General features: G+C 65.7%; 55 protein-coding genes (1 of these 55 running past the window's edge). 37 read left to right on the top strand and 18 right to left on the bottom strand.

The window, feature by feature from the left end; genetic code table 11:
- Together lipA and lipB are read right to left on the bottom strand one after the other, a co-directional pair.
- Positions 1–916, bottom strand: the 5' portion of a protein-coding gene (lipA, locus tag FM104_RS01700) for a lipoyl synthase (RefSeq protein WP_087129726.1). Its footprint begins 77 nt before the window's first position; the window shows 916 of its 993 coding nt (coding positions 1–916); its start codon is at positions 914–916; the stop codon falls past the left edge of the window.
- Positions 913–1,554: a lipoyl(octanoyl) transferase LipB gene (lipB, locus tag FM104_RS01695; protein WP_087129725.1), complete on the bottom strand. Its 642-nt coding sequence runs from the start codon at positions 1,552–1,554 to the stop codon at positions 913–915. The genes lipA and lipB overlap by 4 nt, the downstream gene beginning before the upstream one ends.
- A 98-nt stretch (positions 1,555–1,652) precedes the next feature.
- On the opposite strand from lipB, the gene FM104_RS01690 reads away from it, so the two are divergent.
- On the top strand, positions 1,653–2,237 hold the full coding sequence (locus FM104_RS01690) for a TetR/AcrR family transcriptional regulator (protein WP_087129724.1): 585 nt from the start codon (positions 1,653–1,655) through the stop codon (positions 2,235–2,237).
- Positions 2,238–2,286: 49 nt separating this feature from the next.
- A complete protein-coding gene (gene ffh / locus FM104_RS01685; RefSeq protein ID WP_087129723.1) occupies positions 2,287–3,846 on the top strand; it encodes a signal recognition particle protein in 1,560 nt (519 codons plus the stop codon).
- 53 nt (positions 3,847–3,899) lie between these two features.
- Here ffh and FM104_RS01680 read toward each other — a convergent pair whose 3' ends face one another.
- From FM104_RS01680 to FM104_RS01670, 3 genes are all read right to left on the bottom strand, one after another.
- Positions 3,900–5,747: an alpha/beta hydrolase family protein gene (locus tag FM104_RS01680; protein ID WP_087129722.1), complete on the bottom strand. Its 1,848-nt coding sequence runs from the start codon at positions 5,745–5,747 to the stop codon at positions 3,900–3,902.
- A gap of 153 nt (positions 5,748–5,900) precedes the next feature.
- Positions 5,901–7,415 carry a glycerol kinase GlpK gene (glpK, locus tag FM104_RS01675; RefSeq protein WP_087129765.1) on the bottom strand — a complete coding sequence of 505 codons (1,515 nt, stop codon included), beginning with the start codon at positions 7,413–7,415 and terminating at the stop codon, positions 5,901–5,903.
- A gap of 45 nt (positions 7,416–7,460) precedes the next feature.
- A complete protein-coding gene (locus FM104_RS01670; protein WP_373407826.1) occupies positions 7,461–9,164 on the bottom strand; it encodes a glycerol-3-phosphate dehydrogenase/oxidase in 1,704 nt (567 codons plus the stop codon).
- 102 nt (positions 9,165–9,266) lie between these two features.
- On the opposite strand from FM104_RS01670, the gene FM104_RS01665 reads away from it, so the two are divergent.
- Positions 9,267–10,241 (top strand): sugar-binding transcriptional regulator, encoded by a 975-nt coding sequence (locus tag FM104_RS01665; RefSeq protein WP_087129720.1) that lies wholly within the window; start codon positions 9,267–9,269, stop codon positions 10,239–10,241.
- A 9-nt stretch (positions 10,242–10,250) separates the two neighbouring features.
- On the opposite strand, the gene FM104_RS01660 is transcribed toward FM104_RS01665, so the two are convergent.
- A complete protein-coding gene (locus tag FM104_RS01660) occupies positions 10,251–11,399 on the bottom strand; it encodes a glutamate--cysteine ligase (protein ID WP_087129764.1) in 1,149 nt (382 codons plus the stop codon).
- 203 nt (positions 11,400–11,602) lie between these two features.
- Between FM104_RS01660 and rpsP the strand changes: the two genes are divergently transcribed.
- The 5 genes from rpsP (at position 11,603) to FM104_RS01635 (ending at position 14,457) form a co-directional block, all read left to right on the top strand.
- The gene (gene rpsP, locus FM104_RS01655; RefSeq protein WP_087129719.1) at positions 11,603–12,034 is read left to right on the top strand and encodes a 30S ribosomal protein S16; all 432 of its coding nucleotides are present in this window, start codon (positions 11,603–11,605) and stop codon (positions 12,032–12,034) included.
- Between the two features lie 6 nt (positions 12,035–12,040).
- A complete protein-coding gene (locus tag FM104_RS01650) occupies positions 12,041–12,271 on the top strand; it encodes an RNA-binding protein (RefSeq protein WP_087129718.1) in 231 nt (76 codons plus the stop codon).
- Positions 12,264–12,845: a ribosome maturation factor RimM gene (rimM, locus tag FM104_RS01645; RefSeq protein WP_087129717.1), complete on the top strand. Its 582-nt coding sequence runs from the start codon at positions 12,264–12,266 to the stop codon at positions 12,843–12,845. The genes FM104_RS01650 and rimM overlap by 8 nt, the downstream gene beginning before the upstream one ends.
- Before the next feature lie 15 nt (positions 12,846–12,860).
- Positions 12,861–13,562 (top strand): tRNA (guanosine(37)-N1)-methyltransferase TrmD, encoded by a 702-nt coding sequence (gene trmD, locus FM104_RS01640; RefSeq protein ID WP_087129716.1) that lies wholly within the window; start codon positions 12,861–12,863, stop codon positions 13,560–13,562.
- A gap of 154 nt (positions 13,563–13,716) precedes the next feature.
- A complete protein-coding gene (locus tag FM104_RS01635) occupies positions 13,717–14,457 on the top strand; it encodes a class I SAM-dependent methyltransferase (protein WP_087129715.1) in 741 nt (246 codons plus the stop codon).
- A gap of 137 nt (positions 14,458–14,594) precedes the next feature.
- On the opposite strand, the gene map is transcribed toward FM104_RS01635, so the two are convergent.
- A complete protein-coding gene (gene map, locus FM104_RS01630; protein WP_087129763.1) occupies positions 14,595–15,377 on the bottom strand; it encodes a type I methionyl aminopeptidase in 783 nt (260 codons plus the stop codon).
- Positions 15,378–15,482: 105 nt separating this feature from the next.
- Here map and FM104_RS01625 point away from each other — a divergent pair, with 105 nt between their 5' ends.
- From FM104_RS01625 to FM104_RS01585, 9 genes are all read left to right on the top strand, one after another.
- Positions 15,483–15,974 carry an MFS transporter permease gene (locus FM104_RS01625; protein WP_179206630.1) on the top strand — a complete coding sequence of 164 codons (492 nt, stop codon included), beginning with the start codon at positions 15,483–15,485 and terminating at the stop codon, positions 15,972–15,974.
- Positions 15,975–16,153: 179 nt separating this feature from the next.
- On the top strand, positions 16,154–16,498 hold the full coding sequence (gene rplS, locus FM104_RS01620) for a 50S ribosomal protein L19 (protein ID WP_087129762.1): 345 nt from the start codon (positions 16,154–16,156) through the stop codon (positions 16,496–16,498).
- 120 nt (positions 16,499–16,618) lie between these two features.
- Entirely contained in the window at positions 16,619–17,341 is a 723-nt protein-coding gene (gene lepB, locus FM104_RS01615; RefSeq protein ID WP_179206629.1) for a signal peptidase I, read from the top strand.
- Positions 17,338–17,997 (top strand): ribonuclease HII, encoded by a 660-nt coding sequence (locus FM104_RS01610; protein ID WP_087129712.1) that lies wholly within the window; start codon positions 17,338–17,340, stop codon positions 17,995–17,997. The genes lepB and FM104_RS01610 overlap by 4 nt, the downstream gene beginning before the upstream one ends.
- A 58-nt stretch (positions 17,998–18,055) precedes the next feature.
- A complete protein-coding gene (locus FM104_RS01605) occupies positions 18,056–18,382 on the top strand; it encodes a DUF2469 family protein (RefSeq protein ID WP_087129711.1) in 327 nt (108 codons plus the stop codon).
- A gap of 96 nt (positions 18,383–18,478) precedes the next feature.
- Complete coding sequence (locus FM104_RS01600; protein ID WP_087129710.1) at positions 18,479–18,841, top strand: YraN family protein; 363 nt, start codon at positions 18,479–18,481, stop codon at positions 18,839–18,841.
- Positions 18,838–20,367: a YifB family Mg chelatase-like AAA ATPase gene (locus tag FM104_RS01595; RefSeq protein ID WP_087129709.1), complete on the top strand. Its 1,530-nt coding sequence runs from the start codon at positions 18,838–18,840 to the stop codon at positions 20,365–20,367. Before FM104_RS01600 ends, FM104_RS01595 begins: the two co-directional genes overlap by 4 nt.
- Positions 20,364–21,539 (top strand): DNA-processing protein DprA, encoded by a 1,176-nt coding sequence (gene dprA / locus FM104_RS01590; protein WP_087129708.1) that lies wholly within the window; start codon positions 20,364–20,366, stop codon positions 21,537–21,539. The genes FM104_RS01595 and dprA overlap by 4 nt, the downstream gene beginning before the upstream one ends.
- Positions 21,540–21,626: 87 nt before the next feature.
- Positions 21,627–22,529, top strand: a complete 903-nt coding sequence (locus FM104_RS01585) for a tyrosine recombinase XerC (protein ID WP_087129707.1) — start codon at positions 21,627–21,629, stop codon at positions 22,527–22,529.
- Positions 22,530–22,544: 15 nt separating this feature from the next.
- Here the strand turns inward: FM104_RS01585 and FM104_RS01580 are convergent, their stop codons facing one another.
- A complete protein-coding gene (locus FM104_RS01580) occupies positions 22,545–23,144 on the bottom strand; it encodes a murein hydrolase activator EnvC family protein (protein ID WP_256971467.1) in 600 nt (199 codons plus the stop codon).
- 353 nt (positions 23,145–23,497) lie between these two features.
- Between FM104_RS01580 and rpsB the strand changes: the two genes are divergently transcribed.
- From rpsB to FM104_RS01535, 9 genes are all read left to right on the top strand, one after another.
- The gene (gene rpsB / locus FM104_RS01575) at positions 23,498–24,439 is read left to right on the top strand and encodes a 30S ribosomal protein S2 (protein ID WP_087129705.1); all 942 of its coding nucleotides are present in this window, start codon (positions 23,498–23,500) and stop codon (positions 24,437–24,439) included.
- 45 nt (positions 24,440–24,484) lie between these two features.
- Entirely contained in the window at positions 24,485–25,312 is an 828-nt protein-coding gene (gene tsf, locus FM104_RS01570) for a translation elongation factor Ts (RefSeq protein WP_087129704.1), read from the top strand.
- 94 nt (positions 25,313–25,406) lie between these two features.
- The gene (pyrH, locus tag FM104_RS01565) at positions 25,407–26,123 is read left to right on the top strand and encodes a UMP kinase (protein WP_087129703.1); all 717 of its coding nucleotides are present in this window, start codon (positions 25,407–25,409) and stop codon (positions 26,121–26,123) included.
- A 74-nt stretch (positions 26,124–26,197) separates the two neighbouring features.
- Positions 26,198–26,752, top strand: coding sequence for a ribosome recycling factor (gene frr, locus FM104_RS01560; RefSeq protein ID WP_087129702.1), 555 nt, complete (start codon positions 26,198–26,200; stop codon positions 26,750–26,752).
- A gap of 5 nt (positions 26,753–26,757) precedes the next feature.
- On the top strand, positions 26,758–28,008 hold the full coding sequence (locus tag FM104_RS01555; RefSeq protein ID WP_087129701.1) for a phosphatidate cytidylyltransferase: 1,251 nt from the start codon (positions 26,758–26,760) through the stop codon (positions 28,006–28,008).
- On the top strand, positions 28,008–28,592 hold the full coding sequence (locus FM104_RS01550) for a DivIVA domain-containing protein (protein WP_087129700.1): 585 nt from the start codon (positions 28,008–28,010) through the stop codon (positions 28,590–28,592). Before FM104_RS01555 ends, FM104_RS01550 begins: the two co-directional genes overlap by 1 nt.
- A 46-nt stretch (positions 28,593–28,638) precedes the next feature.
- Entirely contained in the window at positions 28,639–29,304 is a 666-nt protein-coding gene (locus FM104_RS01545; RefSeq protein WP_256971466.1) for a transglycosylase SLT domain-containing protein, read from the top strand.
- Between the two features lie 9 nt (positions 29,305–29,313).
- Entirely contained in the window at positions 29,314–29,601 is a 288-nt protein-coding gene (locus tag FM104_RS16700; protein WP_087129699.1) for a hypothetical protein, read from the top strand.
- 2 nt (positions 29,602–29,603) lie between these two features.
- Entirely contained in the window at positions 29,604–30,314 is a 711-nt protein-coding gene (locus tag FM104_RS01535) for an alpha/beta hydrolase (protein WP_087129760.1), read from the top strand.
- A 2-nt stretch (positions 30,315–30,316) separates the two neighbouring features.
- On the opposite strand, the gene FM104_RS01530 is transcribed toward FM104_RS01535, so the two are convergent.
- Positions 30,317–31,396 carry an AI-2E family transporter gene (locus FM104_RS01530; protein ID WP_087129698.1) on the bottom strand — a complete coding sequence of 360 codons (1,080 nt, stop codon included), beginning with the start codon at positions 31,394–31,396 and terminating at the stop codon, positions 30,317–30,319.
- Positions 31,397–31,571: 175 nt separating this feature from the next.
- Here FM104_RS01530 and FM104_RS01525 point away from each other — a divergent pair, with 175 nt between their 5' ends.
- Positions 31,572–33,425 (top strand): hypothetical protein, encoded by a 1,854-nt coding sequence (locus FM104_RS01525; RefSeq protein WP_087129697.1) that lies wholly within the window; start codon positions 31,572–31,574, stop codon positions 33,423–33,425.
- Complete coding sequence (locus tag FM104_RS01520; RefSeq protein ID WP_087129696.1) at positions 33,422–34,405, top strand: tetratricopeptide repeat protein; 984 nt, start codon at positions 33,422–33,424, stop codon at positions 34,403–34,405. The genes FM104_RS01525 and FM104_RS01520 overlap by 4 nt, the downstream gene beginning before the upstream one ends.
- Positions 34,406–34,465: 60 nt before the next feature.
- Here FM104_RS01520 and glgB read toward each other — a convergent pair whose 3' ends face one another.
- From glgB to glgX, 3 genes are read right to left on the bottom strand one after another with little or no spacing between them, the layout of a single operon-like run.
- A complete protein-coding gene (glgB, locus tag FM104_RS01515; RefSeq protein WP_087129695.1) occupies positions 34,466–36,673 on the bottom strand; it encodes a 1,4-alpha-glucan branching protein GlgB in 2,208 nt (735 codons plus the stop codon).
- A complete protein-coding gene (locus tag FM104_RS01510) occupies positions 36,670–38,754 on the bottom strand; it encodes an alpha-1,4-glucan--maltose-1-phosphate maltosyltransferase (RefSeq protein WP_087129694.1) in 2,085 nt (694 codons plus the stop codon). Before FM104_RS01510 ends, glgB begins: the two co-directional genes overlap by 4 nt.
- 31 nt (positions 38,755–38,785) lie before the next feature.
- Entirely contained in the window at positions 38,786–40,855 is a 2,070-nt protein-coding gene (glgX, locus tag FM104_RS01505; RefSeq protein WP_087129759.1) for a glycogen debranching protein GlgX, read from the bottom strand.
- A 112-nt stretch (positions 40,856–40,967) separates the two neighbouring features.
- Here glgX and FM104_RS01500 point away from each other — a divergent pair, with 112 nt between their 5' ends.
- Genes FM104_RS01500 through ligA form a run of 3 tightly spaced genes read left to right on the top strand, consistent with a single transcriptional unit; the run spans position 40,968 to position 45,615 of the window.
- On the top strand, positions 40,968–42,143 hold the full coding sequence (locus FM104_RS01500; RefSeq protein ID WP_087129693.1) for a cysteine desulfurase family protein: 1,176 nt from the start codon (positions 40,968–40,970) through the stop codon (positions 42,141–42,143).
- A 10-nt stretch (positions 42,144–42,153) separates the two neighbouring features.
- Positions 42,154–43,251 (top strand): tRNA 2-thiouridine(34) synthase MnmA, encoded by a 1,098-nt coding sequence (gene mnmA, locus FM104_RS01495; protein ID WP_087129692.1) that lies wholly within the window; start codon positions 42,154–42,156, stop codon positions 43,249–43,251.
- A gap of 48 nt (positions 43,252–43,299) precedes the next feature.
- Entirely contained in the window at positions 43,300–45,615 is a 2,316-nt protein-coding gene (ligA, locus tag FM104_RS01490; protein WP_087129691.1) for an NAD-dependent DNA ligase LigA, read from the top strand.
- A gap of 46 nt (positions 45,616–45,661) precedes the next feature.
- Here ligA and FM104_RS01485 read toward each other — a convergent pair whose 3' ends face one another.
- From FM104_RS01485 to FM104_RS01475, 3 genes are read right to left on the bottom strand one after another with little or no spacing between them, the layout of a single operon-like run.
- On the bottom strand, positions 45,662–45,931 hold the full coding sequence (locus FM104_RS01485) for an acylphosphatase (protein ID WP_087129690.1): 270 nt from the start codon (positions 45,929–45,931) through the stop codon (positions 45,662–45,664).
- 41 nt (positions 45,932–45,972) lie between these two features.
- Entirely contained in the window at positions 45,973–47,883 is a 1,911-nt protein-coding gene (locus FM104_RS01480; protein WP_087129689.1) for a DEAD/DEAH box helicase, read from the bottom strand.
- Positions 47,884–47,924: 41 nt separating this feature from the next.
- The gene (locus FM104_RS01475) at positions 47,925–49,622 is read right to left on the bottom strand and encodes a long-chain-fatty-acid--CoA ligase (protein ID WP_179206631.1); all 1,698 of its coding nucleotides are present in this window, start codon (positions 49,620–49,622) and stop codon (positions 47,925–47,927) included.
- A 54-nt stretch (positions 49,623–49,676) separates the two neighbouring features.
- Between FM104_RS01475 and gatC the strand changes: the two genes are divergently transcribed.
- The 6 genes from gatC to FM104_RS01445 are packed head-to-tail and all read left to right on the top strand — an operon-like array spanning position 49,677 to position 55,251.
- Positions 49,677–49,976 carry an Asp-tRNA(Asn)/Glu-tRNA(Gln) amidotransferase subunit GatC gene (gene gatC / locus FM104_RS01470; protein WP_087129688.1) on the top strand — a complete coding sequence of 100 codons (300 nt, stop codon included), beginning with the start codon at positions 49,677–49,679 and terminating at the stop codon, positions 49,974–49,976.
- Complete coding sequence (gene gatA / locus FM104_RS01465; RefSeq protein ID WP_087129687.1) at positions 49,973–51,508, top strand: Asp-tRNA(Asn)/Glu-tRNA(Gln) amidotransferase subunit GatA; 1,536 nt, start codon at positions 49,973–49,975, stop codon at positions 51,506–51,508. The genes gatC and gatA overlap by 4 nt, the downstream gene beginning before the upstream one ends.
- Positions 51,508–53,022, top strand: a complete 1,515-nt coding sequence (gatB, locus tag FM104_RS01460) for an Asp-tRNA(Asn)/Glu-tRNA(Gln) amidotransferase subunit GatB (protein ID WP_087129686.1) — start codon at positions 51,508–51,510, stop codon at positions 53,020–53,022. The genes gatA and gatB overlap by 1 nt, the downstream gene beginning before the upstream one ends.
- A 42-nt stretch (positions 53,023–53,064) precedes the next feature.
- Positions 53,065–54,321 carry a DNA polymerase IV gene (dinB, locus tag FM104_RS01455; RefSeq protein ID WP_087129685.1) on the top strand — a complete coding sequence of 419 codons (1,257 nt, stop codon included), beginning with the start codon at positions 53,065–53,067 and terminating at the stop codon, positions 54,319–54,321.
- Between the two features lie 38 nt (positions 54,322–54,359).
- The gene (locus tag FM104_RS01450) at positions 54,360–54,677 is read left to right on the top strand and encodes a hypothetical protein (RefSeq protein WP_087129684.1); all 318 of its coding nucleotides are present in this window, start codon (positions 54,360–54,362) and stop codon (positions 54,675–54,677) included.
- Positions 54,661–55,251 (top strand): hypothetical protein, encoded by a 591-nt coding sequence (locus tag FM104_RS01445; protein WP_256971463.1) that lies wholly within the window; start codon positions 54,661–54,663, stop codon positions 55,249–55,251. Before FM104_RS01450 ends, FM104_RS01445 begins: the two co-directional genes overlap by 17 nt.
- Here the strand turns inward: FM104_RS01445 and FM104_RS01440 are convergent.
- Genes FM104_RS01440 through FM104_RS01430 form a run of 3 tightly spaced genes read right to left on the bottom strand, consistent with a single transcriptional unit; the run spans position 55,241 to position 56,384 of the window.
- Positions 55,241–55,756: a DUF2017 family protein gene (locus tag FM104_RS01440; protein WP_087129683.1), complete on the bottom strand. Its 516-nt coding sequence runs from the start codon at positions 55,754–55,756 to the stop codon at positions 55,241–55,243. The genes FM104_RS01445 and FM104_RS01440 overlap by 11 nt on opposite strands.
- On the bottom strand, positions 55,753–56,043 hold the full coding sequence (clpS, locus tag FM104_RS01435) for an ATP-dependent Clp protease adapter ClpS (protein WP_087129682.1): 291 nt from the start codon (positions 56,041–56,043) through the stop codon (positions 55,753–55,755). The genes FM104_RS01440 and clpS overlap by 4 nt, the downstream gene beginning before the upstream one ends.
- Positions 56,040–56,384 (bottom strand): metallopeptidase family protein, encoded by a 345-nt coding sequence (locus FM104_RS01430; protein ID WP_087129681.1) that lies wholly within the window; start codon positions 56,382–56,384, stop codon positions 56,040–56,042. The genes clpS and FM104_RS01430 overlap by 4 nt, the downstream gene beginning before the upstream one ends.
- Positions 56,385–56,603 lie beyond the last annotated feature (219 nt).

Here is a 56,603-nt window from a genome sequence, read left to right as displayed (position 1 = left end):
ACATCATCGACTGCGCCCACAGACGGCCCGCGCGGTAAGACGAGCGCACGAGGGGGCCCGCGAGCACGCCGAGGAACCCGATGCGCTCGGCCTCCTCTTTGAACTCGACGAACTCTGCGGGCGTCACCCAGCGCGCAACCGGAAGATGGCGCGGCGACGGGCGCAAGTACTGCGTGATCGTGATGATGTCGCATCCGGCTTCGCGCAGATGCTGAAGCGCTTCGATCACTTCTGCGGGCTCTTCGCCCATTCCGAGAATGAGGTTCGATTTCGTGATGAGTCCGGCTTCATGTCCCTGCGTGATGACGTTCAGCGACCGCTCATAGGTGAAAGCCGGCCGGATGCGCCGGAAGATGCGCGGAACGGTCTCGACATTGTGCGCAAACACCTCGGGGCGTGCATCGAAGATCTGCCCGAGGTAGTCCGGATTGCCGCCGTGATCGTTCGCCAGCAGTTCGACTCCGGTATTCGGATTCTGCGCGTGGATCTGTCGCACCGTTTCGGCATTGAGCCAAGCGCCGGTATCGGGCAGGTCGTCGCGTGCGACGCTGGTGACCGTGGCATAGCGCAGGTCCATGCGCGTGACGCTCTCGGCGACCCGCCGCGGTTCGTCGGTGTCGTAGTCGGCCGGCTTTCCGGTATCGATCTGGCAGAAGTCGCAACGACGCGTGCACTGCGAGCCGCCGATGAGGAAGGTCGCCTCACGGTCTTCCCAGCACTCGAAGATGTTCGGGCACCCGGCCTCCTGGCACACCGTGTGCAGCCCTTCCTCCTTCACCAGGGAATGCAGCGCCTGATACTCCGGGCCCATCTTCGCCTTGGTGCGGATCCACTCTGGCTTGCGCTCGATCGGCGTCTCCGCGTTGCGGATCTCCAGTCGCAGCAGCTTGCGTCCATCGGGGTGTGCGGCGCTCATGCGGCCACCTCCGTCGCATATTCAGCGGCGAAGGCCGCAGCGACCGGCTGCACGATATCGCTCGGGGTGACTTCGGCGCCGACGATCTCGCTGATGGTGGTGACGCCCGCGTCTGTGATGCCACACGGAATGATGCCGCAGAAACCCGCCAGACTGTTATCGCAGTTGATGGCGAAGCCGTGCATCGTCACACCCTGCTGCACACGCACGCCGATCGCCGCGACCTTGTCTTCACCCAGTGGTCGACGCACCCAGACTCCGCTGCGCCCCTCGACCTGGTAGCCATTCACACCCAGTGGCTGCAGCACGTCAATCAGAAGCCGCTCGAGGCGGCGCACGTGGGCGACGACATCCATCGGCTCAGGCAAGCGCACGATCGGATATCCGACCAATTGCCCGGGGCCGTGCCAGGTGATCTTCCCGCCGCGATCAACATCGATCACAGCTGTGCCGTCCTGCGGTCGGTCCTGCGGCTCCGTGCGCTTGCCAGCGGTGTACACGGCTTCGTGCTCGAGCAGCAGCAGCGTGTCGGGTCGCGCGCCGGAGACGACATCGTGGTGGATGCTGCGCTGCAGTTCCCATCCGTCCGAGTAAGGAACATAGTCCGGGGCGAGTCCGGAGATCTGGATGTCGAGCATGGGTCGCTTTCTATTGTTAGACGGTGTCTAAGAATGTCGATCGAGCAATACCCTACGCCTGATTCTGGCTGATTGGCCACCCGGCTACGCTGAGTCATATGGAAAACGAGCCGCGCGCAGGGAGGCCCCGGGCATCGTCACGGGAGACTCTCGCGGAGGCCGCCTGCGAACTGTTTCTGGAACAGGGGTACGAGGCCACCTCGATCATCGATATCACCCGCCGCGCGGGGGTCAGCCGCTCCAGCTTCTTCAACTACTTCTCTTCGAAGAGCGACGTGCTCTGGTCGGGGCTCGACGCTCGAATCGACACCGCACTGGCGGCGTTGGCATCGCTGGGAGCCGATGCTGATGGGCCCGCGGTTCGCGCTGCGCTCGAACCGATCGTGCACGGTCTCGCGCCCGACCCGCTCACGCTCGCTCTGCGAAACGCACGCGCGATGGGGCTCGAAGCAGAGCTGCTGGCGGACACGGGGCTGCGTCACGCGCGGATCGCCTCGGCTGTGGCATCGGTCGCCCGCAATTCCGGAATCGGCGCGATCCGGGCCGACATCCTCGGTGCGGCGCTGGCGACCGCACTGCTTTCGTCCTTGCGGGTGTGGGCTGAACAGGGTGCCGGACAGGCGTCACTGGAGCATCAGTTCGATGCGGCGCTGCGCAGCATCCATGATCTGCCCTGGGGCTGACACCCGGAGATGATGATCTACCGGTCGCTCGCGTAGAATCAAAAGCACCATGGCTACTTTTGGCACGCTTTCTGATCGGCTCACCGAGACCTTCCGCAACCTGCGCACGAAGGGCAAGCTGACCCCTGCTGATGTCGACGGCACTGTCCGCGAGATCCGTCGCGCCCTGCTGGATGCTGACGTCGCGCTCGTCGTCGTCAAGGAATTCACCGCGAAGGTGCGCGAGCGCGCCCTCGGCGACGAGGTCAGCAAGGCGCTGAACCCGGCGCAGCAGGTGGTGCAGATCGTCAACGAGGAGCTCGTGGCGATCCTCGGTGGCGAGCAGCGGCGGCTGGCGTTCGCAAAGACGCCGCCCACCGTCATCATGCTTGCGGGCCTGCAGGGCTCGGGTAAGACGACCTTTGCCGGCAAGCTCGCCAAGCAGCTCGAGGGCGAGGGCCACACGCCTCTGCTCGTCGCCGCCGACCTGCAGCGTCCGAATGCCGTGAATCAGCTGCAGGTTGTGGCTGAGCGCGCGGGCGCCACGATCTTCGCGCCCGAGCCCGGCAATGGCGTAGGCGACCCGGTGAAGGTGTCAAAGGCCGGCGTCGAGCACGCCCGCCGTCACCAGCACGATGTCGTCATCATCGACACCGCCGGCCGTCTGGGTGTGGATGCCGAGCTGATGAAGCAGGCCTCCGACATCCGCAAGGCGACCGAGCCGGATGAAGTCCTGTTCGTCATCGACGCGATGATCGGTCAGGATGCCGTCAACACGGCCAAGGCCTTCCAGGAAGGCGTCGACTTCACCGGTGTCGTGCTGTCGAAGCTCGATGGCGATGCACGCGGTGGTGCTGCACTGTCGGTGGCATCGGTCACCGGCCGTCCGATCATCTTCGCGTCGACGGGAGAGAACCTCGAGGACCTCGAGCCGTTCTACCCCGACCGCATGGCGAGTCGCATCCTCGACCTCGGTGACGTCCTCACCCTGATCGAGCAGGCGCAGCAGGCCTTCGATGAGGAAGAGGCGATGAAGGTCGCCGAGAAGTTGGCGAACGAGGCCTTCACCCTGGAGGACTTCCTCGACCAGCTTCAGCAGATGAAGAAGATGGGCTCGATGAAGAAGATGCTCGGGATGCTCCCGGGCATGGGCCAGATGAAGCAGCAGCTCGATGACTTCGACGAGCGCGAGATCGACCGCACTGAGGCCATCATCCGCTCGATGACGCCTGGCGAGCGACGGAACCCCAAGGTGCTCAACGGCTCGCGCCGCATGCGCATCGCGAAGGGCTCCGGTATGACCGTCACCGACGTCAACCAGCTTGTGCAGCGATTCGATCAGGCCGCGAAGATGATGAAGACCGTCGCTCGCGGCGGCACCCCCAATATCCCCGGCATGGGGCCCGTGCCCGGCATGGGGCGGCCCGGCGCGTCCTCGAAGCGCGGGAAGAAGGGCGCGAAGAGCAAGAGTGGCTCTCGTTCCGGAAACCCCGCGAAGCGGGCAGCCGAGAACTCGGGTGTCGCGACCGATAACGCCAACCCGACGGGTTCCGGCTTCGGGCTTGGCGGGCAGGCCGCACCGTCCGAAACCGATATGGCTGAGATTCAGAAGCTGTTCGGCAAGGGCTGAACATGCACGAAGCGCCCCGGAGGATTCCGGGGCGCTTCGTGTATATCCGCTGGTCAGTAAGTGACGACCAGGGAGTTGGATGCCGACATCAGCACAACAACCGCTGCGTTCAGCACTCCTGCGATATACGGGTTGTTCGTCGCCCGGTAGATCTTCCTCGAGATCACCGCGCTGACCGCGAGGATCACGATCACCGGGATCAACCAGATGCTGTAGATCCCGCCGAAGCCGGGGATCAGCTCACCGGAAACGGCGAAGGTGATGTACTGCGCCAGCACGAGCACGATGGGTCCCAAGGAGTTGAACAGCGCGAGCACCGCCGTGTTCACCCATTCACGACCACCGATCGTCACGCGGTTGAACACGTTGATCGCGACGGAGTTCGCGACGAAGTAGATCAGGAACAGCGGAAGCACGAAGAACGCGTACCAGATCTTGTCCTGAGGGAACCATTTGAGTGCGATGACCCAGAGCCGGAAATCCGTCTTGAAGAAGTAGTCGGCCAAGAACACCAGCCCGAATGCGGCGGCGGTAACGACGAGTGCCAGCGCAACGCTCTGGAGAAGCTTGAACCAGCCTGGGAATATTCCCAGGTCGCGCAGTCGCACGCCGCTCTTCTTGCCGAAGAGGTAGTACGACGCCAGCATGATTATGATCGCGATAATGCCGTTGAAAGCAGCCCATACCCCGATGAAGAATACGGAGCCGGTCGGGATGGGGTTCGGTACGGCATTGTGTGTCAACGCCGCCAACCAGGTCTGCTGACTGAGCCAGACGTACGACCATGCCGAGATGATCGCCGAAACGACGAGTCCGCCCCAGAACCAGTAGTGACCGGAGCGCGTTGCCGGAAGTGCAGGCGCGATCGTTTCGGCCCGCAGCCCCGCGAAAGCTCGGGTGCCCAAGAGCGCACGAGTGAACGGGACCAGGAACATGCCGAAGCCCAGCAGACCGAGAGCCGTGAAGGCCTCCTTGATCTGCCATACCTGAGCGGTACCGTCCATCGCGTGGGGGGCATCCAGCGTCATATCGAAAAAGTCGACGAGGTCGGCGACCGTGTACTTGGAGATGGTGCCCCACGGGTGCGTCTGCGGCGGGGTATGCAGGATCCGGATGGCATCCTCACCGTCGATCGTGTCGGTGTAGACCGTGTCGACCTCGCGCATCTCGCCGCTGGCCGGATCGGCTCCGAAGTTCAAGAACGACTGCGCGTTGTCAGTCGTGGAGAAGTCTCGTGGCGCCGTCAACGGAACGCCCTCTGGGCTGTAGCTGCGGAAGAAGAACTCGTCGTACTGATCCGCGACGAGGCCCACGTCGCGCGTGCCGTAGAGGTTGGCGTACGCGCCTTCGGCGTCCCGGTACATCGCCTCGTTGTCGACGAGGAATACTGACGAGATCAGCTGCTCGTCTGCCGCGTCGTCCAGCGCGATCGAGAAGTTCGCGGCACGGGCGCCGTTCGAGTGCCCTGTGACGCCGATTCGCGTGGAGTCCACATACGGCAGATCCGCAATGAGCTTCACACCGTCGTACATCCCGGTGCCGCCCACCTCGAGTTCGTCCGCGGGCAGTGGATCGGAGTTGCCATGACCGTACATGTCGATCGACAGCACGACGAAACCGCGCCGCGCGAGTTCGACATAGTTGGCATCCTGCATCTCCCGGTTGTTCCACCAGCCGTGGCTCACGACCACGGCGGGTGCGCGGTTGTCAGCGCTGGCCGTCTCCGGAACGAAAAGGAGGGCATTCAGCATCCGGCCGGATGACGTCTCCCACTGCATGTCCTTCACAGCGACCGCTCCGGCGTGGGTCTGCACCACGCTCGCGCCGACTGCCGAGATCAGGCAAAGAAGGAGCGAAAGTGCCAGCCAGAAGCCGTTTCTTCGCGCTCGTCGTTGAATCATCGTTCTCTCCTCAGTGAAAGGGTTTCGGGCCCGCGCGGTCGGATACTCGCTCGCCCATGGGGAGACTATTGGCTGAATGAATGCTGAGTGGGCGATTCTGCGCCTAAGTGCACATACGTGCAGAGCCGGGTTGCGGCGTCGTGGTCGCAGCCCTCAGCGCACGTCGTCGTCGACCCAGTCCATGGACTTCGTCACGGCCTTGCGCCAGAGCCGCAGCTGACGATCGCGCTCGTCGGAAACCATCGTCGGCTCCCAGCGGTGATCCTCCTGCCAGTTGGCAGACAGATCGTCCAAGCCGCTCCAGAAGCCCACCGCGAGCCCCGCCGCATACGCGGCGCCGAGAGCCGTCGTCTCCGTCACGACGGGACGCACAACGGGCACGCCGAGGATGTCGGCCTGGAACTGCATCAGCGCGTCGTTCGCGACCATGCCTCCATCGACCTTCAGCTCAGTGAGCTCGAAATCAGCATCCGCATTCACCGCATCCAGCACATCTCGGGTCTGAAACGCGACGGCCTCCAACGCCGCCCGCGCGATGTGATTGCGATTTGCGAACCTGGTCAGTCCGACGATCGCACCGCGTGCGTCCGGACGCCAGTAGGGCGTGAACAGGCCCGAGAATGCCGGAACGATATAGACGCCGCCGTTGTCATCGACCTTGTCGGCGAGCTCTTCGACCTCAGGGGCGGACGAGATCAGACCCAGCTGATCGCGCAGCCACTGGATCAGCGATCCCGCGACGGCGATCGAGCCTTCCAGCGCATAGTGCGTGGGTGCGTCGCCCAGCTTGTACCCGACCGTGGTGAGCAGGCCATTCTTGGAGTGCACGATCTCTTCACCGGTGTTGAAGATCAGAAAACAGCCGGTGCCGTACGTGTTTTTGCTCTCGCCGCTCTGGAATGCGGCCTGCCCGAAGGTTGCTGCCTGCTGGTCACCGAGGATCCCCGCGATCGGGGTCTCGCGCAGGAGCGAAGACGTCTCGGCCGTTCCATACACCTCGGATGAGGATCGGATCTCCGGCATCATCGAGCGCGGCACGCCGAACGCTTCCAGAATGTCGTCGCGCCATTCCAGCGTTTCCAGATCCATGAACATCGTGCGCGATGCATTGGTGACATCGGTGACGTGCACACCACCTTCCGCGCCGCCGGTGAGATTCCACAGCACCCAGCAGTCGGTCGTGCCGAAGAGCAGGTCACCAGCATCCGCCCGCCCGCGCGCACCCTCGATGTTCTCCAGAATCCACGTGAGTTTCGTGCCCGAGAAGTACGTGGCGAGCGGAAGCCCGACGATCGGCTTGAACCGGTCGACACCGCCGTCGGCTGCCAGGCGGTCAACGATCTCCTGCGTGCGCGTGTCCTGCCATACGATGGCGTTGCAGACCGGCTCGCCGGTGTGACGATCCCAGACGACTGTCGTCTCGCGCTGGTTCGTGATACCGACTGCAGCGATGTCATGCCTCGTGAGGTGTGCACGTGACAAAGCGAGGCCGATGACCTCCTGCACATTGAGCCAGATCTCAGTGGCATCGTGCTCGACCCACCCCGCCTTCGGCAGGATCTGCTCGTGCTCCTTCTGCCCGGTGGCAATGATGCCGCCGCCGTGATCGAAGATGATCGCCCGACTGGACGTGGTTCCCTGATCGATCGACAGGATGTACTCAGCCATGGCGGCCTCTTTCTGCGTGTCATCGGCGACGCGCGTATTCACGGCTCAGCGGCGGGCGGGCACTTCGATCGCGAGCCCGTGCGCGTCGTTCAAGATCTGTACGGTGGCCTCGATCTCGGCATCCCTGCGGCTGTCGCTCCATCCGAGCAGAGGTGCCAGGGCATCCGCAAGCTCCTCGAGGACCTCACCGGTGACGTCACCGACGAAGGCGATGCTGGTGCGGCGCAGCACGACATCGATGAGGCGCACCACCAGTTCGTGCTCGACCATCCATTCCAGCTCGCGCGTCGAGACCGCACCGCCAGCCAGCGATCGATCGTCTTCCTGCTCGATGTGCGCCCACACCTCCGCAGCGCGTGTCCCATAGCGCGCCAGCAACTGGTCGCCGCGTGCGGCATCGGCGCCGGAGAGGTACGTCTGCTTCCACGCCGAGCGAGCTCGCACCGTGCGCGGGAAGCCCAGCCCGCCCCCGATTGGGAGACCCACGGTCGAGACGGAACGGGTGCGTCCGAGCAGGTCGAGCACGCGGTCGGCCAGCGTCTCGCCGAGTGCGCGGAATGTCGTCCACTTGCCGCCGACGAGACTCAGCGTCGGCACAGCCGTGCCTTCGTCGCGTTCGATCCGGTAGTCGCGGGATACGAACCCGGGAGCAGTGTCCTCATGGCGCGGCAATGGGCGGATGCCGGAGAACCGGTACACGATCTGCTGACGGTCGAGGTCGATCGTGGGGAAGACGTGGTTGATGAGCTCGAAGAAGTAGTCCACCTCTTCTTCTGTGCACCGCGCGGGCTGGCGAGGATCTGCCTCGATATCCGTGGTGCCGACGAGAACACGACCCTTCAGCGGATAGATGAGCACGATGCGCCCGTCAGAGTGCTCGAAGAAGATCTCCCGCCCCTGCGTCGCCGCCAGCAGCTCGGGGTGGTCGAGCACGATGTGCGAGCCTTTCGTGCCTCCCATAAAGCGGGTCGCGGTGCCGAGGACGTCATTGGTGAGGTCGGTCCACGGCCCCGAGGTGTTGACGACGACGTCTGCGCGGATCGAGAACTCCTCAGCGGATTCGAGATCGCGCAGCACCACGTCTTCACCGCGCTGCCCGACTGCCTCGACATAGTTCAGGGCATGCGAGCGCGGGTTGGCGGCACGGCCGTCCTGCAGCACGTCGAGCGCAAGGCGCTCGGGGTCGTGCATCGAGGCGTCGTAGTAGGTGGCGGTGTACTTGATCTTCGGGTCGAGAGCGGGCAGCTCTTCGAGTGAATGCCGGCGTCCGAAGAACCGATGCCGCGGGACGCTGCCACCATCGCGGGAGAACAGGTCGTAGATCATCAGGCCAAGCTTGATCAGCACGGCGCCGCGCTCTTGCGGCTTGTCGCTGCCGTGGGTGAGAAAGCGCAGGGGAGCGGCGAGGATGCCGGAGAACGTCGAATAGATCGGGATGGTCGTCTCGAGCGGCTTGACGTAATGGGGCGCGATGCGCAGCAGTCCGTTGCGCTCCTTCACCGACTCGCGCACGAGGCGGAACTCGCCGTTCTCGAGGTAGCGGATGCCGCCATGGATCATGTGGCTGGATGCTGACGATGCACCGCCGGCGAAATCGCCACGGTCGACGATGACAGCATCCACACCCTGCAGCGCGAGATCGCGGAACAGCGAGATCCCGTTGATGCCGGCACCGATGATCAGCACCGTCGTGCTTCCGGCAGTGCGGACGGCGGCCAGCTCGTCGCCTCGCTGTGAATTTCGCGTCATATCGACCATGATCCCTCTTTCTCCCTTCACCAAGCATCAAGCCGGTGGCAGAATCGCGCAAGCACGCTGCACGGATGTGCAATCCTGGGAAAGGAGGTGCGGATGATGCCCATTGACGAACCCCGTCACGATGCGAAAACGGTCGCCGCGCTCACGGCGGCGAAGCTGTACTACCTGCAGGACATGACGATGGATGCCATCGCCCGGGAGCTCTCCACATCGAGGTCGTCGGTGTCCCGACTACTCGCATCCGCGCGGGAGAGCGGCTTGGTCGACATCCGCATCAACTCGCCCTTCGAGCGTGTGGGTCGCATCGAGGAACAGCTGCGTGAGCGCTTCCGCGTGAATGCGCACATCGTTCCGATGTCGGGCATTGTGAACGACGTCGAGCGCCTGGAGCGGGTGGCTCTGACTGCAGGCCGGCTTCTCTCGCAGTTCATCGAATCGAACATGGTCGTCGGCGTGGCGTGGGGCTCGACGATCAGCATGGTCAGTCGGTCACTGGTGCAGAAAGAAGTGCACAACACGAGTTTCGTTCAGCTCAACGGCGCGGGGAACACGCAGACCAGCGGCTTGGAGTACTCCAGCGACATCCTGCAGCGCTTCGGCCAGGCTTTCGGCGCCGAGGTGGAGCAGTTCCCGGTGCCGGCGTTCTTCGACAACCCCGATACGCGTGATGCGATGTGGAAAGAGCGCAGCACCCGCCGTGTGCTGGCGTTCCAGTCGAGAATGGACATCGCCGTCTTCGGCCTGGGATCCCCGCAGTCCGAAGTGCCCAGCCGCGTCTACGTCGGCGGATACCTCAACCGCGACGACTATCGGATGCTGCGCGAAGACGGTGCCATCGGCGACGTGGCCACCGTCTTCTTCCGGGCGGACGGCACCTGGCGCGACATCCGTCTGAACGGCCGCTCGACCGGTCCGGGACTTGACCGACTGCGCCGCGTGCCGAGACGTGTGTGCGTGGTCTCGGGTGCTGCGAAGCTCGGCTCGCTACGTGCGGCGATAGCCGCGGGCATCATCACCGACGTCGTGCTCGACGAGACACTCGCGCGGCTTCTCGCCGAAGACGGCTGAAGGGCGTGATCAGCCGGAGACCGAGCCCTCCGGGCCGGCGCGGGACTCGCGGATGAGGTGCTGCACCACTGCACGCAGATCGCCGTCGGTCGCGGCTGCAGCACCCAGCTGGCGGGAGTAGCTCGCGCCCTCATTGAGGATCGTCCGCACCCCTGCGAGCTCACTGTCGCACGAAAGCTCGCCTGCGACAGGCATCAGATCCTCGACGACGGCGGCGATATGCTCGCGCACGGGCGCTTGCGAGCCGGCAGCGTCCACGATGATGCGCGCATCGAGTCCGTAGCGCGCCGTGCGCCATTTGTTCTCACGGTGGAACCACGGCGGCATCGTTGGCAAGGTGAGCCCCTCGTCGAGCTGCCTCGAGAACGACTCGACCAGCACCTGCGTGAGCGCCGCCACCGAGGCGAGTTCGGTCAGCGTCGACATCCCATCGCACGCACGCACCTCGATCGTGCCCCAGCGCGGTGCTGGCCGGATGTCCCAGCGCACTTCCGATGCATCCGCGAGCACGCCCGTACGCTGCATGTCATCGAGGTAGCTCTCGAACTCGGCCCAGGTGGTGATCGGCCAGGGGAGACCCGCCGTCGGTAGCTGCTGGAACACCAGCGCACGGTTGGATGCGTAGCCAGTGCGCTCTCCGGCCCAGTAGGGACTTGACGCCGAGAGTGCCTGCAGATGAGGAAGAAACGCCGATAGCGCGCCGATGATCGGCACTAGTTTGTCTCGGTCGTCCACTCCCACATGCACGTGAATACCCCAGATCATCATGTTGCGCCCCCACCACTGGGTGCGCTCGATGAGCTGGTGGTAGCGGCTCTTGTCTGTCACGCACTGATCGAACCACCGTGCAAACGGGTGGCTTCCCGCCGACAGCAGCTCGATACCGGCCGGATCGGTCGAGCGACGAACGGATGCTATCGCTGCGGCGATATCCGCGACGGCATCCGCGACGGTGACCCCGATTCCGCTGGTGACCTCGATCGTGTTCGTCAGCAGCTCACCGGTGACCGTGTGGCGCTCCGGTGCGCTCTGCGCCTCCAGCGAGGCCAGCAGCTCAGGCGCGCGTGCGACCAGATCGCCGGTAAGGGGATCGGCGAGCATGACCTCCCATTCCAACCCGATCGTCGAGCGGGCTGAGGAGGCGAATTCGACGGGCACGCGCACAGTCTGACACGCAGGATGGCACTGCGGCATCCGTTCGTTCTGCTCGTTTCGCGGACCGCGTCGAGATCTGGCAGAATAGAGGGTCGGACGGCTGCTCGACCCTCTATCCAGCATCCGTCCCCCTCAGAGCTTGCGCCGGGTGTGCACCCCACGCTCCAGGCGTCGTTCATCTTCCTTTCCACACATTCAGGAGAATCGTGGCTGTTAAGATCCGTCTCAAGCGCTTCGGCAAGATCCGTGCGCCCTACTACCGCATCGTCGTCGCCGACTCGAAGACCAAGCGCGATGGTCGCGTGATCGAAGAGATCGGCAAGTACCACCCGACCGAGCAGCCCTCGTTCATTGAGGTCGACTCCGAGCGCGCGCAGTACTGGCTCTCCGTCGGCGCGCAGCCGACCGAGCAGGTCGCCGCTCTGCTCAAGCTCACCGGCGACTGGGGCAAGTTCAAGGGCGACAAGAACGCGAAGTCCACCGTCCAGGTCGCAGAGCCCAAGGCTCCCTTTGAGATCGACGCGGCCAAGAAGTCCGTCGTCAAGCCCAAGGTCGAGAAGAAGGAGACTCCCGCTGAGGAGGCTCCGGCCGCTGCCGACGCGGAGGCCGCTGAGGCTCCCGCCGCCGACGCAGAGTAATCCGCTGTGCTTTCCGCCGCGCTCGAGCACATCGTCAAGGGGATCGTCGATCACCCGGATGATGTCCGCATCACCGCATCTGCGTCGCCCCGTGGCGACCTTCTCGAGGTGCATGTGCACCCGGATGATCGTGGTCGTGTGATCGGGCGCGGCGGTCGCACCGCCAAGGCGCTGCGCACCCTCATCTCCGCCCTCGCCGACGGACGTCGTGTCCGCGTCGATGTCGCGGATGGCTGACGTGGCCGCCGAGAAGAACCAGCTTCGCGTCGGCCGCCTGCTCAAGGCTCACGGCCTCAAAGGCGCGTTCAAGCTTGAGCTGTACACCGACGCACCCGAACGCCGCTTCACTCCCGGCGCGGAGTTCACTCTGCAGGTGCCGGAGGCATCGTCCTGGCACGGCAAGACCGTGAAGGTGCGCGAGTACCGCGTCATGAACGGCAACTCCGTCATCTTCCTCGAAGGCGTCGATGACCGTTCTGCCGCCGAGACTCTCGTACGCGCCATCCTGTGGATGGACGAAGACAGCGAAGCCGAGGACGATGCGTGGTACGCGCATCAGCTCGTGGGCCTCGATGTCGTGCGTGACGATGTCGTGGTCGGTCAGGTGCTGCGCGTCGAGCATCTGCCGGCACAGGACCTTCTGATCGTGAAGACCGAGACGAGCGAGGTCATGGTGCCGTTCGTCGCCGCGATCGTCCCTACCGTCGATATCGCGGCCGGCCGCATCATGGTCACCCCACCCGCTGGCCTGTTCGAAGAGCTGCCGGTGGCGGATGCCTCAGCCGGTGGCCCCACCGCAGCATCCGAGTGATCTGCGGCTCAGCTCATGCGCCTTGATGTCGTCTCGATCTTCCCGTCGTACTTCGACGGGCTGGCGCTCTCCCTGCTCGGCCGGGCACGGGAGACCGGCATCCTCGAACTCAGCGTCCACGATCTTCGGGACTGGACGCACGACCGGCACCGCACTGTCGATGACACCCCGTACGGCGGGGGCGCGGGAATGGTCATGAAGCCGGAACCGTGGGGCCTTGCGCTCGACCAGCTGGCAAAGGAGTCGGATGCTGGCGCAGCATCCGCTGTTCCCACCATCATCTTTCCCTCGCCCGCCGGCGAGGTCTTCACGCAGAAGACGGCGCGCGACCTCGCCGCAGAAGAGCATCTGATCTTTGGCTGCGGACGTTACGAAGGCATCGACGAACGGGTCTTCGAGTACGCGGCCTCGCTCGGAGAGGTGCGTCTGATCAGCCTGGGCGACTACGTGCTCAATGGGGGAGAAGTCGCTGTGATGGCGATGGTCGAGGCGATCGGGCGTCTGATTCCCGGCGTCGTGGGCAACCCCGAGAGCCTGGTCGAAGAATCGCATGAGGATGGGCTTCTCGAGTATCCGTCGTACACCAAGCCCGCGCTCTGGCGCGAGCGCGAGGTGCCACCGATCCTGCTGAGCGGAAACCACGGTGCTATCGCCAAATGGCGCCACGAGCAGCAGCTCGAACGCACCCGCGCTCGGCGCCCCGACCTGCTCGGCTGACGCCAGCGGTTCTCGGCCTGATCGAGACCAGGAGATCCGGCGAAAACAGGACGATTCCAACGAGAACATCCTGTTCTCGGCGAATCTCCTGTTGCCGGTGAGCGGATGCCGGTCGCTGGCACGCTGCCGGGCGTCCGCCCGGTAGCGTGGACGCATGGTCGATGAAACGCTGGCGGAGTCTTTCCTCAATGCTGGCGAGGACTACGACAGGTTCCGGCCCGGATTCCCGGATGCCGCCGCCGATCTGATCGTGCCGAGACCAGTCGGGGCGGTCCTCGACCTCGGGGCAGGAACAGGCAAGTTCACCGAACGGCTGGTGGGACGAGCCGGGCGACTGATCGCCGTGGAGCCCTCCGAGCAGATGCTCGCCGTGCTGCAGACGAAGATGACCGTGGTCGAGACGCATGTCGGCACGGCTGAGCGCATTCCGTTGGCGGATGCCACGGTCGATGTCGTGACGGTCGCGCAGGCGTTCCACTGGTTCGACCGTGAACCTGCGTGCACCGAGATTCGGCGCGTCCTCGTCTCCGGTGGAACGCTCGGGCTGCTCTGGAACCGTGCCGACCCGGGCTGCACCTGGGATCGCGCCTGCGCGCGCGTCGCCCACCCCTGGCTGAGCGATGAGATGCCGGTGTCGAACGCCGCGCAGGAGCTGCTTCCCGGATTCAGCGAGCCGGTCCACCAGGAGATTCCGTGGCGGGAGTGCATCACCCGGGCCGACTACATCGCCCGCTGGCTCACCGTGAGCACGTTCATCGCGGCATCCGATACCGATCGTGCCCGCATGGTGGCGGAGGTCGAGCACATTCTCGACACCGATGCGGCTACGGCAGGCCGCGACGAATTCGACCTTCCGCAGATCACTGACGTGTTCGTCTATCGCGCTGTTGACTGACCCGCGCCAGGACTCGAGAACAGGACATTCGGCCAGAACAGGACAGTATCGGCGGCAAACGTCCTGACCTCGACAAATCTCCTGTTCTCCGTGAACGGATGCCGGGAGCCGCCGCACCTGGGTGAGCCGGCGAACGTTTAGTCGACGCCGAGGAATGACCGGTCGGTGAGGATGATCGGACCATCCGCGGTGACTGCGACGGTGTGCTCCGAGTGCGAACCGCGCGAGCCGTCGGCGCTTCGCAGCGTCCACCCGTCTGCATCGGTCCTGAGCTCATCGGTCGTCGCCAGCAGCCACGGCTCAAGCGCGAAGACCAGACCCTCACGCAGGGGGAAGCCTCGTCCGGCGCGGCCGTCGTTGGGGATGTGCGGATCACCGTGCATGATGCGACCGACGCCATGGCCACCGAAGTCGGTGTTGATCGAATAGCCCTCACCATGAGAGACGGCGGCGATCGATGCGGAGATATCACCGATCCGGTTGCCGATCACAGCGGCGGCGATCGCTGCTTCCAGCGCGCGCTCGGTGGTGTCGATCAGACGCAGGTCCTCTTCCCGAGCGGAGCCGACCACAAAGGAGAGGGCGGAGTCGGAGACCCAGCCGTCAACGGAAACGGCGAAGTCGAGCGACACCAGGTCGCCGTCGCGAAGGACGTAGTCGTGGGGGAGTCCGTGCAGCACGGCATCGTTGATCGACGTGCAGATGACCTTGCCGAAGGGGCCGTTGCCGAAGGAGGGCGCGTAGTCGATGTAGCAGGATTCCGCGCCGGCCTTGCGAATCAGGTCATGCGCGCGGGCGTCGATCGACAGCAGGTTCGTACCCACCTTCGTCTCGTCACGCAGCGTTGCCAGGGTCTCGGCGACGAAGCGGCCGGCGGCACGCATCTCGTGGATCTCGGCGGGTGTGCGCAGTTCGATCATGGGGAAGATCCTCTCGTCAGCATCCATTCTCTCCGATTCCTGCTGTCCGGATGCTCACAGCGAACAGCAGGCCTACGACGAATGTCTGCGACGTACGATCGAGATATGTGGTTGCGACAGGCATTTTTCCGCTGGCTTCTGCCGGCAGCCTTTGTTCTGCCTCTGTGGATGATCGCCGGCTGGGCGATCTTCGGCCAGAGCGGTTGGGGGCTGCTGTGGGTGCTGCTGATGGCCGTCCCCGCGGTATTCGTCGGGCAACTGGTGCTGACTCTGCTCACCCGGTCGCGCCCGTCTGTGCGCGCAGAACGCGCGGTTTCCTGGTGGGACGTCGGCGGCTTCGCGCTGTGGCACGCACTCACGATCTCGGTGGGATGCTTCCTCGATGGGGCGTTCCCGTGGTTGCTGACGGCCGCGATCATCGTCGCGATCGGCCTGTTCTGGCTGCAGCTCTCGCAGCTCTGGAGCGAGGCGCGGGGCAGCGGCGCGCGCTTGCGCGAGACGATCACGTGGTCATCGATCCCGCGGGCCGATGCGACAGCCGACCCGCGACAAGCGCCCGGAGTGATCATCATCGAGGAAAGCCGCTCCGGGGACTGAGTTTCCAACGCCGCCGCATTTTGGTGCGCAGGCCCCATCCGTGGCAGAATAGATGTTTGTGCCGTAATCGGTTCTGCCTCAGGGGAGCCTGCGGACGCCTCGCGTGCCGCTCAGCACACACATTTCTTAATCCTTCAATTCATGCACCCGACCTGTGGCGAGTGCAGAGAGAGACGATCATGCAGATCCTCGATGCCGTTGACGCGGCTTCCCTCCGTTCCGATATTCCTGCCTTCAACCCCGGTGACACCGTCAAGGTGCACGTGAACATCACCGAAGGAACGCGCTCGCGTGTCCAGGTGTTCCAGGGCGTCGTCATCGGTCGCCAGGGTGACAGCGTCCGCGAGACCTTCACCGTCCGCAAGATCAGCTTCCAGGTCGGCGTCGAGCGCACCTTCCCCGTGCACTCGCCGATCATCGAGCGCATCGAGATCGTCACCCGCGGTGACGTCCGTCGCGCCAAGCTGTACTACCTGCGCAACCTCCGTGGCAAGAAGGCCAAGATCAAGGAGAAGCGCGGCTGACGCACCTCTTCTTTCGCAGAACCCCGAGACACATCGTCTCGGGGTTCTGTCGTTCCTGCGTCGGTGTGCGACGCTTGTATCTGCCGTCTTCGCGCGGCGCGCTTGATGATGAGGAGCCACATGACCGCCGAAGCCGCAGAGCAGCCGCACCGGCGCAGGGGAGTGCTGGTGTTCCTGCGGGATGTGCTGATCATCATCCTCATCGCGGCCCTGGTCTCGTTCGTCGTGAAGACCTTCATCGTCCGCTCGTTCTACATCCCCTCCGGCTCTATGGAGCGGACCCTCTTGGTCAACGACCGCATCCTCGTCGACGAACTGACTCCGCGCTGGACGGGTTACGATCACGGCGATGTCGTCGTCTTCCAGGACCCCGGCGGCTGGCTTCCGCCCGCGCCGCAGACTCCTGCGCGACCCATGCTCATCGAAGCGATCGACTGGGTGCTCACCTTCGTCGGCATCTCTACCTCTGACGCACAGGATCACCTGGTCAAGCGCATCATCGGCATGCCGGGTGACCACGTGGTCTGCTGCAACGCTCTCAGTCAGATCACCCTCAACGGCTCGCCGATCGATGAGCTCTCTTACCTGAACCTCCCTGAGGGCGATACCGCAGCATCCAATACCGATTTCGATGTCACCGTGCCGGAGAACTCGATCTGGGTGATGGGAGACAACCGCGATCGTTCGCAGGATTCCCGCGCGCACCAGGAGCTCCCGGGCGGCGGATTCGTGCCCCTCGAGAACGTGGTCGGCCGTGCGTTTCTGACGACCTGGCCGCTGGACCGACTCGGCTTGATCGACACCCACGACGAGGTCTACCGGGCGGTACCGGAGCCGAAATGACCGTCGTCGCGCCGACCCTGACTTTCGAGCGACGGATGCTCAAGGAATACGATCTGCTCATCTCACTCGATGAGGTCGGTCGCGGTGCGCTCGCGGGCCCGGTAGCGGTCGGAGCTGCGGTGATGGATGCTGCCGGAGCCCGCCGGGGTGTGCCCGAGGGGCTGCGCGATTCGAAGTTGATCGCCGAGAAGCGTCGCTCGAGCATCGCCGAACGCGCGCGGCAGTGGGTGCCGACCACGGGCGTCGGGTGGGCCAGCGCAGCCGAGGTCGATGCCGTGGGCATCATGCGCGCACTGGGCCTGGCGGCCTCCCGTGCCGTGCAGGCGGTGGTCGATCAGGGCGTGCCCCTGGAGCGGACCCTCGTGATCCTGGACGGCAACCATGACTACGTGTCCAAGGTGCATCCGGTGCCGCTGACCGTGCGTCCGGTGATCAAAGGAGACCGCGACTGCGCCTCCGTGTCGGTGGCTTCAGTGATCGCGAAGGTTGCCAGAGACGAGTTGATGGCGTCGCTGCATCCCGAGCATCCGGCATATCAATGGGATCGCAACAAGGGCTACGCGAGTGCCGAGCACCGACAAGCCATTCGCGAGGTCGGACTCTCGCCGCTGCATCGCTCATCATGGGCGATCGCTGGTGTGCCGACCCTATTCTGAGTGACCGCGATCGGCGGAATGTCCGTTCCACCTCGGGTGCTCATAGGATGGTGTCACTATGGATGAGGACGCCTTCGACGACTATGACCGCGAACTCGAGCTCGCGCTGTTCCGCGAGTATCGGGATGTCGTGTCGCAGTTCCAATATGTGGTCGAGACCGAGCGACGCTTCTACCTCGCCAATGAGGTGAACGTCGTACGGCGCGACACCGAGCACGACTTCTACTTCGAGATCTCGATGACCGACGTGTGGGTGTGGGACATCTACCGGGCCGACCGTTTCGTCAAGGCCGTGCGCGTGCTGACGTTCAAGGATGTCAACGTCGAGGAACTCCAGCGCCGGGAATTCGAGCTTCCCGACGAGCTGTCACTGGACGGCAAGTAGGTCATTGAAACTCACAATCCGGTGATTCGGATGTGCTGTCCACAATCGCTGGAATAGCGCACTTGGACGGTCTCCGTCGGGCGCGAGGCTGTCTCCATGGCAGCAAAAGACGACTTCGGCAGGGCCGGCGAAGAACGCGCCGCTGAGCATCTGAGATCGCAGGGGTATGCGATTCTCGACCGCAACTGGCGGTGTGCACAGGGCGAGATCGACATCGTGGCCATGCGCGACGAGACATTGTGCGTCGTCGAGGTCAAAACACGAAGCTCCGAGGCCTTCGGCCACCCGTTCGAAGCCATCGATGAGAACAAGCGCCGTCGGCTGTGGCGGCTCGCTTTCGCGTGGGCAGAGGCGCATCCCGAGACCGCCCGTCGACGACCGATCCGCCTCCACGCGGTCGGCCTTGTCGGAGCGGATGCTGCGACGGCGCAGCTCGAGCACCTCGAGGATCTGCTGTGACCACTGCGCGCACCTGGGCAGTCGCGTTGACGGGCGTCGACGGTCACCTGGTCGAGGTAGAAGCCGACTACTCGAATCAGACGCCGGAGTTCCGCATCATCGGTCTGCCCGATAAGGCTCTCGGTGAGGCGGTGCAGCGGGTGCGCAACGCCTGCAGCAACTCCGGCCTGGACATGCCGCGGCGGCGCTTGACCGTGAATCTGTCGCCAGCGAGTCTGCCCAAGCACGGGTCGGGGTTCGATCTGAGCATCGCCGTCGCCACCCTCGCGGCGGCTGGTTCGGTGTCGATGGAATCGATCCGCGCCACGGTGCACATCGGCGAGTTGGGTCTGGATGGGCGTATGCGCCCGGTGCCGGGAGTGCTCCCCGCCGTGTACGCGGCGGCGCGAGCAGGGTTTCGGCGTGTCGTCGTGCCGCATGCAAACGCGGCCGAGGCACAGCTCGTCCCCGGCCTCGAGGTGCGTGCTGCCGCCTCCTTGGCGGAGGTGGCTGCCGCGCACGGGGCGGAGGTCGAGGTCGTCGACGTCGAACCTGTCGCGGTGCCGACAGTCGAACGGGCCGACGCTGACCTGCTGGATCTCGCGGATGTCGTGGGGCAGGACGAAGCAGTGGACGCGCTGATCACGGCAGCGGCTGGAGGACATCACATGATGCTGAGCGGTCCACCGGGCGCGGGCAAGACGATGCTGGCACGCAGGCTGCCCGGCATTCTCCCGCGGCTCGATGACGCGCAAGCATTGGAAGTGGCAGCGATCCGATCTCTCGCGGGGGAAGCGGTGACCCGCCTCGAACCGATTGCTCCCTTTGAGGCACCGCATCACAGTGCCTCCGCCATCGCACTTGTCGGCGGAGGGTCGCGAGTTGTGCGCCCCGGGGCGATCGTCCGAGCACATCGCGGCGTTCTCTTTCTCGACGAGACTCCGGAGTTCCAGCGCGTGGCGCTGGATGCGCTGCGTCAGCCACTGGAGTCGGGACGCATCGAGGTTCACCGCGCCGGATTCGTCGCGAGTTTCCCGGCGCGGTTCCAACTGGTGCTCGCGATGAACCCGTGCCCCTGCGGGAACTATGGGGTGCGGGGCGCTGAATGCACCTGTCCGCCAATGGCGATTCGTCGGTACGCTGCCCGGCTGTCTGGCCCGCTGCGGGATCGGATCGACATCGATCTGCAGGTTGCCAGAGTCGCCGCTTCCCGGGCGACGTCTGGAGAGCGCTCGGCGACGACGTCTGACGTCGCGCGTGCTCGGGTGCTGGATGCTCGTGCCACTGCGGCCGAGCGATGGCGGGGGAGTCCCTGGCGCGTCAACGGAGACGTCCCCGGTGAACGACTGCGGCAGGGAGCTCTCCGGCTCGCACCGAACGTTCGCGCACCCCTGGACAGGGCACTCGAGCGCGGAACGGTCACCCTGCGGGCCTACGACCGGGTGCTCCGAATCGCGTGGACGCTGGCAGACATATCCGGGTGCGGCGCGCCAGGTCTCGAGGAACTCGGACGCGCGCTCTTCCTCAAGAAAGGACTGTTGGGATGAACATTGACGCGCGTTCGATCATCGACGCACCGCAGCTTCGGTCTGCCGCAGAGCAGCTTCGGCCAGACGCCGACCCCGGTGAAGTGGTTGCGCGCGCAGCCTGGTCGGTGCTTCTTGAGCCGGGCGACGGGGTCGCCGGAGCTCTGATCGCCGTGCACGGCGCTGTCGCTGCGCTCCAGCTCGCGCTGGGAGAACCGGGATTGCTCGTGCCTGAGGAGATCTCACCACGGGCTCTTGCTGATGCACGATCGAGATGGCATCCGCGGGCCAAGGCGGAAGCGGTCAAAGAAGCGCTGTCGTCGTGCCGCGAAGTCGGCGGCCAGATTCTGCTGCCCGACGACGAGGATTGGCCGAGGGGGCTCGATGATCTGGGCGCGCACGCACCGCAGGTGCTGTGGGCACGTGGCGACCCCGGCGTGCTGCATGAGGGGGCGACGGCGTCGATCGTCGGTGCGCGTGCGGCGACCGGCTACGGCGAGTCAGTAGCTGCTGAGATAGCCGGAGACCTTGCCAGCTCGGGGACCACCATCATCTCCGGCGGCGCCTACGGGATCGATGGTGCCGCGCACCGGGCAGCGCTCGGCTCAGGCGGCAAGACCGCAGCCTTCCTCGCGGGCGGCGTCGATCGTGCATACCCGATCGGCCATCAGCAGCTCTTCGACCGCATCCGCGCGTCGGGGGTCGTGATGAGTGAGGTGCCGTGCGGCGGGGCTCCGACCAAATGGCGATTTCTGCAGCGGAACCGTCTGATTGCCGCCTCGGGGATGGCGACGGTCGTGGTAGAAGCGGGATGGCGCAGCGGATCGCTGAACACTGCGGGGCATGCGGCAGCGTTGGGGCGCCCGATCGGTGCCGTGCCGGGTCCGGTGACCTCTGCTGCATCCGCCGGCTGTCACCGCCTGCTGCGTGAGTACGACGCTGTCTGCGTGACGAATGCGCAGGAGGTGCGCGAACTCTGGGGCGAACAACCAGATCCGGCATCCGCTGCCGTCCGGGCCGATCCCGAACAGATCCGGCTGTTGGACGCGCTGAGCTCCCGCGCACCCCGGGAGACAGCGGAACTGGCGCGGCGCAGCGGGCTGGCAATGGATCGCGTGCGCAGCCTGCTCGGACTGCTCGCCCTCGACGGCGCTGTGACACAGCACGAAAGAGGGTGGCAGCGCACTCCTTGAGACCACGGGAGATCTCGACACCGGGAGCAGAATCATGGCACCGGCGCGTCGAGAGCATCGCAGCAAGAGTCGGGGCATTCTGGAGGGATGCAGTACTCGGACGCGGCCGACGCCTTCATGGTGCACCTACAGCAGGTGCGAAGGCTGTCTCCAGCGACCGTGCGGGCCTATCGCTCCGACCTCGCTGACCTGCACCGCAGCGTCGGTGACATCGAACTGGCCGAAGTAGACCTCGAGGCGCTGCGCAATTGGCTGTGGCAGGCCACGCAGCGTGGTGACGCCCGGTCGACGATGGCACGCCGGGCGGCAGCAGTCCGCTCATTCTTCTCCTGGGCACGGGACGCTGACCTCGTCGATGTCGATCCGAGTCTGCGCCTGGTCACACCGAAGCTCGCGAAGACGCTTCCTGTCGTCGCGTCGCAAGAAGGCATGCGGCAGCTCCTCGAAGATCTGAGAGCGCAGACGACTGAAGGCGATCCGGCGGTGCTGCGTGATCACGCGATGCTGGAGCTCCTCTACGGCTCAGGGATGCGCGTCTCCGAGCTGTGCGGAATCGACATCGACGACATCGATCTGCGCAGACGTACGGTTCGCGTGCTCGGCAAAGGCGCCAAGGAACGCGTGGTTCCGTTCGGCGCACCAGCGGCGGATGCTGTCGGGGCATATCTGACTCGTGGCCGGCCCGCATTGCAGGCACGCAGGGAGGAGAGAACCCCCGCTCTGTTCCTGGGCGCCCGAGGCGCTCGCATCGGGACGCGCACGGTCTACGCTGTCGTCGCGCGCATTCTGGGCCCCACCATCGGCGCCGAGCACGTCGGACCGCACGCGCTGCGCCATTCTGCTGCCACCCATCTTCTCGACGGCGGCGCTGACCTGCGCGCCGTACAGGAGATCCTCGGGCACGCCAGTCTGGGCACCACCCAGATCTACACACACGTTTCCGCTGAGCGGCTCACTGCCAGTTATCGACAGGCGCACCCGCGCGCGTGACGCCTGGCAGTGCGGTCAGTCGCTGCAGCAGGGCAGCAGAATCGCACGAGGAATCTCGCCGAAGAGCGGATGCGGATTCAGATACACACCTTCGACGCGCACGCCGATATGCATCGTTCCGCGTGGCGCGTGACCACCGATATCTACCATCCCGATGACATCGCCCGCCTGCACCGTGGCCCCCGCACTCAGTTCCGACGCGACAGGCTCGAATGTGGAGACGTACCCGCTGCCGTGATCGATGGTGAGCAGTGGCCGATCGACCACGACGCCTTGAAATGCGACCACGCCCGCAGCCGGAGCATGCACAGCAGTGCCGATCGGCGCGGTGATATCGACGCCTCGATGCCCGGGTCCGTAGTCGTGGGCTGGCGCCCGGAACGGCTCGATCACCAGGCGGGGGCCAGTATGCGGCCACGACCACGGGTAACCGGGAGCGGCGGAAGCGGCATCTGCTGATCTCGTCACCGCATCGGCAGAGACCGCCTGAATCGGCGCGCCGAGCGCGGCCGCCATGCTCATGATTCCGATGACAGCCGTGGCCAATGACCGCCGCAGTCGCTGGCGCGGGGCGTGCGCGTCGCGACCAGCGGGGCGCAGCGGTAGAGAGAGCATTCGTCCAGAATGGGCCACCGCAGAGCGGCCGAAGCCACCCATGCGCGGGGATGGGGAGAACACGGGTGCCCGGGTCATCTGTGCAGAGTGAACGAGTGGCTCGGGTCCAGGCCATTGCGATGCCGATCGCCGCTCGCTCACGACACGTCGTCGCGGCTCGCTTCCTGTACACTGGGAGAGCACCTCGTAATCGGGGTGACTACGCGTGCCCAGAGCGACTCAGGTCGTGGCATCCACTCCCACAGGTCCCTTTCAATGAGAGGGCGGGTGTGCGCCGGGCACCAGGAGTGTCAGCCGCTCGGCTGACGACGATAACCTCAACGGCGCTCCGGCGCCAGAACCAGGAGACGACCATGGCTGTGGTCACCATCCGCCAGCTGCTCGACAGCGGCGTGCACTTCGGACACCAGACTCGTCGGTGGAACCCGAAGGTGAAGCGCTTCATCCTCACCGAGCGCAGCGGCATCCACATCATCGACCTTCAGCAGTCGCTGGCGTACATCGACCAGGCGTACGACTTCGTCAAGGAGACGGTCGCCCGCGGCGGCACGATCCTCTTCGTCGGCACCAAGAAGCAGGCACAGGAGATCCTCGTCGAGCAGGCCGACCGCGTCGGTCAGCCCTACGTCAACCAGCGCTGGCTCGGTGGCCTCCTCACCAACTTCCAGACGATCGCCAAGCGTCTCGCCCGCATGAAGGAGCTCGAGGAGCTCGACTACGAGACCCCGTCGGTCTCTGGCTTCACCAAGAAGGAGCTGCTGCTCAAGAAGCGCGAGCTCGACAAGCTGCACAAGTCGCTCGGCGGCATCCGCAACCTCACTAAGACGCCGTCGGCCCTGTGGGTCGTCGACGCCAAGCGTGAGCACCTCGCCATCGACGAGGCCAAGAAGCTCGGCATCCCGGTGATCGGCATCCTCGACACCAACGCCGACCCGGATGACTTCCAGTACCCGATCCCCGGTAACGACGACGCGATCCGCTCGGTTTCGCTGCTGACCCGCATCATTGCGGATGCTGCGGCCGAGGGCCTGCAGCAGAAGCACAACCCCGAGTCGGGCGCGGCAGAGCCGCTCGCGGCATGGGAGCAGGAGCTGCTCGAGGGCACTGACGCACCTGCCGCCGCCGCTGAAGAGGCACCTGCTGCTGACGCTCCGGCTGCTGACGCTCCGGCTGCTGACGCTCCGGCTGCTGACGCTCCCGCTGCTGAAGAGGCTCCGGCTGCTGAAGAGGCACCCGCCGTTGAGGCTGCTGAAGAGGCACCGGCCGAGGCCGCTGCCGACGCAGAAGCCAAGTAATCAACCCGCACACACGCACAGATACGAAGCAAGGAGCCACGACACATGGCCAACTTCACCATCGCCGACATCAAGGCGCTGCGCGAGCAGCTCGGCACCGGAATGGTCGACACTAAGAAGGCTCTCGAGGAGGCTGACGGCGACGTCGAGAAGGCCGTCGAGATCCTGCGCCTCAAGGGCGCCAAGGGCAACGCGAAGCGCGCTGACCGCTCCACCAGCGAGGGGCTGATCGCCGCTCGCGAGGGGGACAACGGCGTGACGCTGATCGAACTCGCCTGCGAGACCGACTTCGTCGCGAAGAACGAGCGCTTCATCGCGCTGGCCGACAAGGTCGCCGACGCCGTCGCGGCTGTCGGTGCCGACTCGCTCGAAGCCGCGCTCGCGGCTCCGGCGGGCGACCAGACCGTTGAGCAGCTCATCTCCGATGAAGCAGCCATCATCGGCGAGAAGGTCGAACTGCGACGCGCACGCACTCTCAAGGGTGACGCGCACTCGGTCTACCTGCACCGCACCAGCAAGGATCTGCCTCCGCAGATCGGCGTTGTCGTCGCCTACACCGGCAGCGACGCGGAGACCGCCCGCAGCATTGCGCAGCACATCTCGTTCGCCAACCCCTCGTACCTCACTCGTGAGGACGTCCCGACGGCCGACGTCGAGAAGGAGCGTGAGATCGTCACCGAGATCTCCCGCAACGAGGGCAAGCCCGAGGCGGCACTGCCGAAGATCGTTGAAGGCCGCGTCACCGCATACTTCAAGCAGGTCGCGCTCTTCGAGCAGGACTACGCGAAGGACAACAAGCTGTCCGTGAGCCAGGTCGCGAAGGATGCCGGTATCACCATCACCGACTTCGCCCGGTTCAAGGTCGGCGCGTAACGTCACCCAGGGGGTTCGGATCAGAACATGATCCGGACCCCCTTCTTCATGCCCAGAAGGCACTATCTTGATGAGGGACGAGAGGACTTCCCACATGACCGAAAGCACGAGACGCCGTCGCGTGATGCTCAAGCTGTCAGGCGAGGCGTTCGGAGGCGGCCAGCTCGGCGTCAACCCCGACGTCGTCGGACAGATCGCGCGGGACATCGCCGCCGCAGTGGACCGCGTGGAGATCGCCATCGTCGTCGGTGGCGGCAACTTCTTCCGCGGCGCCGAGCTGAGCCAGCGAGGGATGGACCGCGGTCGCGCCGACTACATGGGGATGCTGGGCACCGTCATGAACGCACTCGCGCTGCAGGACTTCCTCGAGCAGGCGGGCGCCGCAACCCGCGTGCAATCGGCCATCTCGATGACGCAGGTCGCAGAGCCGTACATTCCGCTGCGCGCCGAGCGGCACATGGAGAAGGGGCGCGTCGTCATCTTCGGCGCGGGCGCAGGCCTTCCCTACTTCTCCACAGACACCGTCGCGGCTCAGCGCGCGCTGGAGATCCGTGCAGACGAGGTTCTGGTCGCGAAGAACGGGGTCGACGCGATCTACACCGCCGATCCCAAGACCGACGCCACCGCCGAGCGCATCGAGCGCGTCACCTACCGCGACGCTCTGCAGCGCGGACTGCGAGTCGTCGATTCGACCGCCTTCAGCCTGTGCATGGACAACAGCATGGACATGCGCGTTTTCGGCATGGAACCGGCCGGAAACGTCACCCGTGCCCTGCTCGGGGAGCAGATCGGCACGCTCGTCACCGCCTGATCGGTCGGCGCTGCATGCTCTGACGCGTGCCTGCCCGATAGAATTGCTGGAAACCTACGACGTAAGGAGACCCCGTGATCGCGGACGTCCTCGCAGAAACCACTACACGCATGACGCGTGCGGTCGAAGCCGCCAAGGAGGACTTCGCCACGGTCCGCACCGGGCGTGCAAACCCGCAGCTTTTCCAGAAGCTGCTGGTCGACTATTACGGCTCGCCGACGCCGATCGCGCAGCTCGCTTCGATGGCGAACCCCGAAGCCCGCACGCTCATCGTCACTCCCTACGACAAGACCGCGCTGCGCGCCATCGAACAGGCGATTCGCGACATGCCGAATCTCGGTGCGAACCCGACCAATGATGGAAACATCGTGCGGGTGACGATGCCCGAGCTCACCCAGGAGCGGCGCAAAGAATACGTGAAGCTCGTCCGCAGCAAGGGAGAGGATGCCAAAGTGCACGTGCGCGGCATCCGCCGAAAGGCGAAGGACGAGCTCGACACGCTCAAGGCCGACGTCGGCGAAGATGAGATCGCGCGCGGCGAAAAGGAACTCGATGCTCTGACCCGCCAGCACGTCGACGCGATCGACGAAGCGCTCAAGCGCAAAGAGGCAGAGCTCCTCGAGGTCTGATCAGCATGTCTGATGATCAGGATCCCGATGAGCGTCCGCTGACACGGCGCGAAGCTCGTGCGGCCGACGTCCCTGCGGCGGCCGACGAGGTGGAGGTTGCACCTCTGGCATCCGATGCTGCTTCCGCTGATCTCGGCGACGTCGAGACGCCGGTGCGGGGGACGCCCGCGGTGGATGTGCCGGACACACCGGCCGCGAATCCGCTGACGGATGCTTCTTTCCCCGGCTTCGATTCCTCCCGGGTGCCGCCGCGCCCCCCGCTGCCCGCGGCGCCGGTGGCAACGCCGTCGGATCTCGGCTTGGACACTGGCGAGCACAGTGCGATCCGCGAGCAGTGGCGCGCAGCCAAGGACGAGCTGGAATCACACGTCTCGCAGGCGCGCGACCACTTCGACCAGGCCAACGAGCGGATCAAGCAGCGCACGGGGCGCGATCTCATCGTCGCGATCCTCATCGGGCTCGCCTTCGGTGCGGCTCTGGTCGCGTCTCTCATCTTCGTGAAGTGGCTGTTCCTGCTCATCGCCCTGGCCGCCGGGTTGCTGGCCACATACGAGCTCAGTCGAGCCCTGCGCGGCGGCGGACGTCAGATCGACGTCATTCCGCAGCTGCTCGCCGGCACCGCGGTGCTGCTTGCCGGGTTCTTCGGAGAGCTCTGGGTCAGCTGGGTTGTGCTCATCGCCGCGGTCGCGTTCATCAGCGTGTGGCGGATGGTCGCACAGATGATCGCACAGGACGGCCGCACCTACGGGGCAGTGCTGGCGGACGTCGTCGTGGGATCGTTCGTGCAGGTGTACGTCCCCTTCCTGACCTCGGTCGCACTCATGCTCCTCAGTCAAGAGAACGGCGAGTGGTGGGTGCTCTCCTTCGTCGCCATCGCTGTGGCCGCCGATACCTGCGCGTATGCGGCCGGACTCGCCTTCGGCAAGCATCCGATGGCACCCAGGATCAGCCCGAAGAAGACCTGGGAGGGCTTCGGGGGAGCAGTGGCGGGATCACTGCTGGCCGGTGTGCTTCTTGCGATCTTCCTGCTGCATCTGCCGTGGTGGTGCGGACTCATCTTCGGTGCCGCGATCCTCGCCTCGGCAACACTGGGCGACCTCGGCGAGTCGATGCTCAAGCGCGACCTCGGCATCAAGGACATGAGCTCCTGGCTGCCGGGGCACGGCGGCCTGCTCGACAGACTCGACAGCATCCTGCCGTCGACGGTTCCTGCGCTCGCGCTCTCCTTCCTGTTCGCCCCCCTGATTGGTGCTTGATGACCGACGCTGACCTCGATGCACTCGACGATGCGGGCGACGCCCGACCCGCATTCCCCCTCACTTCCGGTCGCCAGCGCGGCTATCACCCTGCGGCGGTCGACAACTTTCTGGATTCTGCGCGCGGTGCGTTCGAAGACGAGCGCACGGATTTCGGTGCTGAAGATGTACGGGTGGCCTCGTTCCCCCTCGTCAAACACGGCTACGTCGTCGCTGACGTCGATGCAGCACTCAGCCGTGTGGAGGATGCTTTCGCCGCTCGAAAGCGCGACCGTGCGGTGCGAGCCACCGGGGTGGAGCGCTGGGTGGCGCGAGCGCGCGATGACGCCCAGCAGATTCTCGACCACCTGGCTCGGCCGCATCGTCAGCGTTTCGCGAGAACCGGCATGCTCACCTTCGGCTACCGCCTCGACGAGGTCGATCACGTTGCAGAGCGCATCACCGCTTTTCTCCGCGACGGGGACGCTCTGGACGTGGAACAGGTGCGCGGTGCTGCCTTCCGGATGCAGCGGGGCGGCTACCGAGAAGAGCAGGTGGACGCACTTCTTGACGCCACCGTCGATGTGATGCTCGCTGTTCGGTGAGTTCTCATGGACGTCTCAGGGACAACTGCGTAGACTGATGCCCATCGTGACACCCGATAACGAATTGATCTCGTCCTCGACGCGCCCGAACGCGTCGAGCGCGAAGAAGAAGCCAGTGCGTCGCCGCGTCAGCGCGGTGGTCGCAGGCCTCGCCGTCCTCGGTTTCTCCGGTGCGATGCTCGCACCCACGGGCATGGCTCTTGCGGAGCCCGCTCAGGCTGACGCACCGGTGACTGCGTTCTCGTTGGCATCCGCTGACACCCAGAACATCACGGTCACGGTCGAAGGGGCAGCGATCGAGCCCGTCGACCGCGGCAGCTTCGAGGTGTACGTCAAGCCGAAACCGAAGCCCAAGCCGAAGCCTGTGGTCGCTTCGACTGGCGCAAATCAGAGCTCCGGCGGTGGCCATTCCGGACCGCCGAAGTACTCGGGCGGCGGTTCCAAGGATCAATGGATGGCAGCGGCCGGCATCGGCGCTGGGGACCGAGCGTATGTCGACTACATCGTCTCCAGAGAGAGCGGCTGGAACCCGAACGCGACGAATCGCTCGTCGGGTGCCTGCGGTCTGGTTCAGGCGCTGCCGTGCAGCAAGGTGCCGGGCAACGGCTACAACCCGGTGGACAATCTGCGCTGGGGTAATGGGTACGCGGTCGGACGCTACGGGAGCTGGGCGAACGCCTACGACTTCTGGAAGCGCAACCACTGGTGGTAAACCAGCGGTATGCCACGCTCACATCGCCGACGACCGGAACGATCGCCTGAGGGCGACTCCTTCGAGCGCCTGCTGGCTGGGTGGAAACGAACCGAGACCCGTCGCGGCCAGGAGTGGACGGTGCAGCCCGTCACCGGGAGCAAAGCCGTCAAGGAATACACCTGCCCCGGGTGCGGTCGCGCGATCGCACCGGCGACGGCACATGTCGTCGCCTGGCGCGCGGACGGTGTGATGGGGGAGTCCGCGGATCTAGCGGCGCGGAGGCACTGGCACTCGCACTGCTGGAACATCTCATGACGATGGAGATTCGCGGACCTGCGCTGCTGCCGGCTCAGCGCACCGCGGTCGAATTCGAGACTGCTGACGGGCTGACCCTCGTCGGGGAGCTCGCTCTCCCGCAGGACCGGGTGCCCTTGGCGACGCTCGTGACGCTGCATCCGCTGCCCACCGCCGGCGGCTGCATGGACTCGCACATCATCCGCAAGGCGGCGGGGCGTCTCCCCGCGCAGGCCGATCTCGCGGTTCTGCGATTCAATACCCGCGGCACGACGTCGCCGCGTGGCACGAGCGCGGGCACGTTCGACGGTGGTGCCGGTGAGCAGTTCGACGTCGCTGCTGCCGTGGACTTCGTCTCGGAGCAGGGGCTTCCGCGGCCTTGGCTGGTCGGATGGTCCTTCGGCACCGAACTCGCACTCAAGTATGGCCTCGACCACGACATCGAAGGCGTCATCCTGCTCTCGCCTCCGTTGCATCGAGCCACTGATGCTGATCTCTCCGCTTGGCGCGGCGACGAGCGCGAGATGGTGGTTCTCGTGCCGGAATTCGATGACTATCTGCAGCCCGCCCAGGCTCGTGAGCGCTTCTCGACCGTGCCGCACGCCACGGTCATCGGCGTCGACGGCGCCAAGCACCTGTGGGTGGGGGAGAGCCAGACACGTCGTGTACTCACCGAGATCGTGGCCGCGGTGAATCCGGGCGCACTGCCGCTGTCTACTGTCTGGGAGACCTGAGCTCAGCGCTCGTTCATGCGCGGAATGAGCACCTGTCGGTAGATGATCAGGAAACTCGCCGCAACGGGAATCGCGATGAGTGCTCCCAGAAGCCCCAGCAGCGCGCCGCCGGAGAGCGCGGCGATGACGACGACGGCACCGGGCACCGCCACCGCCCGGCTCATGATGCGCGGGGCGATGAAGTACGCCTCGACCTGCATGTAGATGAGATACCAGATGGCAGCGGCGAGGGCTGTGCCGGGGGACCCCACGCCGGGGAGCAGGCAGGCGAGCACGATGATCGTCGAACCGGTCAGCGTTCCGACCAGGGGGATGAGCGAGAAGAAGAACGCGATGACGGCGAGTACGGCGGTGAACGGCGCGTGGATGATCGAGAGGAAGATGGCGCTGAGGATGCCGTTGATGATTCCCAGCGAGACCTGGCCCATGACGTAGTGACCGACGGAGTCGGTGATCTGATCGGCGATATCCATGAAGCGCTCGCGTCGCGACGCCGGCATGAGCTGATAGACCGAGCGCTTCAGCGAAGGCGTCGAGGCGGTCAGATAGATGGTGAGCACCAGCACGATGATCGATCCGAACAAACCGGCGAACACCGCACCGCCGACGACGAGAACTCCCTGTCCGATCGACTCCGTCCAGGCGGCGACGCTTCTCTGCCAGTCCCCGCTCGCCATCCAATTGGTGAGGTAGGCGAAGACATCATCGACGGCGAGATTGGGGAACGTGGTGGACATCCACTGCTTCAGCGATTCGATGGTCCCCTGCCCGTCGATGACGAACGGCGTGATCTGGCTCACCAGCTGCGAGATCTGGTCGACGACCACGGGCAGCACGATCAGGACGATCGCCGCGAAGATGCTGAGCACTGCGAGGATGGTGATGAGCACTGCTGCCCAGCGGGGCAGGCCGCGTCTTTCCAGGAAGCTCACCAGCGGGTCGAGCCCGAGGCTGAGGAACAGCGCGGTGCCGATGTAGAGAATGACCGTCGACAGAGTCTGCGCGCCGTTGATGATGAGGAGACCGAGACCCACGCCGAGCGTCGCCACCAGAGCGGTGCGGAAGGGATTATGGATCTTCATTGCTCTCCTGATCGATCTGCGGTGCAATCATAGTTGTTCGTCGCCGCGCTTTAGTCGTGCCGTGCCGGAGCGTCTCCGGCGGCGTTCGTGGGCAATGCACAGGTGATTTCGCTAGGCTGAAACGTCGAGCGGAGACCATCGGCGGATGCCCGGGGTCACGTGAAGGAGTTGATTCGTGCGTTTCGTATGGGCCGTCGTTGCCTTCGTGCTGGCCACGGTTCTCATCGGAGCCGGTATTGCTCAGCGCACCATCTTCATGGGCCCGTCCGAGCAGCGGCTGGAACTCACCGTCGATCACCCCGAGCCGTATGTGCTCGTCGATGCCGACGTGCTGCGTTCGCATGAGGGCCTGCAGACTCTGCTCGTGCGCGGCACAGGAGACATCTTCGTCGCCTATGGCCGCACTTCTGACATGACGTCATGGCTGTCCGACACGGCATACACGCATGTCGCGATGACCAAGTCGGACAAGGTCAAATCCACCCATGTCGACGCCGAGCTGGCTCCGGCGGATGGTGGCGAGACCTCGGGCCGAAACCCCGCCGGTTCCGACCTCTGGTTGGACTCGTTCGCCGATGAGGGATCGCTCGTCGCCGAGATGCAGCTGCCCGCCGGCAACAGCGTCCTCATCGCTCGCGACGGGGTCGAACCCGCGCCGACAGACATTCTGCTCTCGTGGGGTCTGGATACCCGCACGCCACTGGCGGGCCCCTTGATGGTCGCTGGTGCCGTGATGCTCGCGGTCGGCCTCGTGCTCTATATCTTGGCGATCCGCTACCAGCGGCGCGGCCGCGGTCCGCGTCGCAAAGGACCCGGCCCGCTGCCGGAGACCCAGCCGATCGGGATTGCCGGTGCGCCGACGCGCGAGCAGCTCGACTCACCTCAGCCGGCCCAGGATGCGCCGGAAGGCTCTGAGCCGACCCAGGATCCGAATGGCACTGGTCGTGCCGAGCGCACGGCGTCCGCACGACGGATCGCGTTCGCGCTGCCCGCACTGGCCCTGACCGCCGTCCTTGCTACGGGTTGCTCACCCGAATCCTGGCCGCAGTTCGGAGCTGAGACGCCGACACCCACGCCGACTCCGACGGTGGTCGCGCCTGAGAACCAGAAGCCCCCAGTGGTCGGCGAGAAGCAGGGTCAGCGGATCGTCACTGAGATCGCTGCCACCCTCGAGAAGGCGGATGCCGATCTCGATGCCGACCTCGCCGCGACTCGTCTCACCGGCACGGCGATGGACGCTCGCCGCACCGAGTACACGCTGCGCGACAAGATCGCGGAGCGCTCGGGCGCACTGATCGCACCTCGTGACAAGATCAAGATTCAGCTGCCCGAGGCCACCGAGAGCTGGCCGCGCAGCGTCCTCGTGCTGACTGTCTCCGAGAAGGACGAGACGGTGCCCCCGGTGCTGCTCACGATGACCCAGGCCGACCCCTGGTCGAACTACCGCATCGCAGAGATGGCCGAGATGCCGGCATCCGGTCAGTTCCCGAACGTCGCGCCCGGATGGCTGGGCACGACCCGGGTACCGGCTGAATCCGCGTTCCTTTCACTGCCTCCGGCCGAGCTCGGCACAGCCTTCGCCGATTTTGTCGACGCGGGCGACAAGAGCGAATACGCCGACCGTTTCGACGAGGTATCGCTGAAGCTCGCAGATACGCTGCGGGAGAGTCGTGCGAATGTCGTGAAGGGACTCGCCGACAAGGGCGCGGCCAAGACGTCGAAGGCGACGTTCGACTTGGCTCCCACGGATCAGGAGCCGTTCTCGATGGCCACGCTCGACAGCGGCGCCGTCGTGGCCGTGAGCGTGACCGACAGCGAAACCGTCGCCCCCACCACGTCGGATGCCGTCATCCGCTTCGGCGAGAATGCCGAAGCAAAGGCGCTTACCGGCGCCAAGGAGTCGGCGAAGGGAGTCGTGACCACGTATGGTCTGCAGCTCTTCTTCGCCGTACCAGCCCAGGGGTCGAACGAACAGATCCGACTGCTGGCATACCACCAGGACCTCCTCAGCGTGAAGGTGATCAAGTGACTGAAATCTCCGCAGCCGCACTTCGCGGCGCCGTCGACCTCTCCTCGCTGCGTGGCCGCGGCCAGCAGCCTGCGGGTGCACCTGGTACGGCCGCGCCCGCAGCCGGCGCGCCCGCGCCGGGCGAGACCGGCGCGCCGGCGGCATCCGGTGTCGTCATCGATGTGACGGATGCGTCGTTCGGCGACATCGTCGAACTCTCGCGCACCGTGCCGGTCGTCGTCGATCTCTGGGCGGAGTGGTGCGGTCCCTGCAAGCAGCTCAGTCCCGTCATCGAGAAGGTGACGAAGGAGCAGGCCGGACGCGTGGTCCTGGCCAAGGTCGATGTCGACGCGAACCCGCAGATCGCACAGGCCTTCCGTGCAGAGTCGATCCCGATGGTGATCGCGCTGATCGGCGGGCAGCCGGTGCCGATGTTCACCGGTGCCGTCCCAGAGGCGCAGGTGCGGGAAGTGTTCACGAAGCTGCTGGAGGTGGCAGAGCAGAGCGGAGTGTCAGGTTCCGTGCCGTTCGAAGATGCACCGGGTGACGACGCATCCGACGCCGTCGAAGAGGTGCAGGAAGCGCCCCTGCCGCCCCTGCACGCCGAAGCTTTCGAGGCGATCGAGGCCGGCGACTACGAGCGCGCGGCGCAGGCCTACGAGCGCGCATTGGCTGAGAGCCCCCGCGATGAGGAGGCCAAAGCCGGTCTCGGACAGGTGCGCTTGCTCGGTCGGGTGCAGGGACTGGATCTGCAGGAGGTGCGTGCGGCGGCTGCAGCCGCCCCACTCGACGTGGATGCTCAGTTCCAGGTCGCGGATCTCGACCTGGCCGGCGGCCACATCGATGATGCCTTCGACCGACTGCTCGAGCTGTTCGCCGCTCTTGACGCGGAGCAGCGCGTGCGCGTGCGCGAACGGCTTGTGGAGCTTTTCGACCTGGTGGGCTCGGCAGACCCGCGCGTGGCCCCCGCGCGCACGCGGCTCGCCTCGATGCTCTTCTGAACAGACTCGTCAGGCAGTGAGCACGCGGCCTGCACCGCCTACCGCGTGCTCATCTCCGGGTCACGCGTGGCTGATCGTCGGCACGTGCGGGTCGCTCTGGTGACGGAACCAGATCGTCGATAGTCCAGGCAGAGTGACGGTGGCCACAGCGGGTGCGTCATCGGAGTCGCGACGTGCTTCGATCACGCCGAGGTTGCCGGTGTCGCTGCCGCCGTATTCGGCAGCATCCGTATTCAGCACTTCCTGCCATTCACCCTGAACCGGCAGGGCGAGCCGATAGCCGGTGCGCGTAACACCCGCGAAGTTCGTCACGACGACGAGCCGTCCGCCATGGGCGTCACGCCGCTCGAACGCGACCACGCTCGGGTCCCACGAGGGCGCTCCCAGCCGCGCGAACGACGTGCTGTCGTTGTCGCGCTCCCAGAGCGGCGCCTGGTGACGGTAGACGGTGTTCATCGCCGACACGAAATGCTGCAGCTGCGCGTGTGAAGGCTGGTCGAGGAGCCACCAGTCCAGTTCGCGGTCGACAGACCATTCGCCGATCTGGCCGAACTCCTGCCCCATGAACAGCAGCTTCTTGCCCGGGTGGCCCCACATGTAGCCCAGGTACGCGCGGACGTTCGCGAGCTTCTGCGCGTGGTCACCTGGCATGCGCGAGACCAGGGTGCCCTTGCCGTGCACGACTTCATCGTGACTGATCGGGAGCATGTAGTTCTCACCGAACGCGTACACGAACGAGAAGGTGATCTCGCCTTCGTGATGCGAACGGTGCAGCGGATCGCGCTTCATGTAGACCAGGGAATCGTTCATCCACCCCATGTTCCATTTGAAGCCGAAGCCGAGGCCGGCATGGTCCGTCGGGGCTGTGACGCCCGGGAACGCCGTGGATTCCTCGGCGATCATCACGACGCCCTTGTGCAGTCGGTAGGCGGTGGCATTCACTTCTTGCAGGAAGCGGATGGCCTCGAGGTTCTCCCTCCCGCCGTGCACGTTCGGCTCCCATTCGCCCTCGTTGCGCGAGTAGTCGAGGTACAGCATCGACGCCACGGCATCCACGCGCAGGCCATCGACGTGGAACTCGCTCATCCAGTACAGGGCGTTCGCGACGAGGAAGTTGCGCACCTCGTTGCGGCCGTAATCGAAGACGAGCGTGCCCCAGTCCTGATGCTCGCCGCGGCGCGGGTCGGGATGCTCGTACAGCGATCGCCCATCGAAGCGCGCCAGCGCGAAGTCGTCCTTGGGGAAGTGCCCCGGCACCCAGTCCATGATCACGCCGATTCCGGCCTGGTGGAGCTGATCGATCAGATAGCGCAGGTCATCGGGCGTGCCGTACCGGCTGGTCGCGGCATAGTAGCCGGAGACCTGATAGCCCCAGGAGCCGCCGAACGGATGCTCGGACAGCGGCATGAACTCGACGTGCGTGAAACCGGTGGCCAGCACGTGCTCGATCAGCGGCTCCGCCGCCTCTCGATAGCCGAGATCATCCCGCCACGAGCCGAGGTGCAGTTCGTACACCGACATCGGCTGCGCCACGGCGTGCGTGGCCGCTCGGCGAGTGAGCCAGGCGCCGTCGTTCCAGCGGTAGGCGCTCAGGGTGACGACGGATGCCGTAGCCGGCGGCACTTCGGCCTGCTGCGCCATCGGGTCGGCCTTCAGCAGCCAGCGACCGGTGGGGGAGAGGATCTCGTACTTGTACCGGGTGCCGACCGGAACATCGGGCACGAACAGCTCCCACACGCCGCTGTCGCCCATCGAGCGCATGCCATGGCCCTCGCCGCTCCACGAGTTGAAGTCTCCGACGACCCGTACGGCTGACGCATTGGGAGCCCAGACGGCGAAGTCGACGCCGGTCTCCCCGTCGAGCGCGCGAGGATGAGCGCCGAGAACCTGCCACAGGCGCTCGTGCCGGCCTTCGCCGATGAGATGAAGGTCCATCTCCCCGATGGCGCTGAGGTGGCGATAGGGGTCGCCGGAGAGGCTCTTCGTGCCATCCTCATACGACGTTGCGAGGCGGTACGAGACCGGGGGACCATCGTGGCGCCCTTCCCAAATGCCGTGAGCGGTGTGGCTGAGATCGAGTCGGCTGCCGTTTTCGAACACGACCTCGACGGTCTGCGCGAGTGGGCGCCGCGCACGGATCGTCGTCGTGGTGCGTCCGACGGCATCCGTCGCAGGATGCGCGCCGAGCACGGAATGCGGGTCGTGATGCGCGCCCTGCGCGATCGCAGCCCAATCGGCGGAAGCTGAGACGTCTTCGATGTAACTCATGATCGCTCCTTCACCCTCAGGATGTGCACCGGCTCGGCGAAGGCGTCGAGGCGCACGTAGTTGTGGTCATTCCAAGTCCAGACCGCACCGGTCAGCAGATCTTCGACTTCGAACTCGTCACCAGGATCCACGCCCCAGATGCGCGTGTCGAGGTGAACGGTGGTCTCGCGCACTGAGTGCGGGTCGACATTCGCGACGATGATCAGGGTGTCGGATCTGCCGGTGCCGGTGAATGCAGCATCCAGATGCTTCGAGTAGACGAGAACGGCATCGTCATCGCTCCAGTGGAACGCGATGTTGCGCAGCTGTCGCAGCGCGGGATGCACCCGCCGGATCTCATTCAGACGTCGCAGCAGTGGCGCGAGCGACTCGCCGCGCTGCTCTGCGCCATCCCAATCGCGGAACTTGAACTCGTACTTCTCGTTGTCGATGTTCTCTTCCGACCCTGGCCGGGCGACGTTCTCGACCAGCTCGTATCCCGCGTACACGCCCCATACGGGAGCGGCTGTCGCCGCGATGCATGCGCGGATGCGGTAAGCGGCGCGACCGCCGAACTGGAGGTACTCGGTGAGGATGTCATGAGTGTTGACGAACAGGTTCGGGCGCATGTAGTCACTGGTCTCGTGCGCGACCGAGGCGAGGAACTCTTCGAGCTCGGCCTTGGTGTTGCGCCAAGTGAAGTACGAGTAGCTCTGCTGGAAGCCGACCGCGGCCAGCGCCCGCATGACCGCGGGCCGCGTGAACGCCTCGGCCAGAAAGATGACATCCGGATCCTCGCGGTTGACCTCGGCGATCAGCCACTCCCAGAACTGCAGGGGCTTGGTGTGCGGGTTGTCCACTCGGAAGATCTTCACACCCTGGCCGACCCAGTGCATGACCACGCGGAGCATCTCGGCGTAGATGCCTTCGGGGTCGTTGTCGAAGTTCAGCGGGTAGATGTCCTGGTACTTCTTGGGTGGATTCTCCGCGTACGCGATGGAGCCATCAGGCAACGTCGTGAACCACTCTGGGTGGGCGGCCACCCAGGGGTGATCCGGCGAGGCCTGCAGTGCCAGGTCGAGAGCGACCTCCAGGCCGTTGCTGTTCGCGGTGCGCACGAAAGCGCGGAAGTCCTTCTCGGTGCCGAGCTCGGCGTGGATGGCGTCATGCCCCCCGTCGGCGGCGCCGATGGCGTACGGCGAGCCAGGGTCGCCCTGTTCTGTCACCAGCGTGTTGTTCCGGCCCTTGCGGTTCGTGGTTCCGATCGGATGGATCGGCACGAGATAGATGACATCGAATCCCATCGCGGCAACGCCCGGAAGACGTTTGGCAGCCGACCGGAACGTGCCGCTCTTCACTGTGCCGTTCTTGCGGAGGACCGCGCCCTCTGATCGGGGAAAGAACTCGTACCAGGCTCCCACCCCGGCACGTTCGCGCTCCACGCGGAGATCCAGCCACGGGGTCGTCGATCCTGCAGAGCGCACCGGGCGGGCGGCGAAGGCCGCCGCGAGACTGGGATCCGTCGCCACTGCGCGCAGCACCTCGGCGTCGGCTGTCTTCTTCGATGCGTTCAGCTGCTTGGCGGCGGCCTTCAGCATCCGCGTCTCGGCGGCGGGGCGGTCGCGCTCGGTCGCAGCGTTGGACATCAGCTGTGCACCCAGCGCGCTCATGACCTCGACGTCCACCCCGGCGGCAGCTTTCACATCCGCGGCGTGCGCCCAGGTCGCGTAGTCGTCGGCGAACGACTCGAAACGGAACCGCCAGAGTCCCTGACGTTCGATTGCGACCGTCGCTTGCCAGCGGTCGGTGCCATCGGCAACGGCCGAGAGCCGGTGCAGCGTTTCGTCGCCGGATGGATCGACGAGACGCACGTGCACACCGATGAGGTCGTGTCCTTCGCGGAAGGCTACGGCGCCGAAGGGAACGGCCTCGCCGACGAATGCCTTCGGCGCGTAGCCATGCGGGCCGTGCGGAGTCGGGTCGAACACCGGAATCCGGCCGGACTCGACGCCCCGACGAGGCGCCGTCTCGACGGCGCTGCGCAGCGGGATCAGTGCGGGGCTTCTCAGCGCTGCAGATTCTTGAGCGATTCGTGCTGCCACTCTTTGAATGTACCGCTCTGGGCCCCTCGCGTCACTCCACCCGGAAGAGCTGCATCGTCGTGCCGGAGATCGGGAGCACGGCCCCGGGCGGATACTGCTTGCCATCCGGCGCGGGAACGTCGTCGGCGCTGCTCCACAACGAGGTGAAACTGGTCACCCCCTCGATGTCTTCGGGCAGACGAACATCGATCGGCGATTCGGTGCCGTGCACGATCAGAAGGATGCGGTTGCTCGCACCGTCGTGCGGAGCGCTGGAGGCGACGTACTGCAGGGTGCGATTGCGGGGATCATTCCACTGCTCGACCTCCATGGTCTCGCCGTTCTGATCGAACCAGTCCATATCCGATGCTTCGGGGACGTGCTCTCCGAGCCGCGCATATCGCGAGGGGCGCAGCGCCGGATTCTCGGCCCGCAGTCTGGTGAGGAGAGTCACATGCGCGAGCAGGTCCTGCTGCCACGGCTCATGCTCCCAGTTCAGCCACGTCAGCGCCGAGTCCTGGCAATAGGCATTGTTGTTGCCTCGCTGCGTGCGCCCGAACTCGTCGCCGGCGGTGATCATCGGAATTCCAGCGGATAGCAGCAGCGTTCCCATGAGATTGCGCATCGCCTTGCGGCGGGCCGCCAGGATCGTCGGGACTTCCGTCTCGCCCTCGACACCGTGGTTGAAGGAGCGGTTCATGTCCGCTCCGTCGCGGTTCTGCTCGCCGTTGGCTTCGTTGTGCTTGACGTCGTAGGAGACCAGGTCGTGCAGGGTGAAGCCATCATGCGCGGTGACGAAGTTGATGCTCGCGAGCGGTCCGCGCTCTTCGCTGTAGGTGTTGGCGGAGCCGGCGAGACGATTCGCGAAGCCGCCGATCCCGACGGGCGCCGAGGCGCGACGCGCGTAGTCGATGTCACTGAGCCAGAAGTTGCGGGCCCGGTCGCGGTACCGGTCGTTCCATTCGCTCCATCCGGCGGGGAAATGCCCGGTCTGCCAGCCGCCCATGCCGACATCCCACGGCTCGGCGATGATCTTCACGTCCTGGAGCGCGGGATCGTCCCGGATGGCGAGCAGCAGCGGGTGCTGCGGATCGAATTCGTGCGCGGCGTTGCGCCCGAGGGCGGCGGCGAGGTCGAAGCGGAACCCGTCGATCTGCATCTCGTTCGCCCAGTAGCGCAGCGAATCCAGGATCAGGCGTGATGCGGCATCCGTGGCAGTGTTCACCGTGTTGCCGACGCCGGTCGTGTCGATATAAGCGCCATCGGGCTGCTGACGGTAGTACGACGCGTTGTCGATGCCGCGCAGGCTCGACCGCGGGCCACCGAGACCCTCTTCGCTGGTGTGGTTGTAGACGACGTCGAGGAAGATCTCGATGCCGGCCTCATGCAGCAGCTTCACCATGCCCTTGAACTCTGCCAATACAGCCTCGGGGCCGCCCTTGCGGGCCGCCTCGGTGGCGTACGCCGTGTGGGGGGTGAAGAAATTCAGGGTGTTGTAGCCCCAGTAGTTGGTCAGGCCGCGTTCGAGCAGCCGAGGCTCCGGAACGAACGCGTGCACGGGAAGCAGCTCGACCGAGGTGATCCCGAGCTCCTGCAGGTACTCGATCATGGCCGGGTGAGCCAGCCCCGCATAGGTGCCATGCAGTGCGGCCGGCACGTCTGGGTGCCGTTTGGTGAGGCCCTTGATGTGCCCCTCGTAGATGACGGTCTCGTCCAGCGGCACACGGGGCTTCTGCACACCGCCCCAATCGAAGCCATCGACGATGACGACCGAGCGCCATTCCTCGTAGCCGTCTCCCTGGGCGAGTCCGCGCGCGTACGGATCCAGCAACAGGGTCTCGGGATTGAAGGTGTGCCCGGGACCATGCGGACCGTCGACGCGGAGTGCGTACCGGACGCCGGGCTGCAGCAACTCGGTCGTCGTCTCCCAGACACCGCCGGGCTGGCGCTGCAACGGCACCTGCGCGGTCTCCCAGTCGAGATCATGGGCGTCGAACAGCACGAGTTCGATCGATGAGGCGTTCTTCGACCAGACGCGCAGAGTCCCCACGCCATCGTGCAAGCGCACACCGAGGTCATCGAGAGCGACGCCGTCGATGGACGGCAGGGTCGGCACGGGCATGCGGAACAGCATAAGCGGGCTGAGGTGCTGTCGGTGAATCCCCGTGCCGTGATCCATGAAATCCAGTACCGCGCACGTGCCGAGATCACCATATTCGCGGGAGAATGGGGCAATGCGCTTCTACCTGGACCACGCCGCCACCACCCTCCTGCGCCCGCAGGCTCGTGACGCGTGGCTGGCCGCGGGTCAGATCATCGGGAATGCGTCGTCGACGCATGGCGCCGGACAGGATGCGCGGCGCGTGCTGGAGGAGTCGCGGGAGCGCGCTGCGGTGATGCTCGGGTGCGATCCGATCGAAGTCGTCTTCACCTCCGGCGGCACAGAGTCGATCAATACCGCGCTGCAGGGCCTCTGGGCCGCGCGCCCCAGCGGTACGGATTCGATCGTCTTGCCGGATGCCGAGCATCACTCGACGATGGACACAGTGGCGGCGCTCGCTCGTGGCGGTGCACGGGTGCGCCCGGTGCCTGTCGACGGCGCGGGGCGCATCGACATGGCTGCATTCGCGATCGCATCGGAGTCGGCGGCGCTCGCCACGGCCCTCGTCGCCAACAACGAAGTGGGCACCGTGAACGATGCGTCCGCTCTCGCCCGGGCGGCGACGGCGGCGGGAGTGCCGCTGCACCTGGATGCTGTGGCGGCCTGGGGCTACCTGCCACTGTCCTTCCGCGCACTGCGCGCCGATGCGCCTGCAGGAGCGGGACTGGTCGCGATGAGCGTGACGGGGCACAAGATCGGCGCTCCCGTCGGTACCGGTGCGCTGGTCGTCGCACGCTCAGCGCGGATGACGGCGCTGCTGCACGGCGGCGCGCAGCAGCGGGGGCTCCGTGCCGGCACGCAGGACATCGCCGGCGCGGCCGCATTCGCCGTGGCGCTGGAGTGCGCCGAGGCCGATCGCGAGGCCGAGTCGACTCGACTCGCCTTGCTGCGCGACCGACTGATCGATGGCATCCGGAAGTCCGTGCCGGGTGCGGAGTTGTTGGGAGACCCGAGCGATCGCCTGCCTGGCAACGCCCATCTGCTGTTTCCCGGCGCCGTGGGGGAGAGTCTGCAGTTCCTGCTCGACATGGCCGGTATCGCGGCATCGACAGGATCAGCGTGTCAAGCAGGTGTCGCTGAGCCGTCCCACGTCGTCATGGCGATGGGACGCAGCGAGCGAGACGCTCGCAGCGTGCTGCGCTTCTCGCTCGGATCATCTTCTGCGGATGCTGATGTGGATGCCGTGATCGCGGCGATCGGTGATGCCGTGGCACGGGCATCCGGTGCCCATACAGCAGAGCGCTCGTAGACTGGAGACCATGCGAGTTCTGGCGGCGATGAGCGGTGGCGTCGATTCTGCGGTAGCGGCTGCCCGCGCAGTGGATGCCGGTCATGATGTCGTCGGCGTGCACCTCGCGCTTTCCCGCGCCGGCGGCACACTGCGCACCGGAAGCCGCGGATGCTGCACGATCGAAGATGCTCTCGATGCCCGTCGCACGGCAGATCTGCTCGGCATCCCGTTCTACGTGTGGGATTTCTCGGAGCGGTTCCGCGAGGACGTCATCGAGGACTTCATCTCCGAGTATCAAGCGGGCCGCACGCCCAACCCGTGTTTGCGCTGCAACGAGAAGATCAAGTTCGCGGCGCTGCTGGAGCGCGCCATCGAGCTCGGCTTCGACACGGTGTGCACAGGTCATTACGCGACGCTCATCGACTCCGGCGATGGGCTCGAGCTGCATCGTGCATCCGACTCGGCGAAGGATCAGTCGTACGTGCTCGGCGTGCTGAACGCCGACCAGATCGCGCACACGTACTTTCCGCTGGGGGAGACCCCGTCGAAGGCGCTCGTGCGCGCAGAGGCGGAGCAGCGGGGCATCACCGTTGCGCAGAAGCCCGACAGTCATGACATCTGCTTCATCCCCGACGGCGACACCCGCGGCTGGCTGGCAGAGAAGGTCGGCACAGCCACCGGCGAGGTCGTCGATCGCACAGGTTCTGTCGTCGGCACCCACGAGGGTGCGCACGCGTTCACCGTGGGTCAGCGTCGTGGCCTGAAGCTCGGCGTGCCGGCGGCCGATGGCAAACCCCGTTTCGTGCTCGAGGTGCGACCGGTATCGAACACCGTCGTGGTGGGCCCCAAAGAGGCGCTGGCGATCGCCGAGATCTCCGGACAGCGGTTCTCGTGGGCCGGGCCCGCACCGAAAGCGCCAGAATTCGAATGCGAAGTGCAGATCCGTGCGCACGCCGATCCGGTGCCCGCTCGCGCGTTCGTCTCATCCGACGGCGTCCGGGTCGTGCCGGAGACACCGCTCGATGGCGTCGCGCCCGGACAGAGCGCGGTGATCTACGTGGGCACCCGAGTTCTCGGCCAGTTCACGATCGACACAACGGTATCGGCGGTTCCGGTCGACGCCTGATCCGCGGTCATCGCACTCGATGTCGACGGCCCCTCGTAGACTCGTGCTGTGCCGGAGAACATCTCGCTGTCTGACGCCCGCCGCGAATCGGAGGCGCTGATCACGCGCATCCTCGAGGCGAAGGACGCCTACTACGGGCGTGACACCTCGGTGGTCGATGACGCCACGTACGACGAGTGGATGCGCCGACTGGAAGAGCTGGAGCGACTGCATCCCGAATTGCAGGGGCAGGACTCGCCGACGCAGATGGTCGGCGCGGCTGAAGCTACGGGCCTCGCGACCATCGAGCATGCCGAGCGGATGCTGAGCCTCGACAACGTGTTCTCACTCGACGAGCTGCGGGAGTGGGAGGCGAAGACCCGCGCTGCAGCGGGGCGCGACGTGGCCTGGCTGACGGAGCTGAAGATCGATGGGCTCGCGATCAATCTCCGTTATGAGCGCGGCATTCTCACTTCCGCGGCGACCCGCGGCGATGGGCGCGTCGGCGAGATCGTCACCGACAATGCACTGCGGCTCAGGGATATTCCCGAGAGGCTCACCGGAGAAGGGCACCCGGAGATCGTCGAGGTGCGCGGTGAGGTGTTCATACCGGTCGCCGCGTTCGAGCGGCTGAATGCCGCACAGGCAGCCTTCCGCGAGCGCGCCTACGCTGACGCGCTGGAGCGATGGCAGGCACGCAGCGGTGCGAAGAGGCCGTTCGACCACGACAGGGCGCGCACGGCGGCCGCCCGGCGCTTTCCCGCCTTCGCGAACCCGCGCAACGCAGCCAGCGGCGGTCTGCGCCAGCAGATAGACAAGAAGAGCGGACTCGAACTCGAGGCCGGCATGCTGCGCATCGAATCGCTCTCGCTTTATGTGCACGGCATCGGAGCCTGGCCGAATCCGCCCGTTGGCGCCCAGAGCGAGGTGTACGAGCTGCTCGCAGAGTGGGGGCTTCCCACCAGTCCGCACACGAAGGTGTTCCAGACCGTCGACGAGGTCTCCGCCTTCGTCGGCTACTTCGGCGAACACCGGCACGATGTCGAGCATGAGCTCGACGGGATCGTCGTCAAAGTCGATGAGCTGGCGCTGCACGATGAACTGGGAATGACCAGTCGGGCGCCGCGATGGGCGATCGCCTACAAATATCCGCCGGAAGAGGTGCAGACCAGACTCCTCGACATCGTCGTCTCCGTCGGCCGTACCGGCCGGGCCACGCCTTTTGCGGTCATGGAACCAGCGCATGTCGCAGGATCTGTCGTGCGTCAGGCGACGCTGCACAACAAGGATGTGGTGAAGGCCAAGGGCGTGCTGATCGGTGACACGGTCGTGCTTCGCAAGGCCGGCGATGTGATTCCTGAGGTGCTCGGGCCGGTCGCTGATAGGCGCGACGGCACCGAGCGCGAGTTCGTGATGCCAGTGGATTGCCCTGAGTGCGGCACGCCGCTGCGGCCGATGAAGGAAGGCGACATCGATCTGCGCTGTCCGAATGCGCGGTCCTGCCCGGCGCAGGTGCGCGGGCGTGTCGAGCACGTCGGATCACGAGGCGCGCTCGATATCGACGCGCTCGGTGAAGTGACTGCCGCCGCGCTCACACAGCCGACCAGTCCGTCGGAGCCACCGCTCGAGACCGAAGCGGGCCTTTTCTCGCTCACCCTGGAGCAGCTCGTCCCGATCGAGGTGATCGTTCGAGACGCCGAGACCGGTCTTCCGAGAGAAGACGATGGCGTGGTGAAGATGAGGTCGCCGTTCCGCCGCAATCCCACCAGTGCCGAGAAGAAGCAGGGCATGGAGGGGCCGCAGCCGTCGTCACAGGCGCTGACTCTGATCAATGAGCTCGAGAAGGCCAAGACGAAAGAGCTCTGGCGCTTGCTTGTGGCCCTGAACATCCGGCATGTCGGCCCGGTCGCGGCGCGTGCGCTCGCGCAGTGGTTCGGGTCACTGCACGCCATCCAGAACGCTAGCCGCGATGAGCTCGCCGCCGTTGAGGGCGTGGGCGGGATCATCGCCGACTCGCTTCTGGACTGGTTCGAGATCGACTGGCACGTCGAGATCATCGAGCAGTGGACGGCCGCTGGTGTGCAATGGGCGACCCCTGGGCATCCTGGTCCCGGTGCTGCCATCTCGGAGGGCGGTGTGCTCGAGGGACTGACCGTGGTCGCCACCGGCTCGCTCGACGGCTATACGCGCGACGGTGCACAGGAGGCGATCATCAACGCCGGCGGCAAAGCGGCCTCCAGTGTTTCGAAGAAGACAGACTTCGTCGCTGCGGGGCCCGGCGCGGGATCCAAGCTCGCGAAAGCCGAGGAACTCGGCGTGCGGATTCTGGATGCCGCGCAGTTCCACGTACTGGTGACCGAGGGGCCGGAGGCACTGGGCAACTGACGACGCACCACTTCTGCCTCGAACTCTGATGCCCCTGCGCACGCGCTCAGCGCCGGATCTCGAATTCCCGCAGCTGGGAATCCTCAGCATCCGATACTCCCACGTCATCAACGTGCGCGAACGGCGGCCCGGTGCGCAACTTCGCGAGCACGGCATCCACCTCGGCGTCCGCACCGCACAGCAGCGCCTCCACGCTTCCGTCGGGGAGGTTGCGCACCCACCCGGTCACGCCGTGGGCGTTCGCGGCTTCACGCGTGAACCAGCGGAACCCGACGCCCTGGACCCGTCCGCGCACGACGACGTGCACTGCTCTCATGGCTGAACGATGCCTTGAGGATGCCTGCCTGTGCCTCAGCCTCAGCTGCTCTTGTGCCGGGGCTTGCGCGCAGGCGAGCTGGCGTGACCGCGGTCGTCGCGCTGGTAGCCGCCGCGATCACGCTGGTAGCCGCCATCGCGCCCGCCGCCATCGCGTGGGCCCTTCGAGTATCCGCCGCCGCGCTCGTCGTCGCGCGAGTTCCGCCGGCCGGGCACGCCACGATCGGGCTTGATCTCGATCAGCTGACCTGAGATGCGCGTGTCACGCAGCTTGTCGAGCACCGAGGGGTCGAGGTTGACCGGCAGTTCGACGACCGAGAAGTCTGGCTTGATGGCGATCGCACCGAAGTCGTCGCGGCCAAGGCCGCCCTCGTTCGCCAGTGCGCCGACGATCTGACGCGGCTCGACGCGGTGACGACGGCCCACCTCGATCCGGTAAGCGGCGTAGTCACCGCGGTTGCGACGCTCGCGCGGTGCGCGGTCCCCACGATCGCCACGGTCATCGCGGTCACGCTGCGGACGATTGTCGCGTTCGACGGTCCTCGACAGTGCATCGTTGGCGGGGTCGAGCAGCAGCGGCGTCTCGCCCTGCGCGACGACAGCGAGGGCAGCGGCGACATCCGTCTCGGGAACGTCATGGTTGCGGACATAGTGCGCGATCACGTCGCGGAAGCCCTCGATCCGCGAGGTCTCTCCGAGGGCGGCCGTGATGGCATCGTCAAAACGCGCCAGGCGCGTGGAGTTGACATCGTCAGTGGTGGGCAACTGCATCTGGACGGGCTGCTGGCGGGTCGCCTTCTCAATGTGCTTGAGCAGGTAGCGCTCGCGCGGCGTGATGAAGCTGATTGCGTCGCCGGTGCGACCGGCGCGGCCGGTGCGACCGATGCGGTGCACGTAAGACTCGGTGTCAGTCGGAATGTCGAAGTTCACGACATGGCTGATGCGCTCGACGTCCAGGCCGCGTGCGGCGACATCAGTGGCGACCAGGATGTCGAGCTTGGCGTTCTTCAGCTGGTTCACCGAGCGTTCGCGCTGCACCTGCGGCACGTCTCCGTTGATGGCCGCAGCGGAATAGCCGCGGGCACGCAGCTTCTCGGCGAGTGTCTCGGTCTCGTTCTTCGTACGGACGAAGACGATCATCCCGTCGAAGTTCTCGACCTCGAGGATGCGGGTGAGAGCATCCACCTTCTGCGCGTACGAGACGACCAGGTAGCGCTGGGTGATGTTCTGGTTGGTCGTGGTCTTGCCCGTGATCGCGACCTCTTCGGGATCATTCAGGTACTGCTGCGCGAGGCGGCGGATGGTGGCGGGCATCGTCGCTGAGAACAGTGCTACTTGCTTGTCCGCCGGAGTCTGGGCGAGGATCTGCTCGACGTCCTCCGCGAAGCCCATCTTCAGCATCTCATCGGCCTCATCGAGTACGAGGTACTTCAGCTCCGAGAGATCGAGGGTTCCCTTGGCCTGGTGGTCCATGATGCGACCTGGTGTGCCGACAACGATGTGCACGCCCCGGCGCAGAGCCGAGAGCTGCACGCCGTACGCCTGTCCGCCGTAGACAGGGAGTACGCGAACGTCCTTCATGCGAGCCGAGTACGACTCGAAAGCCTCGCAGACCTGCAGGGCGAGTTCGCGGGTCGGGGCCAGAACGAGCACCTGCGGCGTCTTCTGGCCGAGGTCGAGATTCTCGAGCACCGGCAGCGCGAACGCCGCGGTCTTGCCTGTGCCGGTCTGCGCCGTGCCGAGCACGTCGCGCCCCTGCAGCAGAAGCGGAATGGTCGCGGCCTGGATGGGGGAGGGCGTCTCATAGCCGAGGTCGCGGATGGCCTTCAGAACAGGGCCGGTGATGCCGAGGTCGTCGAAGCCGGGCTTCGCGCTCTCTTCGGCAGCGGGCTGAGTGGTCTCAGCGGTGGCGTCGAGGGCAGGCTCGGCAGCGGGGGTCTTGTCAGCAGTCACCTGCCAACGATAGTCCCTACGGATGGGAGACTGCTGGTCGTTCAGCTCCCGGAGGTCAATCCGATCAGCTTCTCCTTGACTTCGCGGCGCAGCACCTTGCCGATCAGAGACTTCGGCAGCTCATCCACGATGAACAGGCGACGCGGCACCTTGTAAGGCGTGAGGATGGTGCGAGCGAACTCGCGGATCGCATCGACGTCGACATCCACACCGGCTTCGACCACGACCGCGGCGACGACCTCTTCACCGGAGTGCTCGCTGGGCAGACCCACCACCGCGGCATCCAGTACGTCCGGGTGCTGACGCAGCGCACCCTCCACCTCGGTCGGGGCGACGTTGAAGCCACCGGTGATGATGAGCTCCTTGATCCGGTCGACGATCCGCACGAAGCCGGTCTGATCGATCGTGACGATATCGCCGGTGCGGAACCAGCCGTCGGCAAAGACGGCATCCGTCGCCTCCGGTTTGCCGTAATAACCCGAGAAGACCTGCGGACCGCGCACGACGAGCTCGCCCGCCGTGCCGGTGGGGACGTCGACCGTTGGGTTCTCCGGGTCGACCACCCGGCACTCCGTTCCCGGCAGTGGCAGCCCGACCGAACCGGCGACCCTATTGGCGGCGACGGGGTTCGCCATCAGCACGGGTGAGCACTCGCTGAGTCCGTATCCCTCGACGAGGTAGCCGCCGGTGGCCTCTTCGAAGGGAACGACCAGTTCATGGTCGAGGGCCATCGCACCGGAGATGGCGACTTCGGTGCCCGCCAGGGAGACACCCTTCTCCTTCGCCGCGGCCAGCAGCCGCTCGGCGATCGGAGGCACGAGGGGGAGGAACGTTGCCGGGTGCTTCTTGGCGACCTCGAGCACCAGGTCCGGGTCGAACTTGGGGAACAGCACCAGCCGGGCCCCCATCGACATCGCGAACGTGAGACACAGCGTGAGTCCGTAGGCATGGAACATGGGGAGCACGGCGTAGACGACGCAGCCGTCGCCCCGAGTGATAGAGGGCACCCAGGCCTTCGCCTGCGCGGCATTCGCGAGCAGGTTTCGGTGAGTGAGGGCAGCGCCCTTGGGTGTACCAGTGGTGCCGGACGTGTACTGGATGATGGCGAGATCATCGGTCTGCGGACGCGGGTGCGAGGCCGGCAGGGGAGTGGATGCCACGATCGAGTCCCAGCTGATCGCACCCCGCACGCGAGCGGTCAGCGCATCGCGGGACTCGCGCGCCTTCGCGATGGGCAGTTTCAGCATCAGCTGAGTCGCCAGCGGCATGGCCTTGGTGACATCCACCGAGATGAGGCTCGTCATGGCCAGATCAGCGGGGAACTCCTGGATCGTCTGCGCGACCTTGCTCCAGACGATCGCGTGCTTGGCGCCATGATCCTCGAACTGCTTGCGCAGTTCTCGCGCCGTGTACAGCGGATTGTGCTCGACGACGACGGCGCCCAGGCGCAGCACCGCGTAGAACGCGATGATGTGCTGCGGGCAGTTCGGCAGCACGATGGCCACCGGATCGCCGGCGCCCACACCGAGATCGCGGAGCCCGCCTGCCACGCGATCAATGGCATCCTGCATGGCTCGGTAGCTCGTCTCGCGGCCGAAGAACTGCAGCGCCGGCGCATCGGGATAATCCCGCACCGATGCATCGACGATGTCCACCAGAGAGCCGGAGACAGGCGCAAGATCCGTGGGCACCCCCTCGGCGTAGCTGTCGATCCAGGGGCGCGGAGGCTCAAACATCATCACCTGCACAGCCTATGCGTCAGCGAGTCGGACGCGCTCTCGTAGACTGTGGTGGTGTCTGAAATCACCCCCGATCTCGTGCGCCATCTCGGCGTGCTCGCGCGTATCAAACTCACCGACGCCGAAGTGACGCAGCTGACTGGTCAGCTCGACGCCATCGTCGACAACATCGCCAAGGTGTCTGAGGTGGCGACCGACGACGTCGTCGCCACAAGTCACCCCATCCCGATGAGCAACGTCCTCCGACCCGATGAAGTGGGTGAGCCGCTGACCCGGGAGCAGGTGCTGCAGAACGCACCGGATGCTGCCGACGGCCGCTTCCGCGTCACCGCCATCCTGGGAGAAGAACAGTGAGCGACATCATCCGCCTCAACGCCGCTGAACTCGGCGCGAAACTGGCCGCGGGAGAGATCTCCAGCGTCGAAGCCACCCAGGCCCACCTTGATCGCATCGCGGCCGTCGACGGCGACGTGCATGCCTTCCTGCACGTGAACGAGCACGCCCTCACCGCCGCCGCTGCGATCGACGCGCGCCGCGCCGCCGGTGACAGCCTCGGCGAGCTGGCTGGCGTGCCGCTGGCCATCAAAGACGTGCTGGTCACCACCGATCAGCCATCGACCAGCGGTTCGAAGATCCTCGAGGGCTACATGTCGCCCTTCGATGCGACGGTGGTCGCGCGCTCGCGCGCGGCTGGCCTCGTGCCGCTGGGCAAGACCAACATGGATGAGTTCGCGATGGGTTCGTCCACCGAGCACTCCGCCTATGGTCCGACGCACAACCCATGGGACCTCGACCGGATCCCCGGCGGCTCCGGTGGTGGCTCTGCGGCGGCTGTCGCCGCCTTCGAAGCTCCCATTGCGCTCGGCTCGGACACGGGCGGGTCGATTCGTCAGCCCGCGCATGTCACCGGAACCGTCGGCATCAAGCCCACGTACGGCGGCGTGAGCCGCTACGGTGCCATCGCCATGGCATCCAGCCTCGACCAGGTCGGCCCGGTCTCGCGGACTGTCCTCGACGCCGGTCTGCTCCACGACGTGATCGGCGGGTACGACCGGAATGACTCCACGTCACTGCCTGACACCTGGCCGTCGTTCGCCCAGGCAGCGCGCGAAGGCGCAACCGGTCAGGTGCTGAAGGGACTCAAGGTCGGCATCGTTCGCGAACTGCCCGACTCCGGCTTCCAGCCCGGCGTGGCCTCGTCGTTCCGCGAGTCGCTGGAACTCATGCAGGCGCATGGCGCCGAGATCATCGAGATCTCTGCACCGCACTTCGAATACGGTGTGGCCGCCTACTACCTGATCCACCCTGCCGAGGCTTCCAGCAACCTCGCCAAGTTCGACTCGGTGCGTTTCGGCCTGCGTGTGACGCCAGAAGGAAACGCCACCGTCGAAGACGTGATGTCGGCGACGCGCGAGGCCGGCTTCGGTCCCGAGGTCAAGCGCCGCATCATCCTCGGCACTTACGCGCTCTCTGCTGGTTACTACGACGCCTACTACGGCAGCGCGCAGAAGGTGCGCACGCTGATTCAGCAGGACTTCGACGCCGCCTTCGCGAAGGTGGACGTGATCGCCACGCCTTCAGCGCCCACGACGGCATTCAAGATCGGCGAGAAGATCGATGACCCGCTGCAGATGTACTTGAACGACCTGACCACGATCCCAGCGAACCTCGCCGGTGTCCCCGGCATCTCGATCCCGTCGGGGCTCGCTGCCGATGACGGGCTCCCGGTCGGCATCCAATTCGTCGCGCCTGCGCGCGAGGATGCCCGACTGTATCGCGTGGGCGCAGCGCTCGAAGCTGTCCTGCTCGATTCCTGGGGCGCACCGCTGCTCGACCGAGCGCCGGTTCTGCGCTCGGCTCAGGGACGCACGGAAGGAGCGCGCTGATGGCCGCCGCGAAACTCATGGATTACGACAAGGCGCTCGAGATGTTCGAGCCGGTCCTCGGCTTCGAGGTGCACGTCGAGCTGAACACCCGCACGAAGATGTTCTCGAACGCCCCGAACCCGGCGAACGAAGAGTTCCACAGCGCTGAGCCGAACACCCTGATCGCGCCGGTGGATATGGGTCTTCCCGGTGCGTTGCCTGTTGTCAACGCTGCCGCGGTGCGCTCGGCGATCAGCCTGGGTCTCGCCCTCGGATGCACGATCGCCGAGTCGAGCCGCTTCGCGCGGAAGAACTACTTCTACCCTGATCTGGGCAAGAACTACCAGATCTCGCAGGCCGATGAGCCGATCGCCTTCGAGGGCTCGGTGGAGATCGAGCTGGAAGACGGCACGATCATCGCGGTTCCCATCGAGCGTGCGCACATGGAGGAAGACGCCGGAAAGCTCACCCACATGGGCGGCGCGACCGGTCGCATCCAGGGCGCGGAGTACTCGCTGGTCGACTACAACCGTGCTGGGGTGCCGCTCGTCGAGATCGTCACGAAGCCGATCATCGGCGCTGAGCATCGGGCGCCCGAGATCGGCAAGGCCTATGTCGCCACGATCCGCGACATCGTTCGCGGACTCGGCATCTCCGAGGCCCGACTCGAGCGAGGCAACCTCCGCTGCGATGCGAACGTCTCGTTGCGTCCGCGCGGCCAGGAGAAGCTCGGCACCCGCACGGAGACGAAGAACGTCAACTCGATGCGCTCTGTCGAGCGCGCGGTGCGCTACGAGATCCAGCGTCAGGCGCAGATCCTCGCCGATGGCGGCACCATCACGCAGGAGACGCGGCACTGGCATGAAGACACCGGACGCACGTCGCCCGGTCGCCCGAAGTCGGATGCCGACGACTACCGCTACTTCCCGGAGCCCGACCTGCTGCCCGTGCAGCCGGCTGCGGAACTCATCGAAGAACTGCGTGCGGCGCTGCCCGAGCAGCCCGTCGCGCGGCGGCGTCGGCTGAAGGCGGACTGGGGCTTCACCGATCTCGAATTCCAGGACGTGCACAACGGCGGACTGATTGACGAGGTCGAGGCAACCATCGCAGCGGGTGCTGCGCCGGCATCCGCACGCAAGTGGTGGACGGGCGAGATCACTCGCATCGCGAACACGCAAGACCGTGAGGCGAGCGCATTGATCGCTCCGGCCGATGTCGCTGCGCTGCAGTCGCTGGTGGATGCCGGAACCCTCACCGACAAGCTCGCGCGTCAGGTGCTCGAAGGCGTCATCGCCGGCGAGGGCACTCCAGAAGAGGTCGTCGAGTCACGCGGGCTCGCTGTCGTCTCCGACGACGGTGCACTCATCGCCGCGATCGATGAGGCGCTGGCCGCGCAGCCCGATGTTCTCGCGAAGATCAAGGACGGCAAGGTGCAGGCTGCCGGTGCCGTCATCGGCGCCGTCATGAAGGCGATGAAGGGCCAGGCGGATGCTGCGCGCGTGCGCGAGCTCGTGCTGGTCCGCGCCGCCGAGTAAATCCTTCGCAGGAGTGTCGGTGCCTCGGGAGACAATGGCGTAATGGGACGCGGTGATGGTTCGGGGCGCCTGATCTCGGCGGTCGGCGCCGACGACAGTGGCACCGGCATCCTGCACGTCGACATGGATGCGTTCTTCGCGGCCGTCGAGATATTGCACGACCCGTCTCTGCGCGGGTTGGCGGTCATCATCGGAGCGCCGGACGGACGCTCCGTCGTCTCCAGCGCCTCGTATGAGGCTCGACGGTACGGCGTACGCAGCGCGATGCCGGTGTCGCAGGCGCTTCGTCTGTGTCCGATCGCGAAGGTCGTGCCTCCGAACTTCAGCAGCTATCAGGCGGCTTCGGCTCAGGTGATGCGCATCTTCGAGAGCATCACGCCACTGGTAGAGCCGCTGTCGATCGACGAGGCGTTCCTCGACGTCCGCGGCGTGCGCCGGCTCTGGGGGAGTCCGGGCGAGATCGCCGGCCTCATTCGACGGCGGGTGCAAGACGAGGTCGGCATCACGTGCAGTGTCGGCGTCGCCGCGACCAAACACGTCGCGAAGATGGCCTCGACCATCTCCAAACCCGACGGGATGCTGATCATCCCCGCCGCCCGCACGCAGGAGTTCCTCGATCCTCGGCCGGTCGGTGCATTGTGGGGCGTGGGCCCGAAGGCGGTTGAGGCACTGCATCGCCGCGGCATCCGCCTCGTCAGGGACGTTCGGGAGACACCGCCGGACGCGTTGGAGCGGGCCGTCGGCCCGGCTCTCGGCCGGCGTCTGCAGGACCTTGCCCGCGGCCTGGATGCACGGGAGGTCGAGACGACTCGCGTGGAGAAGAGCATCGGTCACGAGGAGACCTTCGACCGCGATATCAGCGATCTCGAGTTGCTGCGCTCCGAGCTTCTGCGCCTCGCAGACCGCGTCGGAGCGCGTCTTCGCACCTCCGGATGGTGCTCAGGCACCGTGGCGATCAAGATCCGCTTCAGCGATTTCAGCACGCTGACCCGTTCGGTCTCGCTGCCGGAGCCGACGGATGTCGGCCAGCGGATCGGAGAGACAGCGCTGTCGCTCTTCGATCAGATCGATCGTCGCGACCCTGTGCGCCTGGTCGGTGTGCGCGCCGAGAAGCTGCGCGAAAGCGGGGGTGGCGCGCCTGCCCTGTGGGATGACGATGAGGATCACCGGCGCCTTGAGGGCACGCTGGACGATGCGAGGGAGAAGTTCGGCGTCGGAATGATCACTCGTGCGCGCCATGTCGGTCGTCAAGAGCTGCGAGGAGCGCCGGGCAAACCCCGGCCGTTCGGCCGAGATTGACCGTCGCGGTGGAGCTCAGGCTCGGCTAGCGTGGGGGCATGCCGAACATTGCACTGGAACTGGGTAATCAAGCCGCATCCCTCGGGGTGAAGAGCGCCTATGGCGAGCAGGTGGATATCGATGGCGTCAGTGTGACTCCGGTGGCTCTGGTCTGGTCCGGGTTCGCGGGCGGTTCCGTGGAGCAGGGCGAAGGCGGCTCGGGTGGGGGTGTCACCATCCCGCTCGGCGTGTACGTGCGTCGTGAGGAGGGGCTTCGGTTCGAACCGAATCTCGTCACGCTGATCGCCGTTGCCGTGCCCTTCGTCTGGGTCGCAGGTCGCGCGCTGAGTCGCGTCATCCGTGCACTCAAGAAGTAACCCGCAGCCCGACCCGTTCGATCAGCGACTTCGCAGCGCGACTGCGCGCATCTGCGAGGCCGTGCTCGCGGTCGCGGCATCCAACCCCGTAGTGGCAATCGACGGGCGCAGCGGCGCAGGCAAAAGCACTCTCGCCGCACGGGTCGCGCGGGACTGGCCCCTGCGCACGCCTGTGCAGCTGTTGGCGCTGGACTCGATCTACCCGGGCTGGGGCGGGTTGGAGCGGGGCACCGAGATTGCTCGCGAAAACGTGCTCGTCCCGCACGGGCGTGGAGTCATCGGCATCTGGCGTCGGTGGGACTGGGAGCAGGAAGAAGAGGCCGAGGCCCATGCGGTCGACCCGTCGCTCGGTCTGATCGTGGAAGGATGCGGGGCACTGACGGCAGCATCCGCCCGTCTCGCCGACGTGACCGTCTGGGTGGACGGCCCGGCAGAGTCGCGTCGCCGGCGAGCCATGGAGCGCGACGGAGACGGATTTCGCGGTCACTGGGAGATGTGGGCCGCTCAGGAAGACGCGCACATCGCCAGCCATGCGCCCCAGGATCTGGCCGAGATCGTGGTCTTCACGCCGTGAACGGCGGCGGGTCTCCGTGCGAAGCCGACTCGTCGGCGAGCAGGACGAGCTGGTCGAGCCGATAACCGAGCCAGTCGTACACGCCGAAGCGCGGGTCATCCGGCGCGTGAGTGTCATCGCGATCGATGCCCAGGCGAGAAGCGATGACCAGGCGCATCGTCGACAGCGTGCGCAGCCACGTGTCGACCGCGGTCGCCTCGATGTGTATCATCTGTTCGCGCAAGGCCGCATCTGAGTGCGGGTCGATCTCGATGTCGAAGTCCTCGAGCGAGGTTCGTACTTCGAGCGCATCGGTCAGCCGGCGATCGAGCAGGTCATCGCGGGTCGCCTGCCGGAACTCCAGGGTGGCCGCGTCATCGTCGGCGTACGCACGCGGCGTGAGGCGTTCCAGCGCGGGATCATCTTCGCGGGTGCCGTCGAGCAGCGTGATGTAGTCATCGACGAGACCGAGCAGGTGGTGGCCCTCGATCAGCGCCAGGGGGAGGGCAAGCGCGCCGGTGCTCACTGCGGCACCTCCCTGATCGTCGCCAGCAGACCATAGTCGTGCATCGCCTGCGCGTGCACTTCCATGGTCTCGCGCGGACCCGTGGCAACGATGGCGTGCCCATCATGATGCACTGCGAGCATCAGACGCGTCGCGTGCTCTTCGGGATAGCCGAAATAGGTGCGGAACACACGAGTGACATAGCTCATCAGGTTGACCGGGTCATCCCACACGACGAGTTGCCATGGCACGAGGGGCGCCGCGACCAGTTGCTCGTCGATCGTCGGAGCGGATCCTGGCGTGCTCATGCCCACCCCAATTCGTGCAACTGCTCATCATCGATGCCATAGAAGTGCGCGATCTCGTGCACGAGTGTCGTGTGCACCTCGTCGCGGAGTTCGCCCTCATCGGCACAAGCTGCCAGATGAGCGTGCCGGTAGATGATGATGCGGTCGGGCAGCTCGCCCATGCCGTACTGCCCGCGTTCGGTGAGTGCGAACCCCTCGTACAGGCCGAACAGGTCTTCGCCGTTCTCGGGGCGATCCTCGACGACGAAGATGATGTTCTCCAGCCCGTCGACCATGTCATCGGGCAACTTATCGAGTTCGTCGGTTACGAGTTCCTCGAACGACTCGATCGACATCTCCATGCCGCGCTCTTCGCTGCCGGTCGGAGCAGAATCCGGAACGGACGGAGGGGGAACGTGCGGGGCCATGCTTCGATGCTATCGAGCACCGTCGAGGAGGACACCGGAAACAGAACGAGCGCAGTCATTTTCACATGACTGCGCTCGTTCTACCTGGGGTGAGTAACGGTGTCGGAATTCACCACATCGTTGACGGCTGATCGTGGGAAATCTGCTCATGAT

The sequence above is a fragment of the Microbacterium esteraromaticum genome, from assembly GCF_900163815.1.
In the GTDB taxonomy this organism is placed as follows: Bacteria; Actinomycetota; Actinomycetes; order Actinomycetales; family Microbacteriaceae; genus Microbacterium; species Microbacterium esteraromaticum_B.
This window is presented reverse-complemented; position numbering and strand designations above follow the sequence as displayed.

Excerpts from the sequence above, each read along its gene's own strand:
- FM104_RS01485 (WP_087129690.1), bottom strand. The coding sequence starts at position 45,931 with ATGAGAGCAGTGCACGTCGTCGTGCGCGGACGGGTCCAGGGCGTCGGG.
- rimM (WP_087129717.1), top strand. The coding sequence starts at position 12,264 with ATGGCTGACGTGGCCGCCGAGAAGAACCAGCTTCGCGTCGGCCGCCTG.
- FM104_RS01610 (WP_087129712.1), top strand. The coding sequence starts at position 17,338 with ATGACCGTCGTCGCGCCGACCCTGACTTTCGAGCGACGGATGCTCAAG.
- lepB (WP_179206629.1), top strand. The coding sequence starts at position 16,619 with ATGACCGCCGAAGCCGCAGAGCAGCCGCACCGGCGCAGGGGAGTGCTG.
- glgX (WP_087129759.1), bottom strand. The coding sequence starts at position 40,855 with ATGCCCGTGCCGACCCTGCCGTCCATCGACGGCGTCGCTCTCGATGAC.
- clpS (WP_087129682.1), bottom strand. The coding sequence starts at position 56,043 with ATGAGCACGCCAGGATCCGCTCCGACGATCGACGAGCAACTGGTCGCG.
- FM104_RS01500 (WP_087129693.1), top strand. The coding sequence starts at position 40,968 with ATGCGCTTCTACCTGGACCACGCCGCCACCACCCTCCTGCGCCCGCAG.
- rplS (WP_087129762.1), top strand. The coding sequence starts at position 16,154 with ATGCAGATCCTCGATGCCGTTGACGCGGCTTCCCTCCGTTCCGATATT.
- FM104_RS01680 (WP_087129722.1), bottom strand. The coding sequence starts at position 5,747 with ATGATTCAACGACGAGCGCGAAGAAACGGCTTCTGGCTGGCACTTTCG.
- rpsB (WP_087129705.1), top strand. The coding sequence starts at position 23,498 with ATGGCTGTGGTCACCATCCGCCAGCTGCTCGACAGCGGCGTGCACTTC.
- FM104_RS01430 (WP_087129681.1), bottom strand. The coding sequence starts at position 56,384 with ATGGAGATGTCGATCGAGTCGTTCGAGGAACTCGTAACCGACGAACTC.
- ffh (WP_087129723.1), top strand. The coding sequence starts at position 2,287 with ATGGCTACTTTTGGCACGCTTTCTGATCGGCTCACCGAGACCTTCCGC.
- FM104_RS01550 (WP_087129700.1), top strand. The coding sequence starts at position 28,008 with ATGACCGACGCTGACCTCGATGCACTCGACGATGCGGGCGACGCCCGA.
- FM104_RS01555 (WP_087129701.1), top strand. The coding sequence starts at position 26,758 with ATGTCTGATGATCAGGATCCCGATGAGCGTCCGCTGACACGGCGCGAA.
- dinB (WP_087129685.1), top strand. The coding sequence starts at position 53,065 with ATGGGACGCGGTGATGGTTCGGGGCGCCTGATCTCGGCGGTCGGCGCC.
- FM104_RS01635 (WP_087129715.1), top strand. The coding sequence starts at position 13,717 with ATGGTCGATGAAACGCTGGCGGAGTCTTTCCTCAATGCTGGCGAGGAC.
- glpK (WP_087129765.1), bottom strand. The coding sequence starts at position 7,415 with ATGGCTGAGTACATCCTGTCGATCGATCAGGGAACCACGTCCAGTCGG.
- trmD (WP_087129716.1), top strand. The coding sequence starts at position 12,861 with ATGCGCCTTGATGTCGTCTCGATCTTCCCGTCGTACTTCGACGGGCTG.
- pyrH (WP_087129703.1), top strand. The coding sequence starts at position 25,407 with ATGACCGAAAGCACGAGACGCCGTCGCGTGATGCTCAAGCTGTCAGGC.
- FM104_RS01605 (WP_087129711.1), top strand. The coding sequence starts at position 18,056 with ATGGATGAGGACGCCTTCGACGACTATGACCGCGAACTCGAGCTCGCG.
- FM104_RS16700 (WP_087129699.1), top strand. The coding sequence starts at position 29,314 with ATGCCACGCTCACATCGCCGACGACCGGAACGATCGCCTGAGGGCGAC.
- lipB (WP_087129725.1), bottom strand. The coding sequence starts at position 1,554 with ATGCTCGACATCCAGATCTCCGGACTCGCCCCGGACTATGTTCCTTAC.
- FM104_RS01670 (WP_373407826.1), bottom strand. The coding sequence starts at position 9,164 with ATGACGCGAAATTCACAGCGAGGCGACGAGCTGGCCGCCGTCCGCACT.
- FM104_RS01475 (WP_179206631.1), bottom strand. The coding sequence starts at position 49,622 with ATGATGTTTGAGCCTCCGCGCCCCTGGATCGACAGCTACGCCGAGGGG.
- glgB (WP_087129695.1), bottom strand. The coding sequence starts at position 36,673 with ATGAGTTACATCGAAGACGTCTCAGCTTCCGCCGATTGGGCTGCGATC.
- FM104_RS01580 (WP_256971467.1), bottom strand. The coding sequence starts at position 23,144 with ATGCTCTCTCTACCGCTGCGCCCCGCTGGTCGCGACGCGCACGCCCCG.
- FM104_RS01625 (WP_179206630.1), top strand. The coding sequence starts at position 15,483 with ATGTGGTTGCGACAGGCATTTTTCCGCTGGCTTCTGCCGGCAGCCTTT.
- FM104_RS01585 (WP_087129707.1), top strand. The coding sequence starts at position 21,627 with ATGCAGTACTCGGACGCGGCCGACGCCTTCATGGTGCACCTACAGCAG.
- FM104_RS01530 (WP_087129698.1), bottom strand. The coding sequence starts at position 31,396 with ATGAAGATCCATAATCCCTTCCGCACCGCTCTGGTGGCGACGCTCGGC.
- mnmA (WP_087129692.1), top strand. The coding sequence starts at position 42,154 with ATGCGAGTTCTGGCGGCGATGAGCGGTGGCGTCGATTCTGCGGTAGCG.
- gatB (WP_087129686.1), top strand. The coding sequence starts at position 51,508 with ATGGCCGCCGCGAAACTCATGGATTACGACAAGGCGCTCGAGATGTTC.
- dprA (WP_087129708.1), top strand. The coding sequence starts at position 20,364 with ATGAACATTGACGCGCGTTCGATCATCGACGCACCGCAGCTTCGGTCT.
- FM104_RS01600 (WP_087129710.1), top strand. The coding sequence starts at position 18,479 with ATGGCAGCAAAAGACGACTTCGGCAGGGCCGGCGAAGAACGCGCCGCT.
- FM104_RS01690 (WP_087129724.1), top strand. The coding sequence starts at position 1,653 with ATGGAAAACGAGCCGCGCGCAGGGAGGCCCCGGGCATCGTCACGGGAG.
- tsf (WP_087129704.1), top strand. The coding sequence starts at position 24,485 with ATGGCCAACTTCACCATCGCCGACATCAAGGCGCTGCGCGAGCAGCTC.
- FM104_RS01450 (WP_087129684.1), top strand. The coding sequence starts at position 54,360 with ATGCCGAACATTGCACTGGAACTGGGTAATCAAGCCGCATCCCTCGGG.
- map (WP_087129763.1), bottom strand. The coding sequence starts at position 15,377 with ATGATCGAACTGCGCACACCCGCCGAGATCCACGAGATGCGTGCCGCC.
- FM104_RS01665 (WP_087129720.1), top strand. The coding sequence starts at position 9,267 with ATGATGCCCATTGACGAACCCCGTCACGATGCGAAAACGGTCGCCGCG.
- FM104_RS01535 (WP_087129760.1), top strand. The coding sequence starts at position 29,604 with ATGGAGATTCGCGGACCTGCGCTGCTGCCGGCTCAGCGCACCGCGGTC.